Origin of the sequence: Streptomyces sp. 351MFTsu5.1 (genome assembly GCF_000383655.1) — a bacterium.
GTDB classification, from domain to species: Bacteria; Actinomycetota; Actinomycetes; order Streptomycetales; family Streptomycetaceae; genus Streptomyces; species Streptomyces griseorubiginosus.
Genome location: NZ_KB911787.1, coordinates 169,530 through 224,931, shown reverse-complemented (window position 1 = coordinate 224,931; position 55,402 = coordinate 169,530). Strand labels below are relative to the sequence as shown.

The 55,402-nt window shown below is 72.0% G+C and carries 54 protein-coding genes (2 of these 54 only partly in view); 30 read left to right on the top strand and 24 right to left on the bottom strand.

What is annotated here, in order from left to right:
- The 3 genes in view from H295_RS0127785 to H295_RS0127775 are tightly spaced (at most 29 nt apart) and all read right to left on the bottom strand, a layout consistent with a single transcriptional unit that may run on beyond the window.
- On the bottom strand, positions 1-2,295 hold the 5' portion of the coding sequence (locus tag H295_RS0127785) for a glycosyl hydrolase family 95 catalytic domain-containing protein (protein ID WP_020138634.1). The gene continues 48 nt to the left of window position 1, outside the view; 2,295 of the gene's 2,343 nt are visible here — the first part of the coding sequence; it begins with the start codon at positions 2,293-2,295; its stop codon lies off the left edge, out of view.
- A gap of 20 nt (positions 2,296-2,315) precedes the next feature.
- A complete protein-coding gene (locus H295_RS0127780; protein ID WP_020138633.1) occupies positions 2,316-4,103 on the bottom strand; it encodes an alpha-galactosidase D in 1,788 nt (595 codons plus the stop codon).
- 29 nt (positions 4,104-4,132) lie between these two features.
- Complete coding sequence (locus H295_RS0127775) at positions 4,133-5,311, bottom strand: ROK family transcriptional regulator (protein ID WP_020138632.1); 1,179 nt, start codon at positions 5,309-5,311, stop codon at positions 4,133-4,135.
- A 92-nt stretch (positions 5,312-5,403) separates the two neighbouring features.
- On the opposite strand from H295_RS0127775, the gene H295_RS0127770 reads away from it, so the two are divergent.
- The 7 genes from H295_RS0127770 to H295_RS0127740 all read left to right on the top strand — a co-directional run bounded on the left by H295_RS0127770 (position 5,404) and on the right by H295_RS0127740 (position 13,944).
- On the top strand, positions 5,404-6,627 hold the full coding sequence (locus tag H295_RS0127770; RefSeq protein WP_028809812.1) for a serine hydrolase domain-containing protein: 1,224 nt from the start codon (positions 5,404-5,406) through the stop codon (positions 6,625-6,627).
- A gap of 69 nt (positions 6,628-6,696) precedes the next feature.
- Positions 6,697-8,109 carry a CAP domain-containing protein gene (locus H295_RS0127765; protein ID WP_020138630.1) on the top strand — a complete coding sequence of 471 codons (1,413 nt, stop codon included), beginning with the start codon at positions 6,697-6,699 and terminating at the stop codon, positions 8,107-8,109.
- A gap of 84 nt (positions 8,110-8,193) precedes the next feature.
- Entirely contained in the window at positions 8,194-8,871 is a 678-nt protein-coding gene (locus H295_RS0127760) for an AIM24 family protein (protein ID WP_020138629.1), read from the top strand.
- Between the two features lie 199 nt (positions 8,872-9,070).
- Positions 9,071-10,111, top strand: a complete 1,041-nt coding sequence (locus H295_RS0127755; RefSeq protein WP_020138628.1) for a tetratricopeptide repeat protein — start codon at positions 9,071-9,073, stop codon at positions 10,109-10,111.
- Complete coding sequence (locus H295_RS0127750) at positions 10,108-11,082, top strand: polyprenyl synthetase family protein (RefSeq protein ID WP_020138627.1); 975 nt, start codon at positions 10,108-10,110, stop codon at positions 11,080-11,082. Before H295_RS0127755 ends, H295_RS0127750 begins: the two co-directional genes overlap by 4 nt.
- Positions 11,083-11,180: 98 nt before the next feature.
- Positions 11,181-12,140: a threonine/serine dehydratase gene (locus H295_RS0127745; RefSeq protein ID WP_020138626.1), complete on the top strand. Its 960-nt coding sequence runs from the start codon at positions 11,181-11,183 to the stop codon at positions 12,138-12,140.
- Between the two features lie 163 nt (positions 12,141-12,303).
- On the top strand, positions 12,304-13,944 hold the full coding sequence (locus tag H295_RS0127740; protein WP_020138625.1) for a serine/threonine protein kinase: 1,641 nt from the start codon (positions 12,304-12,306) through the stop codon (positions 13,942-13,944).
- A gap of 33 nt (positions 13,945-13,977) precedes the next feature.
- Here H295_RS0127740 and H295_RS0127735 read toward each other — a convergent pair whose 3' ends face one another.
- Positions 13,978-15,396, bottom strand: coding sequence for a serine hydrolase domain-containing protein (locus H295_RS0127735; protein ID WP_020138624.1), 1,419 nt, complete (start codon positions 15,394-15,396; stop codon positions 13,978-13,980).
- Between the two features lie 105 nt (positions 15,397-15,501).
- Between H295_RS0127735 and H295_RS0127730 the strand changes: the two genes are divergently transcribed.
- From H295_RS0127730 to H295_RS0127715, 4 genes are all read left to right on the top strand, one after another.
- Entirely contained in the window at positions 15,502-16,473 is a 972-nt protein-coding gene (locus H295_RS0127730) for an LLM class F420-dependent oxidoreductase (protein WP_020138623.1), read from the top strand.
- A gap of 121 nt (positions 16,474-16,594) precedes the next feature.
- Positions 16,595-17,686, top strand: a complete 1,092-nt coding sequence (locus H295_RS0127725; RefSeq protein ID WP_020138622.1) for a hypothetical protein — start codon at positions 16,595-16,597, stop codon at positions 17,684-17,686.
- A 61-nt stretch (positions 17,687-17,747) separates the two neighbouring features.
- Complete coding sequence (locus H295_RS0127720; protein ID WP_020138621.1) at positions 17,748-18,185, top strand: SsgA family sporulation/cell division regulator; 438 nt, start codon at positions 17,748-17,750, stop codon at positions 18,183-18,185.
- Positions 18,186-18,292: 107 nt separating this feature from the next.
- Positions 18,293-18,979 carry a DUF2238 domain-containing protein gene (locus tag H295_RS0127715; RefSeq protein ID WP_020138620.1) on the top strand — a complete coding sequence of 229 codons (687 nt, stop codon included), beginning with the start codon at positions 18,293-18,295 and terminating at the stop codon, positions 18,977-18,979.
- Here H295_RS0127715 and H295_RS0127710 read toward each other — a convergent pair.
- A complete protein-coding gene (locus H295_RS0127710; RefSeq protein ID WP_020138619.1) occupies positions 18,900-19,385 on the bottom strand; it encodes a DUF6328 family protein in 486 nt (161 codons plus the stop codon). The two genes, H295_RS0127715 and H295_RS0127710, sit on opposite strands and share 80 nt — an antisense overlap.
- An 84-nt stretch (positions 19,386-19,469) precedes the next feature.
- Positions 19,470-20,453, bottom strand: coding sequence for an aldo/keto reductase (locus H295_RS0127705; protein WP_020138618.1), 984 nt, complete (start codon positions 20,451-20,453; stop codon positions 19,470-19,472).
- Positions 20,454-20,655: 202 nt separating this feature from the next.
- Between H295_RS0127705 and H295_RS0127700 the strand changes: the two genes are divergently transcribed.
- Positions 20,656-22,302, top strand: coding sequence for a cholesterol oxidase substrate-binding domain-containing protein (locus H295_RS0127700; protein ID WP_234021697.1), 1,647 nt, complete (start codon positions 20,656-20,658; stop codon positions 22,300-22,302).
- A gap of 51 nt (positions 22,303-22,353) precedes the next feature.
- Here H295_RS0127700 and H295_RS0127695 read toward each other — a convergent pair whose 3' ends face one another.
- The 3 genes from H295_RS0127695 to H295_RS0127685 form a co-directional block, all read right to left on the bottom strand.
- On the bottom strand, positions 22,354-22,938 hold the full coding sequence (locus tag H295_RS0127695; protein WP_020138616.1) for a TetR family transcriptional regulator: 585 nt from the start codon (positions 22,936-22,938) through the stop codon (positions 22,354-22,356).
- Complete coding sequence (locus H295_RS0127690; RefSeq protein WP_028809811.1) at positions 22,935-24,413, bottom strand: MFS transporter; 1,479 nt, start codon at positions 24,411-24,413, stop codon at positions 22,935-22,937. The genes H295_RS0127695 and H295_RS0127690 overlap by 4 nt, the downstream gene beginning before the upstream one ends.
- 95 nt (positions 24,414-24,508) lie before the next feature.
- Positions 24,509-25,741, bottom strand: coding sequence for an FAD-dependent monooxygenase (locus H295_RS0127685; RefSeq protein ID WP_020138614.1), 1,233 nt, complete (start codon positions 25,739-25,741; stop codon positions 24,509-24,511).
- A 334-nt stretch (positions 25,742-26,075) separates the two neighbouring features.
- Between H295_RS0127685 and melC1 the strand changes: the two genes are divergently transcribed.
- The 3 genes from melC1 (at position 26,076) to H295_RS0127670 (ending at position 27,811) form a co-directional block, all read left to right on the top strand.
- Complete coding sequence (gene melC1 / locus H295_RS0127680) at positions 26,076-26,420, top strand: apotyrosinase chaperone MelC1 (protein WP_020138613.1); 345 nt, start codon at positions 26,076-26,078, stop codon at positions 26,418-26,420.
- A 32-nt stretch (positions 26,421-26,452) separates the two neighbouring features.
- Positions 26,453-27,277 carry a tyrosinase MelC2 gene (gene melC2 / locus H295_RS0127675; RefSeq protein ID WP_020138612.1) on the top strand — a complete coding sequence of 275 codons (825 nt, stop codon included), beginning with the start codon at positions 26,453-26,455 and terminating at the stop codon, positions 27,275-27,277.
- 81 nt (positions 27,278-27,358) lie between these two features.
- A complete protein-coding gene (locus H295_RS0127670; RefSeq protein WP_020138611.1) occupies positions 27,359-27,811 on the top strand; it encodes an SRPBCC family protein in 453 nt (150 codons plus the stop codon).
- Between the two features lie 10 nt (positions 27,812-27,821).
- On the opposite strand, the gene H295_RS0127665 is transcribed toward H295_RS0127670, so the two are convergent.
- Both H295_RS0127665 and H295_RS0127660 read right to left on the bottom strand, forming a co-directional pair.
- On the bottom strand, positions 27,822-28,538 hold the full coding sequence (locus H295_RS0127665) for a ribonuclease H family protein (RefSeq protein WP_020138610.1): 717 nt from the start codon (positions 28,536-28,538) through the stop codon (positions 27,822-27,824).
- Positions 28,539-28,603: 65 nt separating this feature from the next.
- The gene (locus tag H295_RS0127660; RefSeq protein WP_078616762.1) at positions 28,604-29,404 is read right to left on the bottom strand and encodes a VOC family protein; all 801 of its coding nucleotides are present in this window, start codon (positions 29,402-29,404) and stop codon (positions 28,604-28,606) included.
- A 442-nt stretch (positions 29,405-29,846) separates the two neighbouring features.
- On the opposite strand from H295_RS0127660, the gene H295_RS0127655 reads away from it, so the two are divergent.
- The 3 genes from H295_RS0127655 (at position 29,847) to H295_RS0127645 (ending at position 33,265) form a co-directional block, all read left to right on the top strand.
- Positions 29,847-30,521 carry a response regulator transcription factor gene (locus H295_RS0127655; protein ID WP_020138608.1) on the top strand — a complete coding sequence of 225 codons (675 nt, stop codon included), beginning with the start codon at positions 29,847-29,849 and terminating at the stop codon, positions 30,519-30,521.
- Between the two features lie 64 nt (positions 30,522-30,585).
- Positions 30,586-32,250, top strand: a complete 1,665-nt coding sequence (locus tag H295_RS0127650) for an ATP-binding protein (protein ID WP_020138607.1) — start codon at positions 30,586-30,588, stop codon at positions 32,248-32,250.
- Positions 32,251-32,332: 82 nt separating this feature from the next.
- On the top strand, positions 32,333-33,265 hold the full coding sequence (locus tag H295_RS0127645) for an SGNH/GDSL hydrolase family protein (protein WP_020138606.1): 933 nt from the start codon (positions 32,333-32,335) through the stop codon (positions 33,263-33,265).
- Between the two features lie 3 nt (positions 33,266-33,268).
- On the opposite strand, the gene H295_RS0127640 is transcribed toward H295_RS0127645, so the two are convergent.
- Entirely contained in the window at positions 33,269-33,751 is a 483-nt protein-coding gene (locus H295_RS0127640; protein WP_020138605.1) for a VOC family protein, read from the bottom strand.
- Between the two features lie 123 nt (positions 33,752-33,874).
- Between H295_RS0127640 and H295_RS0127635 the strand changes: the two genes are divergently transcribed.
- From H295_RS0127635 to H295_RS0127625, 3 genes are all read left to right on the top strand, one after another.
- On the top strand, positions 33,875-35,071 hold the full coding sequence (locus H295_RS0127635) for an epoxide hydrolase family protein (protein WP_020138604.1): 1,197 nt from the start codon (positions 33,875-33,877) through the stop codon (positions 35,069-35,071).
- Between the two features lie 135 nt (positions 35,072-35,206).
- On the top strand, positions 35,207-35,830 hold the full coding sequence (locus tag H295_RS0127630) for a ClpP family protease (protein ID WP_020138603.1): 624 nt from the start codon (positions 35,207-35,209) through the stop codon (positions 35,828-35,830).
- Positions 35,831-35,832: 2 nt separating this feature from the next.
- The gene (locus H295_RS0127625; protein WP_028809810.1) at positions 35,833-36,435 is read left to right on the top strand and encodes a ClpP family protease; all 603 of its coding nucleotides are present in this window, start codon (positions 35,833-35,835) and stop codon (positions 36,433-36,435) included.
- Positions 36,436-36,451: 16 nt separating this feature from the next.
- Here the strand turns inward: H295_RS0127625 and H295_RS48605 are convergent, their stop codons facing one another.
- Positions 36,452-36,895: a helix-turn-helix domain-containing protein gene (locus tag H295_RS48605; RefSeq protein WP_028809809.1), complete on the bottom strand. Its 444-nt coding sequence runs from the start codon at positions 36,893-36,895 to the stop codon at positions 36,452-36,454.
- Between the two features lie 389 nt (positions 36,896-37,284).
- On the opposite strand from H295_RS48605, the gene H295_RS0127615 reads away from it, so the two are divergent.
- Positions 37,285-38,181 carry an RNA polymerase sigma factor SigF gene (locus tag H295_RS0127615; protein WP_028809808.1) on the top strand — a complete coding sequence of 299 codons (897 nt, stop codon included), beginning with the start codon at positions 37,285-37,287 and terminating at the stop codon, positions 38,179-38,181.
- A gap of 95 nt (positions 38,182-38,276) precedes the next feature.
- Here the strand turns inward: H295_RS0127615 and H295_RS0127610 are convergent, their stop codons facing one another.
- The gene (locus H295_RS0127610) at positions 38,277-38,735 is read right to left on the bottom strand and encodes an ATP-binding protein (RefSeq protein WP_020138599.1); all 459 of its coding nucleotides are present in this window, start codon (positions 38,733-38,735) and stop codon (positions 38,277-38,279) included.
- 87 nt (positions 38,736-38,822) lie between these two features.
- On the bottom strand, positions 38,823-40,058 hold the full coding sequence (locus tag H295_RS0127605) for a DUF6777 domain-containing protein (protein WP_020138598.1): 1,236 nt from the start codon (positions 40,056-40,058) through the stop codon (positions 38,823-38,825).
- A gap of 170 nt (positions 40,059-40,228) precedes the next feature.
- Between H295_RS0127605 and H295_RS0127600 the strand changes: the two genes are divergently transcribed.
- A complete protein-coding gene (locus tag H295_RS0127600; RefSeq protein ID WP_020138597.1) occupies positions 40,229-41,506 on the top strand; it encodes a streptophobe family protein in 1,278 nt (425 codons plus the stop codon).
- A 56-nt stretch (positions 41,507-41,562) separates the two neighbouring features.
- Complete coding sequence (locus H295_RS43615) at positions 41,563-41,832, top strand: hypothetical protein (RefSeq protein ID WP_020138596.1); 270 nt, start codon at positions 41,563-41,565, stop codon at positions 41,830-41,832.
- Here the strand turns inward: H295_RS43615 and H295_RS0127590 are convergent, their stop codons facing one another.
- From H295_RS0127590 to H295_RS0127575, 4 genes are all read right to left on the bottom strand, one after another.
- The gene (locus H295_RS0127590; protein ID WP_020138595.1) at positions 41,833-42,810 is read right to left on the bottom strand and encodes a serine/threonine-protein kinase; all 978 of its coding nucleotides are present in this window, start codon (positions 42,808-42,810) and stop codon (positions 41,833-41,835) included.
- The gene (locus H295_RS43610; RefSeq protein WP_051135619.1) at positions 42,800-43,399 is read right to left on the bottom strand and encodes a hypothetical protein; all 600 of its coding nucleotides are present in this window, start codon (positions 43,397-43,399) and stop codon (positions 42,800-42,802) included. Before H295_RS43610 ends, H295_RS0127590 begins: the two co-directional genes overlap by 11 nt.
- Positions 43,400-43,406: 7 nt before the next feature.
- Complete coding sequence (locus H295_RS0127580) at positions 43,407-45,740, bottom strand: FHA domain-containing protein (protein WP_020138593.1); 2,334 nt, start codon at positions 45,738-45,740, stop codon at positions 43,407-43,409.
- A 369-nt stretch (positions 45,741-46,109) separates the two neighbouring features.
- Complete coding sequence (locus H295_RS0127575) at positions 46,110-46,520, bottom strand: hypothetical protein (RefSeq protein ID WP_020138592.1); 411 nt, start codon at positions 46,518-46,520, stop codon at positions 46,110-46,112.
- Positions 46,521-46,851: 331 nt separating this feature from the next.
- On the opposite strand from H295_RS0127575, the gene H295_RS0127570 reads away from it, so the two are divergent.
- Positions 46,852-47,235, top strand: coding sequence for a nuclear transport factor 2 family protein (locus H295_RS0127570; protein ID WP_020138591.1), 384 nt, complete (start codon positions 46,852-46,854; stop codon positions 47,233-47,235).
- A gap of 84 nt (positions 47,236-47,319) precedes the next feature.
- Here H295_RS0127570 and mgrA read toward each other — a convergent pair whose 3' ends face one another.
- Positions 47,320-48,315: an L-glyceraldehyde 3-phosphate reductase gene (gene mgrA, locus H295_RS0127565; RefSeq protein ID WP_020138590.1), complete on the bottom strand. Its 996-nt coding sequence runs from the start codon at positions 48,313-48,315 to the stop codon at positions 47,320-47,322.
- A gap of 130 nt (positions 48,316-48,445) precedes the next feature.
- On the opposite strand from mgrA, the gene H295_RS0127560 reads away from it, so the two are divergent.
- The 3 genes from H295_RS0127560 to H295_RS0127550 all read left to right on the top strand — a co-directional run bounded on the left by H295_RS0127560 (position 48,446) and on the right by H295_RS0127550 (position 51,545).
- Positions 48,446-49,324, top strand: a complete 879-nt coding sequence (locus H295_RS0127560) for a LysR family transcriptional regulator (protein WP_020138589.1) — start codon at positions 48,446-48,448, stop codon at positions 49,322-49,324.
- A gap of 132 nt (positions 49,325-49,456) precedes the next feature.
- On the top strand, positions 49,457-50,956 hold the full coding sequence (locus tag H295_RS0127555; RefSeq protein WP_028809807.1) for a carotenoid oxygenase family protein: 1,500 nt from the start codon (positions 49,457-49,459) through the stop codon (positions 50,954-50,956).
- 73 nt (positions 50,957-51,029) lie between these two features.
- Positions 51,030-51,545 (top strand): mycothiol transferase, encoded by a 516-nt coding sequence (locus H295_RS0127550; RefSeq protein ID WP_028809806.1) that lies wholly within the window; start codon positions 51,030-51,032, stop codon positions 51,543-51,545.
- Here the strand turns inward: H295_RS0127550 and H295_RS0127545 are convergent.
- Both H295_RS0127545 and H295_RS0127540 read right to left on the bottom strand, forming a co-directional pair.
- The gene (locus H295_RS0127545; RefSeq protein WP_020138586.1) at positions 51,527-52,606 is read right to left on the bottom strand and encodes an adenosine deaminase; all 1,080 of its coding nucleotides are present in this window, start codon (positions 52,604-52,606) and stop codon (positions 51,527-51,529) included. The two genes, H295_RS0127550 and H295_RS0127545, sit on opposite strands and share 19 nt — an antisense overlap.
- Before the next feature lie 35 nt (positions 52,607-52,641).
- A complete protein-coding gene (locus tag H295_RS0127540) occupies positions 52,642-53,034 on the bottom strand; it encodes a VOC family protein (RefSeq protein WP_020138585.1) in 393 nt (130 codons plus the stop codon).
- A 204-nt stretch (positions 53,035-53,238) separates the two neighbouring features.
- Between H295_RS0127540 and H295_RS0127535 the strand changes: the two genes are divergently transcribed.
- Positions 53,239-53,946, top strand: a complete 708-nt coding sequence (locus H295_RS0127535; RefSeq protein WP_020138584.1) for a dienelactone hydrolase family protein — start codon at positions 53,239-53,241, stop codon at positions 53,944-53,946.
- Between the two features lie 81 nt (positions 53,947-54,027).
- Here the strand turns inward: H295_RS0127535 and infA are convergent, their stop codons facing one another.
- Together infA and H295_RS0127525 are read right to left on the bottom strand one after the other, a co-directional pair.
- Positions 54,028-54,252 carry a translation initiation factor IF-1 gene (gene infA / locus H295_RS0127530; protein WP_020138583.1) on the bottom strand — a complete coding sequence of 75 codons (225 nt, stop codon included), beginning with the start codon at positions 54,250-54,252 and terminating at the stop codon, positions 54,028-54,030.
- Complete coding sequence (locus tag H295_RS0127525; protein WP_020138582.1) at positions 54,249-55,040, bottom strand: GNAT family N-acetyltransferase; 792 nt, start codon at positions 55,038-55,040, stop codon at positions 54,249-54,251. The genes infA and H295_RS0127525 overlap by 4 nt, the downstream gene beginning before the upstream one ends.
- 294 nt (positions 55,041-55,334) lie before the next feature.
- Here H295_RS0127525 and H295_RS0127520 point away from each other — a divergent pair, with 294 nt between their 5' ends.
- Positions 55,335-55,402, top strand: partial view of a pyridoxamine 5'-phosphate oxidase family protein gene (locus H295_RS0127520; RefSeq protein WP_020138581.1) — the beginning only. The gene runs 388 nt beyond the window's last position; the window shows 68 of its 456 coding nt (coding positions 1-68); its start codon is at positions 55,335-55,337; its stop codon lies off the right edge, out of view.

The window sequence follows — 55,402 nt, the reverse complement described above, 5'->3', positions numbered from 1 at the left end:
CACCGTCCGGGTGCTTCCCGCGTGGGCGACCGTCGTGGTGCGGCCGCCGGTACTGCGGATCCGGGCTTCGGTCGGCTTCCCCGCACGCCAGTGCAGGTCCACGACGAATCCGCCGCGGGCGGGCGCTCCGGTGAGGGAGCCGGCGGCGGCCCAGGCGTCGGGCAGGGCGGGCAGGAGTTCCAGGTGGCCGGGGCGGGAGTACAGCAGCATCTCGATCATCGCTGCGGGGGTACCCAGATTCGCGTCGATCTGAAAGATTCCGCGGCCCTTTTCCACTTCGTAGATGTCGAAGAGGTTGAAGGCGGTGCCGTTGCCGCCGCCGGTGGAGGGGCGGAGGTTGGTCGCCACCAGCCGGTAGGCCTTGTCCGCGTCCTTCAGCCGGGCCCAGCACAGGGCGCGCCAGGCGTTGGCCCAGCCGAAGCTCTCCATGCCGCGGGCGGTGAGCAGGGCGGTGGCGCCCTCGACGAGGTCGGCCGGGGTGGAGCCGTCGGGGCGGATGCGGTCGCCGGGGAACAGCCCGACGAGCGGGGACAGATGGCGGTGGGTGGTCTCGCCGAGGTTGTCGGGGGACATCCACTCCTCCAGCCAGCCGGTGGTGGGGCTGACCTCGGGGAGGTGGAGGCGCTTGCGGAGGCCGGCGACGGTGGCGGCGAACCCCGTGTCCTTCTTCAGCTCGGCGGCGGCAGTGCAGTAGTTGCCGAACAGGGTCCAGACGAGTTCCTGGGCGTAGGTGATGCCCTTGGCGTCGAGGGGGCCGTGCTCGGGCGACCAGTCGCTGTCGGCGACCAGGACCTCCCGCGAGGTGCCGGGCAGGGTCATGGTCAGCAGCCGCGCCTCCCAGAACTCACAGGCGCCCTTCAGGAGGGGGTAGATCTTCTCCAGATGGGCCCGCGAGGCGGTGAACTCGTAGTGCTCGTAGAGGGAGTTGCACAGCCAGGCGTTGCCCGCCGGGTGCCACCACCAGCCGCCGCCACCGAAGGGGTTGGTGGAGATGGCGACCGTCCAGCCCGCGTTCTTCCCGGTCGAGTTGCGGTAGCGGTTGCGGGAGTCGTTGAAGAGCCTGCGGGTGAGGTCGGTCCAGGACGGGAGCTGGGCCACGCAGTAGTCGGTGAACGCGTCGAAGCACGGGGAGAGGCCGGTCCGGTCGGCCGCCCAGTAGTTCATCTGGAGGTTGATGTCGGTGTGGTAGTCGCCCATCCAGTCCGGGTCGTTGCCGTCGAGCCACAGTCCCTGGAGGTTCAGGGGCAGACTGCCGCGCGATCCCGCGATCATCAGGTAGCGGCCGAACTGGAGGTACTGCGCCTCCAGTTCGGGGTCGGGCACCCCGTCCCGGGCGCGCGCCCGGAGCCGCTCCCAGGTGTCGAGGGCCCGCTGGTCGGCGGTGGAGGTGCCGAGGGAGAGGCCCAACCGCCCGTACTGGGCGTGGTGGTCGGCCGTGTGGGTGCGGAGCAGGGTGGCCGCCGGGTGCCGGGCCGCCGCCCGGACCTTGGTGCGGGCGAGCCGCTCGGGGTCGAGGGACGGGTCGCGGAAGCCGGCCGCCGCGTCGGGCGCGTAGTTGGTGCCGCCGCTGAGCACCACGGTCAGGTCCCGGCACCCGGCGAAGGTGATGTCCGGGCCGTTCACCCGGACGCGGCCGCCGCTGCCGTACGCCGTGACCGCCGCGCCGTAGCGCAGGCCGTTCGGGAGGGCCGCCCCGAAGGAGACCGCGGGCTGTTCGCCGTGCGTGCCGTCCAGGGTGATGGTGCCGGTGTAGTGGCCTCCCCCGCTCTGGGTGAAGTGCAGGACGATGACGTCGTCGGGGTGGCTGGCGAAGATCTCCCGTCGGTAGGTGACGCCGGAGCGGACGTACGAGGTGCCGTTGACGCCCCGGTCGAGGTCGAGGGTGCGGCGGTAGCCGGAGACGGTGGACAGGTCGTGGTCGGGGAGGTCCACGGTGAGCCGGGCCAGCAGGGTGAAGGAGCCGAAGTCCTGGCGGCCGTAGGGGAACTGGCCGTCGGCGTCGAGGGTGTCGTTGAGGCCGCCGGTCCACATCGTGGCGTCGGTGACGAGGAGGAGTTCGCGGCCGGGGTCGTTGCTCGCGAGGGCGCCGAGGCGGCCGTTGCCGACGGGCAGGCCCTGTTCGATCATCGAGTGCTCGTCGGCGGGGGCCTGCCACCAGAGCCGGTGGCGGGGGTCGGCTTCGAGGGCGGGTGCGTCGGTGGGCCGCTGGGGTGCCGCGGTCGCGGTGAAGGTGGGCAGGGCGGCGAGCGCTGCGGTCAGCGCGAGGACACCGCGTCTGGAGGGGGTGGGGGTCATGGCGGCTCCTGGTGGCTCGGTCAGGACTTCGGTACGTCGATCCGGTCGATGTCCGGCGCGTAGCCGTCGGTGCCGCTGTCGAAGGTGATCGTGTTGGCGCCCGCCCTGAGCGTCACCGGCACGTACACGCTCGCGACGGTCCCCCAGTCGCCGGTGGCGGGGAGCTTGTGGCGGGTGGCGCCGCCCCCGTTGGCCGAGACGTCCACCGAGCGGGCGTCGCCGCTGATGTAGGAGATCTTGATCTGGTAGGTGCCGGCCTTGGCGACCGTCACGTCGTTGAAGGTCAGCTTGCCACCGAGGTACAAGTTGCCCACCTTCTTTCCGTTCGAGCAGGCGGAGCAGTCGGCGACGGAGGCGTTGCCGGCGAGGGTGTTCGTGGCGGACTCGGCCTCGTAGCCGGTGTACGCGAGGGCGGTGCCGTGCGGGGTGACCGTGAAGAGGCGGGAGCCGTGGGCGGGCAGGGCCTGGGTGACCTTGTTCTTGAAGGTGCCGAGGTTCTCGTGGTTCCAGAGGTCGCGGACGGCCGCCTTCCCTGTGAAGCCGAGGGTGGACCAGTCTGCGGTGACGGCGGCGGGGGCGTCGGCGAGGTTGAACAGGGCGACGGTGTAGGTGCCGTCGGGGTTCTTCGACGCCCAGACCTGCTGCGGGTCGGACGGGGTGACCGGGTGGGCGGGCGGGTTGGGGCCCTGGTTCAGGGCGATGACCTCGCGGTTGGTCAGCAGGGAGAGGCCGTAGGGGTCGAGGCGGGTGAGGTCGTCGCCGGTGTAGAGGGGGGACTTGGCGATGGCCCACAGGGTGGCGTAGCTCTGCCGTTCGGCCTTGGTGAGGCCGTCCATCTCGCCGTTGCCGACGTCGAGGGAGTCGAGGTCGTTCCAGCCTCCGGGACCGGCGTGCCGGGTCCAGGCCGGGGTGTCGTCCCAGCGGTCGTCGACCGAGTTCTCCCAGCTGACGAGGGTGTTGCAGTAGCACTCGACGTCCGTGTCGATGCGCCAGCCCTGGGAGTACGTCTTCCAGTCGGAGGCGTGTCCGATGTCCAGGGACCAGGAGAGTTCCAGGTGGATCGGGCGGCCCGTGCCGGCTATGGCCCGGTGCCAGGCGGCCACGTCGGCAACGTTGTCGTACTGGTCGCCGCTCTTGCCCGACCCGGGGCCGACGCCGTCGAGCTTGAGGAAGTCGTAGCCCCAGTCGGCGATCAACTGGGCCTGGGAGTCGATGTACTTGCTGGTGCAGGGCTTGGTGAAGTCGAGCTTGTAGGCACTGTCCCAGCCGTTGGTGGTGCGCAGGTCGTCGTAGACGATGTCGGCGGTGGTGCAGCCGGCGGCGTTCCAGATCGGGGTCGTCCCGTCCCCGTAGGCCCCCTTCTCCAGACCGGCCGGGAGGTAGATGCCGGCCTTGAGGCCCTTGGCGTGGATGCGGTCGGCGACGGCCTTCATGCCGCTGGGGAAGCGGACCGGGTCGGGCTTCTGGCGGCCGTACCGGTCGAAGCCGGACTTCCAGCTCTTGTCCATCCACCAGCCGGCGTCGATGTTGACGTACTCGTAGCCGTACTTCTTCAGCTTGGCGGCCAGGGCGTCGGTCTGCTTGAGGACGTTGGTCTCGGTGAGGTAGCTGTAGTCGCCGTCCGGGTTGAGGCCGGGGTACTTGGAGGACTGCATGCTCCAGCTGGACCAGCCCATGTAGGGCTTGGCGGCGAGCGCGGGGGCGGGTGTGGGGGCGTCGGCGGCGTGTGCGGTGGGGACCGCGACCGCGGTGAGGGCGAGCACCAGCAGGGCTCTGGCGGGCATGGCGAAGTACGAGGATGACCGCATGGGCCGTACCTCCAATGGGGTGCGGGTTGTTATCGGCTCTTGTCCGGGGTGATGAAGGACTGGATGGCGGTGGCGGCGGCCCCGCGTGCCCACTCCTCGAAGGGCAGCGGACGGGTGACTACGTCACACCGGGCGGCGGAGCCGAACGCGGCCGTGACGAAGGTGTCGCGGATCTGCTCGGCGAACAGGTCGTAGGCGGCGAGCCCCTCGCCGGAGATGATCACGCGTTCGGGGCCTAGGAGGTTGGCGACGGTGGCGATGCCCCGGCCGATCGCCTCGCCGGCGCGGGCGTACACCTCCCCGGCTCCGGCGACGCCCTCGCGCGCCAGGGCCAACGCCTCCGCCGGGTGGGCGAGTTGAACGCCGGTCGCCTCGCGCACCTGCCGGACGATCGCGGCCTCCCCCGCGATCGCCTCGACGCAGCCGCGGTTGCCGCAGTGGCAGAGCGGGCCGGCCGGGTCGACGGTCACATGGCCGATCTCGCCGGCCACTCCATGGGCCCCGGCGACCACCCGGCCGTGCACCACGAGTCCGCAGCCGATGCCGGCGCCGACGGTGACGACGGCGAAGTCGGACAGGCCCGCACCGGCGCCGAACCACTGCTCGGCGACCGTCAGGGCGCGTACGTCGTTGTCGACGGTGACCGGCAGTCCCGTGGTCATTCCGGCGAGTTCGGCGAGCGGGACGTCTCGCCACTCCAGGAAGGGCGAGTAGCGCACGGTGCCCTCGCCCCGGTCGACGTCGCCGGAGACGGCTATGCCGAGGCCCAGGACGGGGGCCGTGGAGCCGTCCGTCGCGGCCAGGAGCTGCTGGACGAGTTCCGCGACGCCCGAGAGGACTGTCCGGGGATCGCGGTCCGGCAGGGGCAGGTGTCGGGCGCCCCGGACACGGCAGCACAGGTCGGTGAGGACGCCGATGATCTCGTCGCCGGTGACCTTGACGCCGATGAACAGGGCCCGTCCGCCGTCCACCCGGACGAGGTTGGCGGGCCGGCCGAGGGCGGGGCGGGCCTCCTCGTCCGCGCCCTCCACCAGGTAGCCCGCCTCGATGAGAGGCCGGACGGCCTTGGTGACGGCGGCCGCTGACAGTCCGACACGCCGGGACACCTCCAGTCGGGCGAGGGGCCCGTGGGAGAGGACGGCGGTGAACACCTGTGAGGCGGCTGGGGTGTTGGCGGGAAAGGTCTCGGCGCTGGAGGTGGGGCGCATGGTCGGGAACCTAGGGGGATTCTTTTCCGACGTCAATAAAAGAAGCAGAATCGCCTGTGCCGTTGCTGTGCTCAGCCAAGGAGAAGAGCCGGATGACATCAGTGAGAGTGCTCGTCGGGACGGTGGCCGGAGCGGTTCTGCTGCCCCTGCTCGCGAGCCCCGCGCAGGCCGAGTCGACCACCGGACCCGCAGTGGATCTCGCCGGTCTGCGCGGCGTGTTGCGTTCCGCGCTGGCCCAGGGCGCGCCGGGTGCGATGGTCCGGGTCGAGGACCGCGGCACGGTGTTCCGGGCCGCCGCCGGGGTCGCGGACCGCGGGACCGCGCGGGCGATGGACGACACCGACCGGTTCCGCATCGGCAGTGTCACCAAGACGTTCACCACCGTGGTGCTGCTCCAACTGGTCGACGAGAAGAAGCTGACGCTCGACGCGCCGGTCAACCGCTATCTGCCGGGGCTGCTGCCCGACGACCGGATCACGGTGCGGCAGGTCCTGGGCCACCGCAGCGGGCTGTACGACTACACCAACGACATGTTCGCCAGGACGGTCCCGGGGTTCGAGGCGGTCCGCAACCGGGTCTTCACCCCCGGGGAGCTGGTCAAGCTCTCGCTGCGCAAGCCGCGCACGAGCGCGCCGGGCGCGGTGTACTCGTACTCGAACACCAACTTCGTGATCGCCGGGATGCTGGTCGAGAAGCTGACCGGGAACCCGGTGCGGACCGAGTACCAGAACCGGATCATCGGGCCGCTGAAGCTGAGCGACACGTTCTACGTGCACCCGGGCACGAAGATCCCGGGCCGGTACGCCCGCGGCTATCTCACTCCGGACCAGGCGGGCGCGCCGCTCGTCGACGCGACCGAGCAGACCGTGTCGTGGGCGCAGGGGGCGGGGGCGCTGATCTCCAGCACCCGGGACCTGGACACCTTCCTGTCCGCGCTGCTCCGGGGGCGGCTCACCTCGGCGGCCCAACTGGCCCAGATGGAGCGGTGGATGCCGTCCTCGGGGACGGGTCAGGCGTACGGCCTCGGGCTGCGCCGCCGCGATCTGTCGTGCGGGGTCTCGGTGTACGGCCACACCGGTGCCGTGCAAGGCTTCTACACCTACGCGTTCGCCTCGAAGGACGGCAAGCGGACTCTGGCCGCGGTCGCCAACACGTCCAACAACGGCACGGTCCTCAACACCATGCTGCGCACCCTGGACTCCGCGTTCTGCGGCAAGGCGACGAAGGCTGTCGGCAGCCCGGCGAGCCGGGCTCCGCGGGGCAGGGCGCCGGTCGAGCGACACGAGGACATGGCACCGGCGGTCCCGCTGGACTGAGTCCGGGCAGGGAACCCCGGGTGCCTGCCGGCCGTTGCTCCCTGCGGACGACGACACCAGGGCGGCACGATGAGCGAGTTGGTACCCGGGGGCAATCTGCACCTCCCCGAAGGGGCCGTCACCGTGCGGGTGGCCGGTCCCTTCGATGTGTCCGCGCTCGTCACGGACGAGGGCGGCAGGGTCCGCGGCGACGCCGACTTCGTCTTCTACAACCAGCCCTCGGCTCCCGGCGCCCGCCTGTCGGGCGACACGCTGACCGTCGATCCGCGCCGCCTGCGTGCGGACGCCGTCCGGGTCACGGTGGTCGTGAGCCCGGCCGACCCCGCCACTCCCCTGGACCGGCTGCCCGTCCCGGTTCTGGAGGTCTCCCGCGTGGGCGGCGGGGCCCTGGCCCGGTTCACGCCACCGCGGCCACGGCAGGAGACGGTGCTGCTGCTCGCGGAGATCTACCGCCGGGGCGACGGCTGGAAGCTGCGGGCGCTGGGGCAGGGGTACGCGGACGGACTCGGGGGTCTGGCGCGGGACTTCGGCGTGGAGGTGGCGGACGAGACACCGGCGACCACGGGGGCCGGCGCGTCGGTGCCGTATCCGGGACCTCCCGCCCCTCCGACCCCTCCCACACCTGCGGCACCTGCGACTCCTCCGGCACGGCCCGCTCCCCCGGCCCGCAGAGTCCCCACGCTCCCCTCCCCCGCGCTCTCCCCCGACCTGGACACCTTCCTGGCCCTGGTCGACTCGGCGCGCAGCAAGGCCGGTTCGCCCCCGGTCGCCGTCGACCCCCGCCTGACCCGAGCTGCCCACGCCCACGCCTCCGCGATGGCCTCCGCGGGACGCCTCGACGTCGAGGGGCCGGACGGCGTCTCCGTGTTCCAGCGGGTCACCACCACCGGGTACACATATGTCACCGTCGGCGAGCACCTCGTCTCCGGTCCGCGCAACGTGCCCGAGTTCGTCGAGTACTGCCTGCGCACCGAGCAGCCCCGGCGGACCCTGCACGACCCCGCCTTCACGGACGCCGGCCTGGCGTACGTCTCCGGGGGGCGCTCCGGCGACACGTACTGGACGGCGTTGTGGGCCAGGCCGCTCACCGCCGCCGATCTCGCCCGGACCGTCGACGAGGTGGTCGTCCTCACCAACCGTGAGCGCACCGGCGCCGGTCTGCCGCCCCTCGCCGCCGATCCGTGTCTCGCGCAGGCCGCGCAGGCGTACAGCACCGACATGGCGGCCCGAGCCTTCTACTCGCACACCTCGCCCGAGGGCACCCAGCCCTGGGACCGGGCCGCCGCCGCGGGCTCGACCCGGCGCTCGATCGGGGAGAACATCGCGTGCGGACAGCGGTCGGCCGCCGAGGTGGTCGAGGGCTGGATGAACAGCCCCGGGCACCGCGCCAACATCCTGAAGCCCGGCTTCACCCACATCGGCGTCGGCTTCGCGGGCGGCGGTCCGGCGGGCACGTACTGGACGCAGCTGTTCGGCGGCTGACTCCCGCACCGGACTTCCGGCACAGAACTTCCCGCACCGGACGGGATCTTGGCGGAGGGAAGCGCTCCGGGCCAGGATGCCCTCATGAAGGGTGACCTCTTTTCCAGTGAGCACATGGTGCAGCCGGCCACCGCGCCGGGCATGACGGTCGAGAACGCGAAGTGCATCCGGTACGCGGTGCACGGCGAGATGCTCGCCCGCCAGGGGGCGATGGTCGCCTACCGCGGCAATCTCCAGTTCGAGCGCAAGGGCCAGGGCGTCGGCGGCATGCTCAAGCGGGCCGTCACCGGTGAGGGACTGCCCCTGATGGCGGTGCGCGGCCAGGGCGAGGCCTGGTTCGCGCACGAGGCGCAGAACTGCTTCATCGTCGACGTGGAACCCGGGGACGAGTTCACGGTCAACGGCCGCAACGTCCTGTGTTTCGACGCCTCGTTGGCGTACCGGATCTCGACCGTGAAGGGCGCGGGCATCGCGGGAGGAGGTCTCTTCAACAGCGTGTTCACCGGCCACGGCAGGCTCGGCCTGGTCTGCGAGGGCAATCCGCTGGTGATCCCGGTATCCCCCGAGTTCCCGGTGTACGTCGACACCGACGCGGTGGTCGGCTGGACCGCGGGCCTGGGCACCTCGCTGCACCGTTCGCAGTCCATCGGCTCGATGCTGCGGGGCGGTTCTGGCGAGGCGGTGCAGCTGATGCTCCAGGGGTCGGGCTATGTCGTCGTACGACCGAGCGAGGCGACCCCGCAGAAGGCGCAGCAGCACTGACGCCCCGGCACACGGTGCTTCGGCTCCGACACCTCACACGGTGATCTGCGCCTCACAGGCAACCGGTCCGGCTCCGTCCACGTCTTGATCGGCAACAGGTGAGCCCCGGCCCCCGGGCCGGGGCTCACTTTCGACGCACTATACGCACCATGTATACGCGGCATGTATAGATGGGGTGTATACCGACGGAAAGGCATGCATGTACGGCAAGGCATTCGCCCCCGAGTACCAGGGCGCCCTCACCTCCCTCTCCGTGAACTCCTCGCTGGACGACGTACTGGCCGCCGGCATCGAGCAGTTGAGAGCGGCCGAGCGGGCCGGGCGGCACGGTGAGGCGGCGCGTTCCGGGCTCGCGGTCGCCGAGGCGCAACGCAGGCTCGGGCGGATCGCCGACGCCGACCTGGCCTGGAAGGCCAGTTACCGGGCCGCCCGCCGGGCCGACGACACCGCGGGGCGGGCGTGGGCGCTGTGGAGCGGCGGCACCCTGGCCCGGCAGCGCGGTGAATTCGCCCTGGCACGAAGGCTGTTGGCGCTCGCGGCCGAACTCGGCGAGCGCGGCGGGGACGTCGTCGTGCGCGGCTACTCGCTCGCGGGGCTGGCCGAGACCGGCCGTATCCAGGGCGACTACGAGGCGGTCGGCAGGCTGCACGAGCAGTTGCTGGCCGAGGCCAGGCGGCGCGGCGAGGCCCGGCACACGGTGTGGGCGCTGTCGGGCATCGCGCAGATGCACCGCAACACGGGGTCCTACGACACCGCGTTCGCCATGTTCGAGGAGGCCGCCCGGATCGCCGCGGACGCCGACGACCGGCGCGGCCACGCCTGGGCACTGCGCGGGCTCGCGGACCTCGCCTCGGTGCGCGACGGCGACACCGAACGGGCCCTCACCCTGCTGTCGGAGGCGGAGTCGACCTGCCGCGCGATGAACCTCTCCAGCGCGCTGGCCTACAACCACAAGATGCGCGGCAACGTCCTCTACCGGGCCGGGCGTTACGCCGAGGCGCGCGAGCTGTACGAGGAGGCGCTGGCGGAGTTCCGCGCCATGAGCGAGCCGCGCGGGGAGGCGCTGGCGCGACTGGGGCTCGTCAAGTCCCTGGCCCGCCTGGGCCGCGACCGGGCCGAGACGGCGGCCGAACTGGACGATCTGGCCCGGCTGTTGGAGCGGACCGGGCTGCGGCATGCCCGGGAGATGGTGGCGCGGGCCCAGGAGGAGTTCGGTGTGCGGGCGGAGGCGGTACGGTGACGACCCTGACCGCACCCGAAGTCCTCACCCGCTGCCAGGAATTGGTGCGGCCCGCGCTCCGGGAAGCCGTCGGACGGCTGCACCCCTGGGTCGGGGAGATGGCCGCCTACTCCTTCGGCTGGTGCGAGGTCGGCGGCACCCCGGCCGACGCGTCCGGCGGCAAGGGCGTACGCCAGGCACTGGCCGTGCTGGGCGCCGAGTCGGCCGGCGCGCCCGCGCAGGTGGCGGTGCCCGCGGCCGTCGCCGTGGAGCTGGTGCACGTCTTCTCCCTGCTCCACGACGACATCATGGACGCCGACCCGACCCGCCGCGGCCGTCCCACGGTGTGGAAGGCGTACGGCACGGGCCCGGCCGTCCTCACCGGCGACGCCCTGTTCGCCCTGGCCGTGGAGACCCTGGCCGACTCCGGCGCCGGGGCGGTGCGTCTGCTGTCCACCGCGCTCCGGGACCTGGTCCGCGGTCAGGCCGACGACCTGCTGTTCGCCACGCGTCCCTGGCGGGGCCCGGAGCGGGTCGGTACGCAGGAGTACCGGGTCATGGCCGAGGGCAAGACCGGGGCACTGCTGGGCTGCGCGGCCGCGCTCGGCGCTCTGCTCGGCGGGGCGCCGGCCGCCGACGTGGCCGCGCTGGACCGGGCCGGACGGCACCTGGGGGTGGCGTTCCAGATCGTGGACGACGTCCTGGGCATCTGGGGCGATCCCCTGGTCACCGGGAAGCCGGTGCACGGCGATCTGCGGGAGCGGAAGAAGACGTTCCCGGTCCTGGCCGCGCTTGCCGCGCCGACCCCTGCCGCGGCGCGCCTGGCCCGGCTCCTCTCGTCGGACGCCGATCCCGAGGAGGTCGCGGCCCTGGTCGAGCAGTGCGGCGGCAGGGCGGCCGCACTGGCCGAGGCGCGCCGTCACATGGCGTCGGCCGAGAGGGTGGAGGCCCTGCGGCCGCTCCTGGACCACCTGCTGCGACGCGATCTCTGACGTCCCGCACGTCGGTCTGACGCCCCGCACGCCGAGTTGACCGGCGGCCGTCCGTCGGGACAGGGTGCGAAAAGGCCTCTCTCGGAAGGAACACCGTCTTGATCGGGATCACGGACATCGAGCGCCAGGCCGGGCGGATCGCCGAGCACGTCGTCCGCACGCCGACCCTGCCCAGCCCCGGCCTGTCCGCGCTGCTCGGTGCTCCCGTCACCGTCAAGCTCGAACTGCTCCAGCGCACCGGCTCGTTCAAGGCGCGCGGGGCGACCGCCAAGCTGCTGTCGCTGAGCGAGGCGGAGCGGGCGGCCGGGGTGGTGGCGGTCAGCGGCGGCAACCACGGGATCGCCCTCGCCCACATGGCCGCCGCTCTCGACGTCAAGGCGACGGTGGTCATGCCGCGGTCGGCGCCCGCCCGGTCCGTGGAGATCGTGGCGGCCGCCGGGGCGTCACTGCGGCTGACGGACGACATGGACGGCGCGTTCTCGCTCGTGAACCTGCTGCGGGACGAGGGGCTGACGCTGGTCCACCCCTTCGACGACCCGCTGGTGATCGCCGGACAGGGCACGGTCGGACTGGAGCTCGCCGACGACGCGGACGACCTCACCGACGTCCTGGTCAGCGTCGGGGGCGGCGGTCTGATCGCCGGAGTCGCGGCGGCACTGAAGGCCCGCCGTCCGGGGGTCAGGGTCTGGGGCGTGGAGACCGAGGGCGCCGAGGCCATGTCCCGGGCGCTCGCCGCGGGCGGGCCGGTCCCGGTCGCGCTGTCCTCGGTGGTGTCCACGCTGAGCGCCCCCGCCGTCTCACAACTGACGTACGAGCACGCGGCGGCGCTGGTCACCGAGGTTCTCGTGGTGCCGGACCGGGAGGCCGTCCAGGGCTGCCTGGACCTCGCCGACCACGCCAAGGTGTGGGGCGAACCGGCGGCCGGCTGTCTCCTGCCCGCCGCCCGGCAGGTTCTGGAGCGGGTCGGCGACGGCTGCCGGCTGGGTCTCGTGGTGTGCGGCGGCAACACGACCACCACCGACGTCATGACGTGGGCCGAGCGGTTCGGACTGCGTTGAGGGAGCTGCCCGACTCCGTTCGTTGCACTGACTTCTGAGTCAGATGTCGACCGGGTGGCGACCGGCCAGAAAGCGGATTCCACCGGTTGGGGAATTGATTGAACGGACCCCGCCGCACCCGCCGTACCTCTGTGAAAGGTGAGAGCCAGGGGTTCAGCGAAGGATGACCATGGTCAAGGCGCACGTCTCCGCACACGAGTTGCTCGCCGGACGGTACCGGCCCCTGGACGTCCTGCATCGCGAGACCAACCGGATCTGCTGGTACGGCGAGGACGTCTCGACCGAACGCCCCTGTCTGCTCACCGAGATCGGGCTCCCCGCCTCCACCGACGAGGAGACCGCGCTGCGCACCGCCGGGGGCGTCGTGCGGATGTCCAAGACCATGCGGGTGGTCGCCCCCGGCCGGATCGCTACGGTCGTCGACGCCGTGGTGCAGGAAGGCGCCTTGTGGACGGTCACCGAACCGGTCGACGGCATCCTGCTGGGTGAACTCCTCGCCCGGGAGGGGACCCTCGACCCGGTACGGGCGGCACGCGTGGGACTGGACCTGCTGGAGGTGCTGGAGGCGGCTCACGGCGAGGGCATCACGCACGGCGAACTCAGCCCGGGCCAGGTGTTCGTGCGCGACCAGGGCTCGGTCGTGGTCACCGGTTTCGGCCTGGCCGGCGCGACCCTCGCCCCGAGGCTGTCGGCACCCTCGTACGCCTCCCCCGAACAGGCCCGTGACGAGCGCATCGGCCCGGCCTCCGATCTGTGGGCGCTCGGCGCGATCCTCTACACGCTGGTGGAGGGGCGCCCGCCCTACCGGGACCGCGACCGTCCCGCGGCCACCCTGAAGGGGGTCGACCGGTTGCCGCTGCGGGCACCGGTGCGGGCGGGCCCGCTCACCCCGACCTTGCAGGCCCTGCTGCGCAAGAACTCCCAGGAACGGCTGAACCGGTGGGCCGTGCGCAACGCCCTGCTCAGGGTCCTCAGCGAGGATCCGGGTGCGGAACCGCCCGAGGAGCCCAGGCAGCGGCTGCGCGGGCTGCCCGGCGTGGCTCCGAGCCGCGGCAGCCGCCTCCTGATCGCGGGCACCGCCCTGGCCGTGGTCGCGGTGGCCGCCGTCGTCCTCACGGTCACCAAAGCGCTGCCCGGCAGCGACTCCGCTACGACCGGCGAGGCGCCCGCCCCGTCCGCCTCGGCCTCCGCGCCCGCCCCGGCCCCGCCCTCTCCGTCGGTCTCCCCGGAGCCGTCCTCGCCCGCCTCGACGCCCGGGAACCGCGTGGACGAGTCCCCCGCCCCGCCGCCGACTCCGACGCCCACGCCGACCAAGTCCGCCACCGCGGGCACCGGGCTGCCGGCCGGGTTCCGCGTGTACCACTCCCCCGAAGGGTTCTCCCTCGCGCTGCCCAAGGGCTTCAAGCCGTTGGCCACCAAGCGCCAGGAGGACCTGGCCTACCGCGTCACCTTCGGCGCCGCCGGCGACCCGCGCACGCTCGCCGTCACCTTCAGCAAGGCCGTGGGCTCGGACGCGGTGGCCGTGTGGCGCGACGACGTGGAGCCGGGCCTCGAGCAGCATCCCGGCTACGAACGTCTGGGCGACATCCGCGCGTTGACCTACCAGGGCCGGGAGGCCGCCGACATGCAGTGGGTCGAGGAGGTCGACGGCACCCGCGTGCGCACCTTCGGCCGCGGTTTCCTCATCGGCGACGGCCAGGGCTACTCACTGCGCTGGACGACCCCGGCGGACGACTGGAACGAGGGCGCGAACCAGGAGGCGCTGAAGACCTTCCTGAGCACGTTCCGGGTGCCGACGGACTGAGCCGTACCGCCCGCCCTCCGGCTGCGCGGCTGCTCACCCCGCCCCGCGCGGTGCCCGCATCCGCCGCAGCGGACCGGTGTGCAGGGGCCGGGTGCGCCAGCGCGCGGTGAACGTCCGGTCGTCCGGCGAGCACGTCACCAGCAGATGGTGCGGGGTCTCCAGGAAGGCCAGGTCGACGGCGAGGGTCCGCGCGTCGGTCCAGCCGCCGCTCACCGCCACGGGCAGCGGCTCGTCGACGACCGTCCAGCCGTCCTTGCCGAGCCCGTCCCCGAGTTCCAGCCGCTCGCCGTCGTCGACCAGGGTCACCCGGCCCCCGGGGCCCACCTCGACCGCGGCGAGGGTCGGTTGGTCCGTGCAGGTGCCGCCGGCGGGGGTGAACACGGTGATGCTCTCCGCGGCGACCGCCCTGCCCCCGGCCGGCGGCAGCGCGAGCCGCGTCAGCCGTTCGGCGAGGGCCGTGTCCGCCGCGTCCCGGCCGGCCGCCGGCCCGGCACCGAAGGCGGGGAGGAGATGCTCCCAGGCCAGGTCCAGGACCAGCTGCATCTCCTCGGTCTCCGAGGTGATCGCCAGCACCGCGTCCTGCTCGGGCAGCACCACACAGAACTGCCCGTACGCCCCGTCCCCGCGATAGCCGTGCCGGGACATCCAGAACTGGAAGCCGTACCCCTGCTGCCAGTCCGGCCAGCCGCCCTCGGGACCCGCCTCGTGCGCGATCTGGGCGCGCGTCGCCTCGGCCACCCACCACTCGGGCAGCAACCGCTCGCCCTCCCACACACCGCCGCGCAGATACAGCAGGCCGAGCCGGGCGATCACGTCGGTGGTGGCGTGCAGACCGCTGAAACCGATCTCGCGGCCGGTCCGGTCACGGATCCAGGCCGTGTCGCCGATACCGAGCGGCTCGAACAAGCGGGGCCGCAGGTACTCGGTGAGCGTCTGTCCGGTGACGCGCTGCACGATCGCGGCGAGCGTGTAGGTGGCGGGCTGGTTGTAGGCGAAGACCGTGCCCGGGTCACGGTCTGGCGGGATCAGCAGGAAGCCCCGGACCAGTTCGTCACGGTCCCGTGCCAGCGCGCGGTCCACCGTCTCGGCCTCGTGCCCGCTGGCCATCGACGCCACGTGCCGTACGAGCATCGCGCGGCTGCGCGGGTCGGTGACGTCGGCCTCGAACTCCGGGAAGTACGAGATCACCGGGTCGTCCAGCCGGATCAGCCCCTCGGCCGCGGCGAACCCGGCGGCCGTGGCCGTGAAGCTCTTGCTGAGCGAGTAGAGGAGCTGCGGCCGTTCCGGGGCGTACGGCGACCACCAGCCCGAGGCCACCACCTTGCCGTGCCGCAGCAGCATCAGGCTGTGCGGCTCGATGCGCGGGTCGGATTCGAGGGCGTCGAGGAAGGCCTGAATGCCGGCGGCGTCGACGCCCTGGGCTGCGGGGGTGCTCGTGGGCAGGGAAGTCATGTCGGCATCCTGCCCCCTTGCACGCTCTTGATCGAGAGGGGCCCTGGAGATCGGGAAGCCGTGGAAGACCCGTTTTCGCCGGCGGCCGGCGGGGACCCGGAACCCATGGTGCAAATCGGATACACGATGATGACCGAGCAGGCCGGGCCGCGTGACCTCGTGAGCCATGTCGTGCGGGCCGAGGAGGTCGGCTACGACTTCTCGGTGACCTCGGACCACTACTTTCCGTGGCTGCGGTCGCAGGGACACTCGCCGTACGCGTGGAGCGTGCTCGGGGCGGCCGCGCAGGCGACCTCGCGCATCCCGCTGATGACCTATGTGACCTGTCCGTCCTTCCGCTACCACCCGGCGGTGGTGGCGCAGAAGGCGGCGACCATGCAGCTGCTCTCCGAGGGCCGGTTCCGGCTGGGTCTCGGCTCGGGCGAGAACCTCAACGAGCATGTGGTGGGCGGCGGCTGGCCGGCGGCCGACGTACGGCACGAGATGCTGGAGGAGGCCGTGGAGATCATCCGGGCGCTCTTCGCGGGCGGTCATGTGAACCACCGCGGGAAGCATTTCGACGTGGAGTCGGCCCGGCTGTGGGACCTGCCGGACGAGCCGCCGCAGATCGGTCTCGCCGTCTCCGGTGACCAGTCGTGCGCCCTGGCCGGGCGGCTCGCCGACCTGGTCATCGCGACCGAGCCCAAGGCGGGCCTGCTCGACGCGTTCGACCGGCACGGCGGCGAGGGCAAGCCGCGTGTGGGCCAACTGCCCGTCTGCTACGACCCGGACCGGGACACCGCGATCAAGCGGGCGCACTCCCAGTTCCGCTGGTTCGGCAGCGGCTGGAAGGTCAACTCCGAGCTTCCGCACCCCGATGCGTTCGAGGCGGCCACGCAGTTCGTCACCCCCGACGACGTGGCGGCGTCGATCCCCTGCGGGGACGACCCGGACGACTTCGTCGAGGCGGTACGGCCGTACGCGGAGGCGGGGTTCACCGAGATCGCGATGGTGCAGATCGGCGGGGACTCGCAGCCGGAGTTCCTGGACTGGTCGGAGAAGACCCTGCTGCCCGCCCTGCGCGACGCGTTCGCCTGAGCGGGAGGATTGCCGGGGCGGCACCCGGGGGTGCAATAGGCTTCCGAGCTGCACAGGGCGTGGCCGAAGGCGGTGCCGCGCACCTGTGCGGTCCGACCGAACCTGCCCAGGAGAAGCACCCGTGACCACAGCGATCGACCCGTCCGAGACGCCCGCGGAGACTCCGGTCGACCCACCGGCCGAGATCTGGGTGGAGCCCTCGGCCGCGCCGTCCGCCGCCCCGCTGTCCGACCTCGTCGCACGGGACGCCCGTGAGTTCGGGGTGTACGCGCGCACCGGCGGCTGGGCCTTCGGCCTGATGGTGGCGCGCAGCGTGCGGCCCGGCGGCCAGGGCGCGGACGAGTCGCCGAAGGTGTCCGCGAAGGAGTTCGCCGAGCTCGCCGGCTGCTCCCCCGAACGGGTCATGCGCTACTACAAGGCCTGGGACCGGGCCGCCGACGACGGGATGGTCCCGCACTTCGAGGCGCTGTCCCCGGGTCAGGAGGTGGAGCTGCCGGACGCGGACGTGTGGCTGAGCTACTACTCCTCCCGCAGCAGCGCCGGCTCCGACCGCGGCACCGCCATCGCGGAGGCCGCCGAGGCCGAGGGCATCCGCCCGACGAAGGCCCTGGAGGTCGCCGAGAACCCGACCGCGCTGCGCGCCGCGATCCTCGCCGACCCCTCCACCGCCCGGGCCGCGCGCAGCGCGCTGCTCGACCGCATCAAGGAGGACCCGGAGCTCCAGGCCTCGCTGGCCAGGGACGTCGTGCGCACGGACGACCTGAAGAAGGCCGTGGCCACCGAGAGCCGGGCCGCCGACCGGATCGGGTACGTGCGGCAGATCGCCGAGTCGGGCCAGGTGAAGACCCCGGCCGGGCAGACCATCGACGCCCCGGCGGACCTGCGCGAGGAGGCCGAGCGCCACCTGTCGCTGCTCGCGGAGCTGGAGGAGGACGAGGACACCGGCGAGTGGGCGGCCGAGGCCTTCGACACCATGAAGTCGCTCGTCGCCGAGGCCGTGGAGGCCGATCCCGAACTCCGGGTCCAGGAGCGGCGGACGAAGTTCTACAGCAGTCTCCAGAAGGCGACCAAGGCCTTCGAGGAGCTGACCTTCGACGACGCCCAGGACTTCTACGAGGACGACATGGTCCAGCAGCTGGAGGAACTCCAGCGCGCCATCGCCTCCTGCATCACGTCCCTGCGCGGCGCCAAGGGGAATCACCCGGACGGCTGAGCATCTTGGCCGAATGAGGGGTACTAGAGGGCTCTACCCCGTTTCCCCCGGAGGCCTCCAGGTGAACTCCTTCGTCCGCAGGACCGCGCACAAGACTCTCGTCGTGCAACTCCGGGCGGGCGGCACGGACCGATGTCCTGTGCTCGCCCACCTGGGGTACGACGCGGCGGACCCGTTCGCTGTCACCGCCGTGTTCAGTCATGACGGCCGGGTGCTGGCGCGCTGGCGGCTGGACCGGGAGATGCTCGCCGAGGGCCTGAGCGGCCCGGTGGGCGTCGGGGACGTGCGGCTGAGCCCCGTGTCGACCGGGGTGTGGGAGGAGCTGCGCATGGAGTTCTACGGCGAGGCCCGCTCCGACGGGGGCCGTCAGCACGCGGTGGTCTACGCCTGGGCGCCGGCGATGGCCGCCTTCCTGCGCGAGACCCGTGAGGTCGTGCCGCCGGGCCAGGAGGAGGTCAGCGTCGACGACTTCCTGGCCTCGGTCATCGCGGGCGGCTGAGCCCGGGTCCCGGACCGGGCCGGTACGCACCCCGCTTGAGTAGCCGTACTCATGCCACCGCCGGCGGGTTCCCCCGACGATGAGGGCTCCTACGAGAAGGAGCCCTCATGACCGCTGTGCGAAGGCCGCTGCCCGTTCTGCTCGCATGGGCCGTGGTCGCCGCGCTGGCCCTGTCCGCCTGGGGCCCGCGTGACCGCACCACCTGGTTCCTGGAGACCGTGTGGGTCCTGGTCGGGCTGCCGCTGATCGTGCTGACCTGGCGCCGCTTCCCGCTCACCGACCTGCTGTGCGCTCTGCTCGCGGTGCACGCGCTCGTGCTGATGGTGGGCGGCCACTACACCTATGCGCAGGTCCCGCTCGGCGACTGGGTGCGCGACACGTTCGGGCTCGACCGCAATCCGTACGACCGCTTCGGCCACCTGATGCAGGGCTTCGTGCCGGCGGTCCTGGTGCGGGAGTTGCTCAGCCGTACCTCACCGCTGCGGGGCAGCCGCTGGCTGGCGCCGCTGACGGTGTGCGCGTGTCTGGCGTTCAGTGCCGTCTTCGAGATGCTGGAGTGGGCGGCCGCGGTGGTCGGCGGCCAGGCGGCGGACGCCTTCCTGGCCACCCAGGGCGATGTCTGGGACACCCAGTGGGACATGTTCTGCGCGCTGATCGGTGCCACGGTGTCAGTGCTCGTCCTGAGCCGTGCGCACGACCGGCAACTCGACAGGCTCAGTCCGTCGTGTAGCGGCGCCGGGTCCACAGCGGGAGAACGAACCAGCACAGCAGGTACCAGGCCACGACTGCGGTGACGAGCCAGGGCACCCAGGAGTCGTGGGTGGCGACCCGCAGGACCAGCAGCAGGGCCGCGGTCATCGTCGTCAGGAGCAGGACCAGTCCCACGAAGGTCAGGCGGGAGGCGATCCGCACGGCCTGGGGCTTGATGCGTCGCCCGGAGACGAGGCGGTGCAGGGACACCGGTCCGATGAGCGCTCCGGTGGCGCAGGAGCCGAGGACCACGGTCACGATGTAGATGACCTGGTCGGTGTGGGCCAGGTTGGCGTACTTCGGTGTGAAGACCACGGTCAGCAGGAAGCCGAAGAGGATCTGCACACCTGTCTGCGCGACGCGTATCTCCTGGATGAGTTCGCCCCACATGCGGTCCGCGCGCTCGTCCTCGGTCTCGTCGCGGCCTGTCCGTGTCACCGTGTCGACCATGCGCTACGGGTATCCGGTGACTGATCGTTCAAACAGCAGTGCGGCTCCGGGAACGGCGGGCCGGGTCCCGGAGCCGCGCGGGTCTCACCAGCGGTTCTCGACCTGGTCCTTGATCCGCCGGTCGTAGAGATCGCGGATCGCCGCGAGGGTCTCCTCGGACAGCGGCGGCAGCTTGGCGGCGGCCGCGTTGGCGCGGGCCTGCTCGGGCGAGCGGGCGCCGGGGATGACGGTGGTGACGCCGGGCTGCTCGACGATCCAGCGCAGCGCGAGCTGGGCCGGGGTGTAGCCCTCGGGGGCGAGCGCGGAGAACTCGGCGGCGGCCTCGACGCCGGTCGCGTAGTCGACGCCGGAGAAGGTCTCGCCGACGTCGAAGGCCTCGCCGTGCCGGTTGTAGGCGCGGTGGTCGTTCTCCGGGAAGACGGTGTCCCGGGTGTACTTGCCGGACAGCAGGCCGGAGGCCAGCGGGACGCGGGCGATGATGCCGACGCCCGCCTCGCGCGCGGCGGGCAGCACCTCCAGCAAGGGCTTCATGCGGAAGGCGTTCAGGATGATCTGCACGCTCGCCACGCCCGGCCGGGCGATCGCGGTCAGCGCCTCCTCGCAGGTCTCGACGCTGACGCCGTAGTGGGCGATGCGCTCCTCCTCGACGAGGGTGTCGAGGGCGTCGAACACCTCGTCGCTGGAGTAGACGGGGGTGGGCGGGCAGTGCAGCTGGACCAGGTCGATGCGGTCGACGCCGAGGTTGCGGCGGGAACGGTCGTTCCAGGCGCGGAAGTTGTCGAGGACGTAGTTCTCGGGGATCTGGTCGACGCGGCGGCCCATCTTCGTCGCGACCAGCACGTGCAGATCGGGCCGACCGCTCAGGAAGGCGGCGATGGTCTGCTCGCTGCGTCCGTCGCCGTACACGTCGGCGGTGTCGAAGAAGGTGACGCCGGACTCGGCCGCCGCCTCCAGTACCGCGAGGGCTTCCTTGTCGTCGACGTCTCCCCAGTCGGCACCCAGTTGCCAGGTGCCGAGGCCGATGACGGATGCGTGCTGCTGCGATCTGCCGAATGTGCGCTCGTCCATGGCGTCAGTCTGTCATCTGTCGCCGACCTGCGCGGAACCGGTGGCTCCGGAGCGGGACCCGTGCATTGTTCACTCGCACGGGTGACAGGTTTCGACGCAAGGCATGCACGTGTCAACATCCGCCTAGCGTGGCCCCGTGACTGATCGTTTCGTGAGCAACCACCCCGAGAACACTCCCCCCTGGTCCCGCCGCGGCTTCCTCATGAGTGCCGCCGCCCTGGCCGCCGTACCGATTCTGCTGCCGGCGGATCCGGCGGCAGCGGCGGAGCAGCTGCCCGGCTTCCCGGCCGGTGTGGGCCTCCACCGCTCGGCGTACCGGAACTGGGTCGGCGAGATCACCGCCGACGGACTGTGGGCCTGTGCGCCGACGGACGCCGACCAGGTGGTCGAGGTCGTCAACTGGGCCTGGCGGCACGGCTGGCGGGTGCGCGCCCGGGGTTCCTCGCACGGCTGGTCGCCCCTCACGGTCACCGAGGGCACGGCCTCGGACGCGCCCGTGCTCCTCGTCGACACCGCATCCCACCTCACCGGCCTGTCCCTGGACTCCCCCTCCGCGGTGCGGGCCGGCACCGGCGTCACCCTGGAGGCGCTGCTGACCTACCTGGAGGGCCACGGCCTCGGGGTCACCGCAGCGCCCGCGCCCGGCGACCTCACGCTGGGCGGGGCGCTCGCCGTCGACGCGCACGGCACGGCCGTCCCGGCGCACGGCGAGCAGCGGCTGCCGGGGCAGACGTACGGCTCGCTCAGCAACCGGGTCCTGTCGCTGACGGCGGTGGTGTGGGACGAGGGCAGCGGGGCCTACGTCCTGCGGGAGTTCGGCCGCGCGGAGGCCGACAGCGCCGCCCTGCTCGCGCATCTGGGACGGGCCTTCGTCACCGAGGTCGTGCTGCGGGTCGGCGCGAACAGCAATCTGCGGTGCGTGAGCCGGGTCGACATTCCGGCCGCGGAGCTGTTCGCGGCTCCCGGGGGTGACGGGCGGACCTTCGCGAGCTTCCTGGAGGAGTCCGGGCGGGTGGAGGCGATCTGGTTCGCCTTCACGGAGTTCCCGTGGCTGAAGGTGTGGAGCGTGGCACCCACCAGGCCGCTGACCTCACGGCGCGTGACCTCGCCGTACAACTACCCCTTCTCCGACAACGTGCCGACGCTTGTCGCCGATCTGGCCGGGCGGATGGTGTCGGACGCGGCCTGGTACCTGGCGCCGGCGCTCGGGAACGCGCAGCTGGACGTGGCGACCGTGGGGCTCACCACGACGCTGTCGGCGGACATCTGGGGACCGTCGAAGAACACGCTGCTGTACATCAAACCGACCACGCTCCGGGTGACCGCGAACGGCTATGCGGTCCTGACCTCGCGGGACCAGGTGCAGCAGGTGGTCTCGGAGTTCACGGACTTCTACCGGGAGCGCCTGGCCGCGTACACGGCCCGGGGACGCTTCCCCGTCAACGGGACCGTCGAGATCCGGGTGACCGGGCTCGACGATCCGGACGAGGTCGGGGTGGCGGGGGCGTCGGCTCCGCTGCTGTCGGCGCTGCGTCCGGACGGGGCGCGTCCCGAGCGGGACACGGCGGTGTGGCTGGACATCCTCACGCTGCCGGGGACGCCGTACGCGGAGGCCTTCCTGCGGGAGATCGAGCAGTTCCTGTTCGAGGGCTACGACGGGACGCGCGTCGAGTGGTCCAAGGGGTGGGCCTATACGGACGACGCGGTGTGGGAGGACGAGGAGGTCCTCGGCACGGCGATTCCGGGGTCGTTCGGGGAGGCGGTGTGGGGGCACGCGGCCGGGGTGCTGGACCGGCTCGATCCGCACCGCGTGTTCGGCAACGCGTTCCTGGACCGGCTGTTCCGCTAGGGCGTCGGACGGGCCGCGTGGCTCAGGGCGCGCCGGACGGGCCGTCACGGCTCAGGGCGTCAAGTGGGCCTGCACGGTCGGGGCGTAGCGGTCCACCACGTCCTCCACCGCGCGCGCCCGCAGTTCGGTGCCCCGTGCGATGCCGTACATCACGCCGAGGCCCAGCAGGGTGCCCACCGCCAGTTCGGCGCGCAGGCCCGCCTCGGGGCCCGTCAGGCGTTCCGCGAGCCGTTCCACCACCTGCGTACGGAAGTTGACCCGGAGGATGTCGCCGTGCTCGCCCTGCACGGGGGCGAAGGCGATCCGCAGCAGGGGGTCGGCGCCGCGTTCGAGCTGGCTGGTGAGGACATGGCGGACCATGTGCCGGCCGAGGTAGTCCAGGGGCGCGTCGAGCAGGGCTGCCGCGTCGGACTCGAAGGACATGACGCGGGCGAACAGGGTGTCCTTGTTGCCGAAGTACTTGACGATCAGCGGAGGGCTGACGCCGGCGCGGTCGGCGACCGCCTTCAGGGTGATGTCGGCGTGCGGGGTGCGGGCCAGGAGGAAACGGGCCGCGCGGAGGATCGCGGCCTTCGTCTCCTCGGCGTCCCGGCGGGCGGGGGCGGCGGTGGGGGGCGGCGTGCTCACGGCATTCATGCTCCCTCCCGCACCCCGCCCCGTGCACCCCGGGTACGGTCCCCGGTCTCCCGGGTGCCCTCGGGGGCGGAGTCACCGGGGATGGTCAGGGCCGCCGCGCAGGCCGCGAGGGCGACCGCGCCGGCCATCGCGAAGGCCAGCAGATAGCCGTGCAGGGTGGGCACCGGAACGCCGCCGACGAGGCTGGTGTGGTGCACCAGGACCGCGGCGACCGCCGCACTGGAGGCGGCCTGGCCGATGGTGCGCATCAGGACGTTGACGCCGTTGGCGGAGGCCGTCTGCTCGGCCGGGACGGCTCGCAGGATCAGGGTGGGAAGGGCCGAGTAGGCGAGGGTGGTGCCGGTGGACACCACCGTCGCACCCAGGATGACCATCCACAGGTCCCGGCTGTCGGCGATGCGCAGCGCGTATCCGCACGCGATGACCGCGGCGCCGAGGGCGAGTGTGACGCGCGGGCCGCGGGCGGTGGAGATACGGGCCGACAGCGGTGAGAACAGCAGCATGGTGACACCGCCCGGCAGCAGGCACAGGCCGGTGGCGACGATCGACAGGCCGAGTCCGTAGCCGGTCGCCTTCGGTGCCTGCACCAGCTGGGCCGTCACCAGGGAGTTGGCGTAGAACGCGAAGCCGGTGAGCAGGGCCGCCACATGGGACAGGCCCACCCGTGGCCGGGTGACGAGCCGCAGGTCCACCAGGGGCTGCTCGGTGCGCAGTTGGCGCCACCACCACAGGGCCAGTACGGCGGCGGAGCCCAGGAAGAGGCCCAGCACCCGGGGGCTCCCCCAGCCCCACTGGCCGCCCTGGGACACCCCGAGCAGCAGGCTCACCAGGCCCACGGCCAGTCCGAGGGCGCCCCACAGGTCGAAGCGGCCGGGCTGTCGTACCGGCGACTCGCGGACCGCCCATGTCACGGCGGTCACGCCCAGGGCACCCAGGGCGCTGGTCATCCAGAACATGGTGTGCCAGTCGGCGTACTGGACGACCATCGCGGCCAGCGGCAGGCCGAGGGCGGCCCCGATGCCGACGGTGGAGCTCATCATGGCGACGGCGGAACCCCGCCGCTCGGGCGGGAGTTCGTCGCGCAGGATGCTGATCGACAGCGGCACCACGGAGGCGGCGGCGCCCTGGAGGGCGCGGGCCGCGATGAGCACGGTGATGTCGGACGACAGGGCGCACATCACCGAGCCGACCGTCATCAGGACCAGGGACGCCGTCAGCACCCTGCGCTTGCCGTACATGTCGCCGGCCCGGCCGAGGACCGGGGTGAGGACCGCTCCGGACAGCAGGGTGGCGGTGACCATCCAGGAGACGGCCGCGGCGGAGGAGTGCGTGAGCCGGGGCAGGTCGGGCAGCAGGGGGACGACCACGGTCTGCATGACGGCCATGAGCGTGCCGCACATCGCGAGCACCGGCACGGTCGGTCTGGCGCGCGGGCCTGTTCCGCGTGGCGGGGATATCGGGCCCTGCTGGTCCATCGGCACTCCGCATTCGACAGGGAAAGCAGCGGGTGAATGACCATTCACTCTATCGGTGAATCGCCATTCACCCAACCTTGTTCCGCGGTCGGCGGCTACTTGCGGGAGGACAGCTCCCGCGCGTGCACGCTGCGCGCGAGCTTCGGCCCGAGCCAGCGCTTGAACCGGCGCAGGGCCTCCAGCCGGCCGGCCGCCTGGTCGATCCGGTAGTACAGCTGCGGCGGGACATAGGGCAGCAGGGGTGAGTGCCGCTGGCCGAGCAGGGCGAACATCCGCTCCGGCGGGAGGTCGATGTAGCGCGTCAGGTTCTCGTACCACTGGGCGCTGTAGCGGGCCGCGCTCTGCACGGAGAGCAGTTCCGAGGTGCGCTGCCGCTGGTAGCGGGCGAGAGCCTCCGGCAGGTCGGTGTGCTCGCGCAGGGCGTCGGCCAGGGCGATGGCGTCCTCCAGGGCGAGGGTGGTGCCGGCGCCGATGGAGTAGTGGGTGGTGTGGGCGGCGTCGCCGAGCAGGACCAGGTTGCCGCGGTGCCAGGTCCTGTTGGTCAGGGTGCGGAAGGTCAGCCACTGGGCACGGCCCGAGCCCGCGGAGCGGCCGATCAGCGGGTGGCCGTCGAGGATGTCGGCGAACAGCTTCTCCAGCTGGGCGAGCCCCTCGGCCTCGTCGGCCCGGTCGAGGCCGAGACCGGTCCAGGTCTCGGGCGCGCACTCGACGACGACGGTGCTGCGCTCGGGGCTGAAGGCGTAGCCGTAGCACCAGACCCAGCCGTGCTCGGTCTCCACGAAGGCGAAGGTGAAGGAGTCGAAGACCTTGCCGGTGCCGAGCCAGATGTAGCGGTTGCGGCCCTCCTTCACCTCGGCGCCGAAGTCGTCGGCGTGTCCGGTGCGCAGGGCGCTGTGCACGCCGTCGCCGGCCACGACGAGGTCGGCCTCGGCGAAGTCACCGGCGGTGAGGTCGGCGGCGGTGATCCCGCGCTCGAACTCCACCCGGACCCCCAGCGCGCGGGCCCGTGCGACGAGGATCTCCAGCAGGCGGTGCCGGCCGATGCCGTGGCCGAGGTCGCTGGGGCGCCGGGTGACGAGGTCACGGACCCGGGCCTCGCCCTCGGTCCAGGTGACCGAGGCCTCCTCGATCGCGCGGGCCGACTCGGGGTCGTGGGCGTGCAGCTTGTCGAGCAGTCCCCGCCAGTAGGTCACGCCCCAGCCGTAGGTCGAGCCCTCCGGGTCGCGCTCGTGGACCATGATGTCGTGGGACGGGTCCTGCTGCTTCAGCAGGATCGAGAGATACAGGCCGGCGGGCCCGCCGCCGACGCAGGCGACCTTCACACGCACCCCTAGTCATTACCCAAAGCGGTCGATTGGCAACGCAGGGTAGCAGTCGGGGACGGTGGGACCCGCGCTTCGGATCACGTCACTTTCTGCACGTGAGGCGGGCCACTGCCTGCGGTTCCGCCCGCAAAGGATCATCGAATCCGGGGTCGGCGGGCGAAGGAATTCCTCCGTCCGGGTTCCCGGAAGCCCTCTCCACAGCAAGATCATCTTTGTTCAACGCTCTACGACATGTAGGGAATTGTCTGGATCAGAGCCAACCCGTCTCGAGCGATTTCTCCCGCTCTCGGCAGGGCCGATAGGCATGCGGAGTCCGTCAACTCAGGAGGTACACCGCATGCCGGAACTCACCCGCCGTACCGCGCTCACCGCCACGGCCGCCCTCGCCGCGGCGACCGTCGCCACCCCGCGCGCGTCCGCCGAGGGCCACGACCACGGCTCCCCCCAGGCCTTCGACGAGGTCTACCGGGGGCGCCGGATACAGGGCCGGTCCACCGGCGGTCACCACGGGGGCTGGCTCGTCACGGTCGACGGCGTGGAGCTGCACCTGATGCAGAACGCCGACGGAACCTGGATCAGCGTCGTCAGCCACTACGACCCGGTGCCCACCCCGCGCGCCGCCGCGCGCGCCGCCGTCGACGAGCTCCAGGGCGCACGGCTGCTGCCGTTCCCCGCCAACTGACCGCCCCGTAAGCCCTTTTGGAGCACCCGCACATGACCGTCCGCAAGAACCAGGCAACCCTGACCGCCGACGAGAAGCGGCGGTTCGTCGCCGCCGTCCTGGAGCTGAAGCGCAGCGGCCGCTACGACACCTTCGTCACCACGCACAACGGCTTCATCATGGCCGATACCGACAACGGCCCGCGCACCGGCCACCGTTCGCCCTCCTTCCTGCCCTGGCACCGCAGATTCCTCCTCGAATTCGAGCAGGCCCTGCAGTCGGTGGACCCCTCGGTGACGCTCCCCTACTGGGACTGGAGCACCGACCGCACACCCCGTGCCTCGCTGTGGGGTCCCGACTTCCTCGGCGGCACCGGGCGCAGCCGGGACGGGCGGGTGACGGACGGCCCGTTCGCCGCGGACAGCGGCAACTGGCCGATCAACGTGCGGGTCGACGGCCGTACGTATCTCCGCCGCGCTCTCGGCGCCGGGGTACGGGAGTTGCCGACCCGCGCCGAGGTGGACTCGGTGCTGTCCATGACGACGTACGACATGGCGCCCTGGAACAGCGCCTCGGACGGGTTCCGCAACCATCTGGAGGGCTGGCGCGGCGTCAATCTGCACAACCGGGTCCATGTGTGGGTCGGCGGGCAGATGGCCACCGGCGTCTCCCCGAACGACCCGGTGTTCTGGCTGCACCACGCGTACGTGGACAAGCTGTGGGCCCAGTGGCAGCGGCGGCATCCGGACTCCCGTTACCTGCCGGCCGCGGGCACACCGGATGTCGTCGACCTCGACGAGACCATGCGGCCGTGGAACGACGTGCGGCCCTCCGACCTTCTGGACCACAGGAGCCACTACAGCTTCGACACCGAATAGGAGTTCCTTGCTCCGGTTTGCCCTCCGGAGCGTGCGGTACCCGCGCCGTACACACCGAGAGGACGAAGGAGGGATTCACCCGTGTCGCAGGTCGAGGAATCCATCGAGGTCGGCGTGCCGGTGCACACCGCCTACAACCAGTGGACGCAGTTCGAGACGTTCCCCGAGTTCATGAGCGGGGTCGAGCGCATCGAGCAGCGGACCGACACGCTCACGCACTGGGTGACCAACGTCAACGGGGTGCACAGGGAGTTCGACGCCGAGATCACCGAGCAGATCCCGGACGAGCGGGTCGCGTGGACCACGATCGCCGGTGAGGCCCAGCAGGCCGGTGCAGTCACCTTCCACCGGCTCGACGACGGCCACACCAAGGTGATGCTCCAGATGGACTTCCACCCGGACAGCATCACCGAGAAGGTCGGCGACAAGCTCGGGTTCGTGAAGCGGCAGACCAAGGGCGACCTGGAGCGCTTCAAGACGTTCATCGAGGAGCGCGGCCGGGAGACCGGTGAGTGGCGCGGGGCGGTGATCTGACCGCCGCGGGCTAACCGGCCCCTTCCGTACGGCACTCCGGGTGCCCCCAGCCCTGGGCGTTCTTGGCGATGGGCTCGCCCGCCGCGTAGGAGCGTCCGCACAGGCACCGGCCGGGGAACTTGGCCTTGATCGTGCGGGAGGACGAACCGGACGAACCTGAGGACGAACCACCGCTCCGCCTGGGCGACTTGGCCCGGGCGGGGCGGTCGGCTTTCGGGGTGTCCGGCGACGGCGGTGGCACCGGGGAGCCGAGGGCGCTGCTCGCGGGCTCCTGGACGACGGCCGCCTGGCTGGCCGCGCGGTCGGCGAAGTCGTTGAGCGGGTCGCCGTCGACCTGGTGGGCGGGGACGTAGCGGAACTCGACCGTGCGGCCGTCGAGCAGTTCGTCGATGCGGACCACGAGGTCCTGGTTGGCGACCGGCTTGCCCGCCGAGGTCTTCCAGCCGTTGCGCTTCCAGCCGGGCAGCCAGGTGGTGACCGCCTTCATGGCGTACTGGGAGTCCATCCGGATCTCCAGCGGCACGTCCGGGTCGGTCGCGGCCAGCAGCCGCTCCAGCGCGGTCAGTTCGGCGACGTTGTTGGTGGCCTTGCCGAGCGGGCCGGCCTCCCAGCGGTCCGGGGTCTCGCTCGCGTCGGCAAGCACCCAGGCCCAGGCCGCGGGTCCCGGATTTCCCTTCGAAGCCCCGTCGCACGCGGCCACCAGTCGTTCACGCATGCGCCCGATCATGCCATGAGCGCACGACAGTCCTCGCCGCGACGACAGCGGCCGAGGTCCGGGCCGGCCCGGGGCGGCTACGGCACGTCGGAGATCTTGGGGATCTCGCCCTGCGTCCTCGTCACGTCGATGACCGAGAAGCTCGCGCCCTGCGGATCGCTGAGCGCCGCGAAACGGCCGAAGGGGGTGTCCATCGGGCCGAACCGCAGGACGCCCCCGTGCCCGGTGGCGCGGGCGACGGCGTTGTCGCAGTCGTCCACGGTGAAGTAGACGTTGATGTACGCGGGGACCTCGGGCGGGAACTCGTCACCCATCTTCATGCGGCCGAGGACGGTGTCGTCGCCGACGTTGAACATCCGGAAGTCCATGGCGTCGTCCTCCATCTGCTTGGCGGTGTAGCCGAACACCGCCGGGAAGAACGCGTCGGACTTCCCGGGCTCGCGGGTGTAGACCTCGGCCCAGCAGAACGCCCCCGGCTGCTCGGGCGGGGCCTCGAACCCCTCGTGGACGCCCGCCTGCCACACACCGAAGACGACCCCGCTCGGGTCGCGGCCCAGGCACATCGTGCCGAAGTCGCCCACCTGCATGGGTTCCATCAGCACCTCGCCGCCGTGTTCACGGATCCTGGCGGCGGTCGCGGCCGCGTCCGGTGACGCGAGGTACAGGCACCACTGCGACTGCCCCTCCTGGCCGGGCATGGGCGGGACGACGGCGGCCACGGCCTTCCCCGCGGCGTAGGCCTGGGTGTAGTTGCCGTACTCCGACGACGACTCGCCGAAGGTCCAGCCGAGGACGTCTCCGTAGAAGCTCTTGGCTCCCTCGACGTCGCCGAACATCGCATCGGCCCAGCAGGGGGTTCCCTCAGGTCGTACGGCCATGATCGCGGCCTTCCCGAATCGGTGGCAGGTCCGGTTCCTCACGCTAGTCACCGGTCCGCCCGAGCGCGCGTCGAAGCGGGGCGCCCGGTGCACGGGCGGCCCGGAGAAGCGCGCAGGCCGGTGCCGGGGACGGCGGGTGTCGAGGGGCACGGGATCCCCGCCTGGCGCGGGGCGACGGTCTTGCCGAGCAGGAGGATCCCGGTCAGCGGGCGGCGTCTCCGGCCGTCGTGTCTGCCGGTCCGGCCGGGTCCGTGCTCCGGCGCGGACACGTGCGCAGGTGCCGACATCCCCGCACCGCACGTGTCCGCGCCGGAACTCCCCCGGGCGGCTCCCCCCTTGAACCGTGGTGTCTCCTGTTCTACCTTCACCACATGGTCTGGGCATCAACGCCCGCTCATCAGCGGCACAACGGGCGGGTTCCGGGCGGGCCGGGTGAGGGGGAATGCGCCCGCACCTCGCCCTGATCGAGGACGATCCCGACTTCGCACTGATGTGCCGTTCCTATCTGGAGCGGGCCGGATTCACCGTCACCTGGGCCATGGACGCCCGCGCCGGTAAGTCCGTGCTGTACGAGAGCGGTGTCGACCTGGCCGTCCTGGACCTCGGTCTTCCCGACGGCAGCGGACTGGAACTGCTGCGGGCGCTGCGCTCCACGAGCCGGCTCCCGGTGATCGTCGTCTCGGGCCGGAGCGCGGAGGCGGACCGGGTCGCGGGGCTCGAGATCGGCGCCGACGACTACCTGGTCAAGCCGTTCTCGCAGCGGGAGCTGGTCGCCCGCATCCACGCCGTGCTGCGCCGCTCGCAGCCCCCGGACGCACCGACGGTGGTCCGGGCCGGCGCCCTGACGATCGACACGGCCGCACGGCAGGCCTCCGTCAACGGCATCCCGCTCACGCTGCGCCCCAAGGAGTTCGCCCTGCTGGAGCTGCTGGCCGGGGCGCCCGGCCGGGTCTTCTCCGCGGACCAGCTCCTGGAGCGGATCTGGGGCGCGTCCTGGCACCAGCCCGCGACCGTCGTCGAGCACGTGTACCGGCTGCGCGGCAAACTCGCAGGCCTCCCCGCCCCCGCACCACGGATCACCACGCTCCGCGGCTACGGCTACCGCCTCGATCCCTGACGTCCGCCTCAATGCCCGACGTCCGCCCCGATCCCCGACGTCCCCCCGGCCAGGAGGTCCGCCCATGTCCGACGCCCCGGACTTCCGGCGCCTGTTCGACTCCCTGCTCTCCCCGCTGCTGGTCCTCACCCCCGACTTCGTCATCGTCGAGGCCAACCGCGCCTACCTGACGGCCACCCGCACCGACCGCTCCATCGTCGGGCGGCCGGTCTTCGACGTGTTCCCGGACAACCCCGGGGACCCCACCGCCGACGGCGTGGCCAATCTGCGGCGCTCCCTGGAGACGGTCGTGGCGAGCGGTCGTACGGACACGATGGCCCTTCAGCGCTACGACATCCCGACGGCCGAGGAGGGTGTCTTCGCCGAGCGGTACTGGAGCCCGGTCAACGCGCCGGTCCTGGACGACGAGGGGCGGGTGACCCATGTCGTGCACCGGGTCGAGGACGTCACGGAGTTCGTGCACCTGCGGCGGGTGGGGCGGGAGCAGCGGCGGGCGGTCGCCGACGCGCAGATGCGCGCGGAGGGCATGGAGATCGACCTGTTCGTCCGCGCGCGGGAGATCCGCGAGGTGAACGAGCAGCTGAGCCGGGCCAACACCGAGCTGGACACGGCGGGGCGCCGGCTGCGGGAGGAGCAGCGGGCCAAGGACCGGTTCATCGCCACGCTCTCCCACGAGCTGCGCAACCCCCTCGCGGCCGCGACCGCCGCCACCGAACTGCTCGCCCTGGACATGCCCGAGGGGCATCCGGCGCTCGGCGTCCTGGAACGGCAGCTCGGCACGCTCGCCCGGATGAGCAACGACCTGCTGGACGGCACACGGGCGGTGACCGGGCGCCTGGAGCTGGTGCGGGAGCCGGTGGACGTGCGTTCGGTCGTCGAGGGGGCCTGCGCGGACATCCGTGGCCTGTTCGCGCACGACGGCCGCACGCTCGACGTACGACTGCCCGCGGCGCCCCTGGTCGTGGACGGCGACCGGCTGCGGCTCGCGCAGGTGCTGACGAACCTGCTGTCGAACGCGCTCAAGTACACCCGGCCGGGCGGGCGCACCGACGTGGAGCTGGTGGCCGGGGGCGACGAGGCGCGGCTGACCGTGCGCGACGACGGCATCGGGTTCGAGCCCGGCCAGGCCGAAGAGCTGTTCGGGGTGTTCATGCGGGCGGCCCCCGCCGGACCCGACACCCCGGAGGGCCTGGGTCTCGGGCTCGCCGTCGCCCGGACGATCGTGGAGCTGCACCACGGCCGCATCGGCGCGCACAGCGACGGGCCCGGCAAGGGGGCGACGTTCACGGTGGCGCTGCCGGTCCTCGCCTCCCCGGCCCCGAGAGTGCCCCGGTTCACGAATCGTCCGGCGCCCCCGCGGTTGTCCGTCCTGATCGTGGAGGACAACGAGGACCTGGCCGCGACCTATCACACCCTGCTGGAGCGGCAGGGCCACGACGTGACGACCGTGCACACCGGTACGGACGCGCTCGCCGCGGCGGAGAGCCGGTTCTTCGACGTCGTGCTGTGCGATCTGGGGCTGCCGGACATGGACGGGCACACCGTGGCCCGACGGCTGCGGGCCCGGCCGGAGGGCGGGCGGCCGCGTCTGATCGCGGTCTCCGGCTTCAGCCGGGGCACGGACCGGGCGCTGTCCGCGGCGGCCGGATTCGACGCCCATCTGACCAAGCCGCTGCCGCTGGCCGACCTGCTGGAGTTCCTGGACAAGCCTGGCGAAGGCGCCGGCTGAACCGGTCCGGGCGTCTTCCCCCTTGCCCCCGGCTGTGCTTGCCTGGGGAACCGTTTCTCGGCGACCGGGGCGGGAGTCGCACATGCGGAGACCGTGGCTCGTGGCGGTGCTGACCGGAGTGCTGCTGCTCGGCGCGTGCAGCGACCCCTCGGACGGGCCGGAGAAGGCCCCGCCGACCCCGGACGTCCCGCGTGCGGCCACGACGCACCAGCGCTCCCAGGCCTCCCCGGGCACCGGCTCACAGGCCTCCCCGGGCGCCGCCCCCGAGGTCGTCGCCCCGCGCGTGCTCTATCTCGGCGACTCCCTCGCCATGGAGGCGCAGCGGGTGCTCGGGCAGGAGCTGCGCCGCGACCTGCGGGCGACGTACACGAGCGCGCCGTACTCGGGCACGACCCTGTGCGACTACCTGGAGGGCACCGGCAAGAAGTCGCTGGTGCCCGACCGGGACAAGGCGGCCGCGCTGGTCCGGGCCCTGCACCCGGACTACGTGGTGATGCAGTTCTGGGGCAACGCGTGGGGCTACACCTGGTGCATGGACGGGATCAGCCATGCCGGCGCGCCGCAGAGGTACTTCAGCAGGTACCGGGCGGACCTGCGGAGACTGACCGGTCAGATCGCCGCGGCGGGCGGGGAGCACCGGCCGCGCATCGTGTGGGTGGCGCAGGGCCCGGACCCGATCACCCCCGACCGGGTCCGGCGCGTGAACCAGCTGTACGAGGAGCAGGCGGCCGCCTCGGGGGACGTGGTGGCCGACGCGGGGGCCACGGTGGCGCCCGCCGGGGCCCGCTGGTCCTGGGTGCAGTACCTGCCCTGCACCGCGTACGAGAAGGAGCACCCGGTCTACTGCACCCAGCCGGACCGCGACCGGACCGCCCTCCACCTGGACAAGGACTACCTGCACTTCTGCCTGGCACCGACGACGTCCACACCCCGGCCGTGCCCGGTCCGCTCCCCCGGCATCCTGCGGATCGCCCGGGAGATCACCCGGGTGATCGGCCGGACGCCCGCCGACTGACGCTCACTCGCCCGCGTACGCCTTCTCCAGGGCGGCGACGTCGAACTTGCCCATCGCCATGAACGCCTTGGTGACCCGGGCCGCCTTCTCCGGGTCCGGGTCGGCCACCATGTCGGCGAGCCCCTCGGGCACGACCTGCCAGGACAGTCCGTAGCGGTCCTTGAGCCAGCCGCAGGGGCCGGGCTCGCCGCCGTTCTCGGTGAGCTTGGCCCAGTAGTAGTCGATCTCCTCCTGGTCCGCGCAGAAGATCTGGAAGGAGACGGCTTCGGTGAACTTGAACTGCGGTCCGCCGTTGAGGGCGACGAAGTGCTGCCCGTTGGCCGTGAAGTCGACCGTCAGGACGGTCCCGGCGGGCTGCATCGCGCCCTCGGGGTAGTGGGTGACCCGCCCTACGGTGGAGTCCTTGAAGACCGAGACGTAGAAGTGCGCGGCTTCCTCGGCCTGGCCGTCGAACCAGAGACACGTGGTGAAAGGCCTGCTCGCCATGGGTTCCTCCTGAGGAGACGTGGTGCGGTCATCTCTGTGGACCGGCCCTTGACGCGGAACTCATCGGTCGGGGGGCCGGCTGATCCAGGTGGCTCATACACCGGTGCGACCTAGCATCCCCGTATGACGTCAACCGACCGCATCACGCCGTTCCGTGTCGACATCCCGCAGCGTGACCTCGACGACCTCCACGACCGGCTCGACCGCACCCGCTGGCCGGACGATCTCTCGGCCACCGGCTGGGCGTACGGCGTCCCGGCCGCCTATCTGCGCGAACTCGTGCACCATTGGCGGCACTCCTACGACTGGCGCGCGGCCGAGGCCGAGCTCAACGCGTGGCCGCAGTTCACGACCGTCATCGACGGGACGACCGTCCACTTCGCCCATGTCCGCTCCCCCGAGCCGGACGCCACCCCGCTGATCCTCACGCACGGCTGGCCGGGCTCGATCGTCGAGTTCCTGGACGTGGTGGGCCCGTTGACCGATCCGGCGGCGCACGGCGGGGACCCGGCCGACGCCTTCCATGTCGTCGTGCCGAGCATTCCGGGCTTCGGACTGTCCGGACCGCCCGCGGACACCGGCTGGGAGGGGGGCCGGATCGCGGACGCCTGGGCCGAGCTGATGACCCGCCTCGGCTACGAGCGGTTCGGCGCGCACGGCGGGGACTGGGGCGCCGCGATCTCCCGGGAGCTGGGCCGGGCCCACCCCGGGCGGGTCGTCGGCGTCCACCTCACCCTGCTGCCGGGCGCGCAGGCGACCCGGGAGCCGACCCAGGAGGAGCTCGCCGCGCTGGAGCCCGCGGAGCGGGAGCGGACCCTCGAGTCGTGGCGCCGGTGGCGCGACTGGTCGAGCGAGGGCACCGGGTACGCCGTGCTGAACTCCACCCGGCCGCAGACCGTCGGGTACGCGCTCACCGACTCCCCGGTCGGCCAACTCGCCTGGATCGTCGAGAAGTTCCAGGCGTGGACGGACTCGGCGGAGCTGCCCGAGGAGGCCGTGGACCGGGACCGCCTGCTGACCGACGTGATGCTGTACTGGCTGACCGGGACAGCCGCCTCGGCCGCCCGGATCTACTACGAACGGGCCCACGCCGACGGCGACCGCGCGGCCCGGCCCACCGCGCCCTCGACCGCGCCCACCGCCCTCGCCCTCTTCCCCGCGGAGCTCCAGATCCCGCTGCGGCACAGGGCGGAGCGCACGGAGAACATCGTGCGCTGGACCGAGCTCGGCCGGGGCGGCCACTTCGCGGCGATGGAGGAGCCCGACCTGCTGGTGGAGGACGTCCGGGCGTTCTTCCGGCAACTGCGCGACAAGGACTGAGCGCTCCCCCGGGCCACGCACCGGGGCCCGCGCTCTGCCCGTGGCGAATCTGCTCCGGGCAGAGAAAACGCATCGGGGCGACGTCCCAGGTCAACAGTGGATCCGACGGCATCCCTACGACCCCGAGGACCGCCCATGACCACCATCCGGGCCGAGGAGGGGGACACCCCTCCCAGCCGCTTCGACGACCACCTGGCGACCCAGCTGCTCGCCCAGCGCATCGTGCTGCTGGGCACCCAGGTCGACGAGGTCTCCGCGAACCGGGTCTGCTCCCAGCTGCTGATCCTGTCCGCCGAGGACCCGCGCACCGACATCAGCCTGTACATCAACAGCCCCGGCGGCTCGGTGTACGCCGGGCTCGCCATCTACGACACGATGCGGCTCATCCCCAACGACGTGTCGACGCTCGCCATGGGTTTCGCCGCGAGCATGGGCCAGTTCCTGCTCTGCGCCGGCGCACCCGGCAAGCGGTACGCCCTGCCGCACGCGCGGATCATGATGCACCAGGGCTCGGCGGGCATCGGTGGCACCACCGCCGACATCGAGATCCAGGCGGAGAACCTGGAGCACAGCAAGCGGACCATGGAGCGGCTGCTCGCCGAGAACACGGGCCAGAGCCCGGAGAGCATCGCGCGGGACGGCGACCGCGACCGCTGGTTCACGGCCGAGGAGGCCAGGCAGTACGGCATGGTGGACCGGGTCCTGGACTCCCTCGGGGACGTCCGCCCGACCGCCTCCAGGCGACGGATGGGACTGTGACCATGGCGAACTACACGATTCCGTACGTCGTCGAGCGGACCGCGCACGGCGAGCGCTCCTCCGACGTGTTCAGCCGTCTGCTGTCCGAGCGGATCATATTCCTCGGCACCGAGATCGACGACGGCGTGGCCAACGTGGTGATCGCGCAGCTGCTGCACCTGGAGGCGTCGGCTCCGGAGAACGAGATCGCGATCTACATCAACTCGCCCGGCGGATCGTTCACTTCGCTGATGGCGATCTACGACACCATGACCTTCGTGCAGGCGCCGATCTCCACGCTCTGTGTGGGTCAGGCGGCCTCCACCGCGGCCGTCCTGCTGGCCGGCGGAGATCCCGGGCGTCGGCTGGTCCTTGAGCACGCGCGTGTGCTGCTCGGCCAGCCCGCCTCCGGCGGCAACCGCGGCTCGATCTCCGACCTCGCCCTCCAGGCCAAGGAGATGGTCCGCATCCGCTCCCAGGTGGAGGAGGTACTGACCCGGCACACCCACCACGACATCGCCACCCTGCGCGCCGACATGGACCGCGACAAGGTGTTCACGGCCGAGGAAGCGGTGGCGTACGGGCTGGCCGACGAGGTGGTGAGCCGGCGCCTCGTGGGGGTCTGAGGCGCCGGCTGCGGCGTCAGGCCGCCAGGCACATCCCGTCGTACGACGATCCCGGCAGCGCGCGGCGGCCGCGGGCGGAGTGCCGGGTGAGCTCGCCCTGGGCCAGGGAGAGCAGATCGCCGAGGCCGAGGCCCAGGGCGTGGGCGGCGGCCGCGAGGACCTCGGAGGAGGCCTCCTTGCGGCCGCGCTCCACCTCGGAGAGGTAGGGCATCGAGATCCGGGCCGCGTCGGCGACGTCCTTGAGCGTGCGCTCCTGCGCGAGGCGCTCACGGCGCAGGACGTCCCCGACGAGGTCGCGCCACAGGGGTTCCCTGGCCCGGCTCGGGGCGGGGTCCGCGGGGGCGATCGGACGCGGCGGTGCCGGGGCGGGGCGTTCGGACACCGGGCGGGCGGTCCCCGGGCGCGCGGGGTGCGGGCGCAGGGGGATGACGCGGGCTTGGTTCGGCGCTTCGTTGCTCACCTGATCAGCCTAGGTGGCACGGCGGCGAGGGGAAGGGGACGGCGTTCCGCCCTGAGTGGACATGTCGGATCCCGCCGCCCGAGTGGCGAGATCCGGCCACATGGTGCGGACGCGGCTGCTCGAAAGCGCGCCGTCCCACGCCTCTCTTGACGGTCACACCGGTCGCGACCAGCGATTTTTCGCCGTCGGCGAACCCAGCGGGCGTGCGTCGTCACTCCACGGGTATGCGCAGGGTGAGGGAGCTGCGGGCTGGTTTCGTGAAGCCGGTGGCCCGGTGACGCATAAGTCCGTGCGTTCCGGGTACCCGGTGGCCGCTGATCGCTTTCAGCACCCGAGACAACCGAGGCCGAAGAGGCAGACGTCGAGCCGTGACTTTCGTGGGAGAGGCAATGCATACCGCCGTCACCGCCGTGAACCGCCCGGAGACAGAGGTCGCCGGGCACGCCAGCGGGACCAGGACGGGTGGGACACCGCTGCCGGGAGTCCAGGAACCGCGGGCCGTGGCCCCGCGGGACGCGCGGGAGCTGTCCCGCCAGTTCTTCCAGCGCCTCACGGAACTCGAGGAGGGCACGCACGAGTACCAGTACGCGCGCAACACCCTCATCGAGATGAACATGTCCCTCGTGCGGTTCGCGGCCGGCAGGTTCCGGGGCCGCGGCGACGACATGGAGGACATCGTCCAGACCGGCATGATCGGCCTGATCAAGGCGATCGACCGCTTCGAGGTGTCGCGCGAGGTCGAGTTCACGTCGTTCGCGCTGCCCTACATCGTCGGCGAGATCAAGCGGTTCTTCCGTGACACCACCTGGGCCGTGCACGTCCCCCGACGCCTCCAGGAGCTGCGCGTCGAGCTGGCCAAGGCGCGCGAGGAACTCGCGAGCCGCCTGGACCGGGACCCGTCCGTGGCCGAACTCGCCACCCTGATGAACATCTCCGAGAAGGAGGTCGTCGAGGCGCAGATCGCCTCGAACGGCTACAACTCCTCCTCCCTGGACGCCGCCCTGACCGGCGACGGACCCGAGGGCGGCGAGTCGGTGCTGGCCGACTTCATCGGCGTGGAGGAGGACGGGCTGCGGCTCGTCGAGGACTTCCAGTCGCTGGCCCCCCTGATGGCCGAGCTCAGCGACCGCGACCGGGAGATCATCCACATGCGGTTCGTGGAGGAGGCCACCCAGTCGGAGATCGGTGAGCGGCTCGGCTGCTCCCAGATGCATGTGTCCCGGCTGATCAAGCGGATCATCACGCGGCTGCGCGAGGGCATGCTGGGCGAGCTGGGCTGCGCCTGACGAGAGCGCGCGGCTCGGGCGTCCGAGCGCACAGCGAAGCGGGTGTCGTCCCTGGACGGCACCCGCTCTGTCAGTTGTCTTCCCAGTCCGTGTCGTCAGTTCTTCTCGCCGAGGCCGAGCACGGCGCGGACCCGCTTGCCCACAGGTACGCGTTCCGCCGCCACCTCCCGCGCGAGGACGTGCACGATCTCCAGACCGTGCCGACCGATCCGCTCGGGATCACGGGGGAACCGGCGCGGCAGTGCGGCGCTGCTGTCGTAGACCGTGACGACGACCGCGCTGTCGGTGCCCTCCAGTTCGAGGATGTACGGCCCGTTGCTGTGCCGGTCGGCGTTGGTGACCAGTTCGCTCACCACGAGGAGCACCTCCTCCTGCGCACGCTCGTCGATGGTCGCGCACCACTCGGTCTTGAGCCGGCCGAGGAAGTGCGCGGCGAAAGCGCGGGCCTCGGCGATACATCCCGGCTCGCCCGTGTAGTGCGCCGCCTGCCGTAGCGGCTCGACGGGCACGTCGAAACCAGTCGGTATCACTGCCCCGTCCAGGTGCTCGATCATGCGTTTCTCTCTCGGATGCCGGACTGGCCGGACGCTGCTGCACCAGTGCTCGTACCCCGAGCCACGCGGCGCAGTCTTGGAGACGCGTCACACCACCGGGGACTCCGGGGCCGAGGAGTCGGGTGCGAGCGGCTGCTCACCCGAGGACGCACTGCTGGGCGGCTGCAAGGACGGCGGGCTCGGGGGTGACGAGGACGGGGGCGACGAGGACGGGGCGCTGGAGCTCGGCGGGCACGGGCTCGCGGAACCTGAGGGGGGTGCGGACGGGGTGCCGCCGACGCCGGGCGGCAGGGAGACACAGGGCAGCGGGGAGGACGGCGAGGTCGAGGTGCCGGGACTCGTCGGCGGTGTGGGTGTCGTCACGGTCACCGAGGGCGAGGGGCGTACCGGCGGCTCCACCTTGTGGTCCTTGTGGCCGGTGTCGCCGCGGTGCCTGCCGATCCAGTCGTGGTGGTCGGCGTCGTAGATCACGAAGACGTTGATGACCGTCGTCGAGGGCGCGACCACGACCACGTTCGAGGGGCGGTACGACGACCAGGTGTCGCCGGTGGGCTTCGGCGCGGTCTGCTGGGCGATCGGCGGGGTCAGCGGGTTGCCGCAGGCGCAGCGGGTGCGGGGCACTCCGCGGTCGTCGACGAGGACGGCGGTGCCGGCCTGGAGGACGGCCTGGTAGCTGGTGGCGGCGCCGTCGCGGTAGCCGTGGTTGGTGACGCGGGTGTCCATGCGCAGCTGGACGGGGGTGAGCCCGCGCAGGAAAGCCGGGACCTCGGACGGCCGTACACCGGCCACCGCGGCGAAGGCGCCGTTCTTGGCGGGGTCCGCCTGGAGGGCCCTGACCTGCTTCTCGACGTCGCAGCTGGAGACGTTGCGGGTGCCGCCGTAGAGACCCGGAGCGGAGCCGTCCACGCCGCGGACGGCGTTCGCCTGCTCGGACGGGCCGGCCGGGGAGGCGCTGACGGGCGGGATCGAGCTGTCCTTCGCGGTCGACTCGGTGAACGGCTCGGGGCCTGTCTTTCCGGCGGCCTGGAGGAAGATCTCGCCGTTGCCCCCGGCCGTGCCGGAACCCCCGCCGGAACGGGTGAAGACCACCGCGAGGACCACGGCGGCGACGACCGCGGCCGCGATCAGCGCGACCCTGGGTGCCGATCCCCACCAGGGGCGGCGGGGCTCGGGGGCGGAGGTGCCTCCGGAGCCGCCCGGGGGCTGGGACGGCGGGCCCGAGGGCGGCTGTGAGGGCGGGCCCGAAGGCGGCTGCGAGGGACCCGACAGCGGGCCCGAGGGCGGCCCGGTGGGCCGGCCCGACGACGGCGGTTCGACGCTCACGAGCTCTTCTTCCCGGCGCGGGACTCCTGCGGCGCGCGATCCAATGCCCCGATTCGGCCGCATTTCTCCGCGACATACCTATTGTCTGCACCGGTCCGCCGCCGCCCGCAAGCGGACGCGGACGGACCTCCCGGCAGGCGAGCGGTCGCGGGGCTGCTTAGCGTGGCGGGGTGAGCCCCCTCTTCCCCACCGACCAGGCAGTCGTCGCTCGGCACGGCTGGGTGCAGGCCGTGGCCGCGGTGCTGGGCGCCCTGGCCGCGATGGTGCTGGTGGCCGCGCTCGGGCTGTGGGGGGCGGGTGCGGCGGATCTCCCGGACGGGGCGTTCCCGCGGGTCGTCATGGCGACCGTGGTCACGGCCGTCGGCGGCACCGTGAAGCTGTCCGGCAGCGCGGGCGGGCTTGCGGACAGCAAGGCCGGACTGACCGTGATCCCGCTCTCCGTCACCCTCACCGGAGCGCTGGTGCTCGGCGCGGGGTTCCTGCGGCCGCTGCGGCACCGCGCGGTCGCCGGCGGCCGGGAACTGGCCGGGTGGGCCGCCAGGATCGCCGTGCTGTGGCTGGTGGCACTCGTCGTACTGGCGTTCACGGCCCGGCAGACGTTCAAGCTCTCCCTCGGCGACGACACGCTCGGTGACCTGGGCGATCTGTTCGGGGTCTCACCCGAGGTCGGCTTCACGACCGACGTGCTGCCGACCCTGTTCTTCGGCCTGCTGTGGCTGGCCGGGGTGCTGGTCCTGGCGCTGCTGGTGTCGCGCCGGGCTCCCCTGCCCGGCCGACTGCTGCCGTTCCAGGAGTCGGTGCGGCCGGCGGCGCACGCCATGGTGATCCTGCTCCTCGCGTACGTCGTCCTCGGCACCCTCGTCGCCCTGGTCGTGGCCGTGACCCGGGGCCATGTGCCGGAGACCTTCGCGGTGATCCTGCTCGGTATGCCGAACCTGGTGTGGCTCGCCCTGACGATCGGTCTCGGCGCCACCTGGAACGGCAGGGTGCAGGGGCCCTTCGGACTGCCCATGCCGCACGTCCTGGACGAGGTGCTGCGGTCGAAGGACACCCAGGCGCTCAATCTGCGCACACTCGCCGAACACGACGGCCGGGCCTGGTGGCTCCTGGTCCTCGACGCGGTCCTGCTGCTCGCGGTCGCCTTCCTGATGGCGGCCCGCTCCCCCGCCCGCGTCCCCGCCTGGCGCCACGGGCTCCACCTGGCCCTCGCCCTCGCCCTCACCGTCCTGATGATCTGCCTGCCGTGCCGGATCTCCGCGCAGTTCGGCCTGTCGGTCCTCGGCATCGGCGACCTCGGCGGCGGACTGGGCGGACAGCTGTTCCTGAAGCCGGAACTCGGCACCGCGGTCGCCCTCGGCGCTTTGTGGGGCCTGGTCACCGGCTTCCTGGGCGCACTGCTGGCCCGACCGGTCCGACGCAAAGGGGAGATCAAAGCGGGCGCCGGGTGAGGCCGGGCGTGGGAGGGTCGGCTCAGGCTCAGGCTCAGTCGAGGAAGGGGCAGCACATGGCGCTGACGCTCGAGGACCGCCTGGACGTCACCGAGTTGATCGTGCGGAACCCGGTGGCGCACCACGTGACGAACGTGGTGGTCGAGGAGCTGTCGGCCGGCCGGGTGCGTGCGCGTTCCAAGGGGCTGGCGGTCATGGCGAACGGCTCGTGCGGGTCGGTCGGCTACGAGGACGTCGTCGTCCGCGTCGGCACCGGGGACTGGCGCATCAGCCACCGCACGATACGGGCCCGGCGGGTGCCGCTGGACGGCCTGGGGCAGGGCTGACTAGCGCTCCCGGATCACCGGGCGGGCCCAGAGGGGTGGCGGCTTCGGTCGTACCTCGTCCGCTTCTGCGGCCCGTACAGCCGGTGCCGGTGGCACCCGGTCGCCTGTTGCCGCCGAGCGGAGGGCTGCGACGAAGGAGAGGCAGGAGTCGTGGCGGTCGTCCGGGGTCTTGGCCAGGGCTCTGGCGAAGACGTCGTCGAGGCCGGCGGGGAGGCCGGGGCGGGACCGGGAGATCGCCGGGGGTTCGTCGTACTGGTGGGCCCACAGCAGGGCCATGTCGTCGTCGCGGCGGAAGGGCGGGTGGCCGGTGAGGGTCTCGTGGACCACGCAGGCGAACCCGTAGACGTCGCAGCGGCCGTCGACCGGGCGGCCGGAGATCTGCTCGGGGGCCACGTAGTCGAGCGTGCCGACGAACTGGCCGACCGTCGTGAACCCGGTCAGCGACAGGGACTTCTTCGTGAGGCCGAAGTCGGTGAGGTAGGTGTGCTCGGGATGGTCGCTGTCGGTGCCGCGTGCGACCAGGATGTTGCCGGGCTTCACGTCGCGGTGGACGAGCCCGTGCTCATGGGCCGCGTCGAGCGCGGAGGCGACCTGCGCGGCGATCCGCAGCGCGGTGGGCAGCGCCAACGGGCCCTGCCGGTCCAGGAGATGACGCAGGTCGCTGCCGGCGACGTACCGCATGGCGATGTACAGCACGCCGTCCGTCTCGCCTGCCTCGAAGACGGGCACGATGTGCGGGTGGTCGATCGCGGCCGCCACCCGGGACTCGTGGCTGAAGCGGTTGCGGAAGGTGTCGTTGCGGGCGAGCTCGGGGGCCAGCAGTTTCAGCGCCACCGTGCGGTCCAGGCGCAGGTCCCGGGCCCGGTAGACGACGGCCATGCCGCCCCGGCCGATCTCCTGCTCGATCCGGTAGCTCGCGACCTGCCGGCCCACCAGCTCGGAGGGACGGCCGGCGAAGAGGCTGGTCTCACGGGCCATCGCGCGTCACGACCTGCGTCGGAGGGTGCCCGCCCGCCTGCGCCACCTCGGTCGGGACGTGCCCGCCCGCCTGCGCCACCTCGGTGGGGGCGTGACCGCCCGCCTGTGGCCCCTCGTCGGTGGCGTAGGTGCTGAGCCGGGTCCCCTCCGCGTACACCCAGCGCCCGTGCGCGGCGTCGTACAGCCACACGTGCTCTCCGTCGACGATCACCCCGGCCCGCAGCCCCCGGGTGCGCCCGCGGAAGGCCTCCCCGTCCAGCCCGCCGTCGGCCAGCTCCTCGACGGCGGCCCGGTAGCGCGCCAGCGCGTCGGCGGCGCGGGCCAGCAGGGGGCGCGGGTCGGCGGCACGGGTGAGCGGGCTCTCGGGGGCGGGCGGGTCCTGCGGTACGGCGATCAGCTGACGGCCGTCGACCCAGGCCGCCCAGCCGTTGGCGCACAGGACGTACGCCCAGTCGCCGCGCCGCTCCAGCAGCTGCACGGGCAGCAGCGGGTCCAGGGGGACGGTGGGGCGGGCCGGGTCGGGTACCTCCCAGGCGGGCATGCCGGGGCCGGGGACTACATGGGTGGGCAGGAATCCGGGGCTCGTCATGGGCGGCCTACTTCCGCATGACCGCGGGTTCGTGGCGGCGCAGCAGCCGCGAGACGAGGTGGCCGAAGAGCACGGAGAGCACCACCAGCATGCCGATGTTCAGCAGCCACACGCCCGCCGAGTGCTTGAACAGCGGATCCCCGGTGAGGTCGCCGGGCACGATCCGGGCGAGGCCGATGGTGCCGGCCATCGCGCCGAGCGCCCAGCGCGAGGGCACGAGCCAGGACAGCTGCTCCAGGCCCGGCACGCCGTGGAGCTTCAGCAGGGCGCCGCAGAAGACCACTTGGACGATGGCGAGCAGGACGAGCAGCGGCATCGTCACCTCCTCCTTGCGCACCAGCGCGGAGACGAGCAGGCCGAGCATCATCGCGGTGAACGCCAACAGGGCGACGGCGATGGTGATCTCGACAAGGGGCGGCATCAACACACCTTCGCCGCCGGGCGCGTTGAGGTCGACGCCGAGCAGGGCGACCAGGGTCAGCACGACCGCCTGGACGACGGTGATCGTGCCCAGCACCACGACCTTCGACATCAGATACGCCGATCTGGACAGGCCGACGGCTCGTTCGCGCTGGTAGATGCCCCGCTCCTTCACCAGCTCGCGCACCGCGTTGGCGGCGCCGGTGAGGACGCCTCCGACGCAGAGGATGAGCAGCGCGTTCATCGCGGTGTCCTGGGTGAGCCGGCTGCCCGCGAGGGCCCGGGCCATGGCACCCATGACGAACGGCAGGGCGATCATGATGGCGAGGAAGGTGCGGTCGGCGCTCAGGGCCGCGGCGTAGCGGCGGATCAGGGTGCCGAGCTGGGCGCCCCGGCTGCGGGGCCTGGGCGGCGGCGCGATGATGACCGGTTCCGAGCGGGGGGTGCGGGGCTGGGCGGTGGCCTCGGTGACGTACTGGTGCTGGAAGGCCGACAGCCGGAAGTCGCCCGCCCAGTCGCGGTCCTGGTCGCCTTCGAAGGCCTCGAAGGCCTCGGGCCACTGGGTGAAGCCGAAGTAGGGCAGGGCGTCCTCGGGCGGGCCGTAGTAGGCGATCCGGCCGCCGGGGGCGAGGACCAGGAGGCGGTCGCAGACGTCGAGGCTCAGGACGCTGTGGGTGACCACGATGACCGTGCGGCCGTCGTCGGCCAGGCCGCGCAGCATGTGCATCACCGAGCGGTCCATGCCGGGGTCGAGACCGGAGGTCGGTTCGTCCAGGAAGAGCAGGGAGGGTTTCGTGAGCAGCTCCAGGGCCACGCTGACCCGCTTGCGCTGGCCGCCGGAGAGGCTGTGCACGGGCTGTCCGGCGCGCTGCTCCAGGCCGAGTTCCCGGATCACCTCGTCGACCCGTGCGCGGCGTTCGGCCTTGACGGTGTCCTGCGGGAAGCGCAGTTCGGCGGCGTAGGACAGGGCGCTGCGGACGGTCAGCTGGGCGTGCAGGATGTCGTCCTGCGGGACCAGGCCGATGCGCTGGCGCAGTTCGGCGTAGTCGCGGTACAGGTCGCGGCCGTCGTAGAGGACGGTGCCGTGGTCGGCGGGGCGCTGGCCGGTGAGGGCGTTCAGGAGGGTGGACTTTCCGGCGCCACTCGGGCCGACCACGGCGAGCAGGCATTTCTCGCCGACCGGGAAGGACACGTGGTCGAGAAGGGTCTTGCGGCCGTGGTCGACGGCGACGGTGAGGTCCTGGACGTCGAGGGAGACCTCACCGGTGTCGACGTACTCCTGGAGCGTGTCGCCGACGAGGCAGAACGCCGAGTGGCCGATGCCGACGATGTCTCCGGGGCCGAGGCGGGCGCTCGTGAGGGGGCGGCCGTTGAGGTAGGTGCCGTTGTGGCTGCCGAGGTCGACGATCTCGTAGCCGCCGTCGGGCAGGGCGCGCAGTTCGGCGTGGTGGCGGGAGACGACGAGGTCGTCGACGACGAGGTCGTTGTCGTCCGCGCGGCCGATGCGGACGGTGCGGGTGGGCAGCGGGCGGACGGCGGTGGGCTGCCGGAAGGTGCCGGTCAGGCCGGGCATCGACACGGCGGAGGGGCGTTCGGGGGTGGGCAGGCCCAGCAGGACCGCGCAGGGGCCGTCGGAGGGGCTGCCGAAGCGGATGACACTGCCGGGGCCGACGTCCCATTCATGGACGCGGCGGCCGTCGGCGTAGGTGCCGTTGGTGCTGTTCTCGTCCTCGATGGTCCAATGGCCGGCCTCGGGTCGCAGCACCGCGTGGTGCCACGAGACCCGGGCATCGTCGATGACGATGTCACTCAACGGGTCGCGTCCGACGTGGTAATCGTGGCCCGGGCTCATCACCGTGGAGCCGGTGTCGGTCTCCAGGACGAGTTCGGGCGCCGCCGACGCGACCGGCCGCTCCGCCATGCCAGAATTCTACCGATTCACCCCATTGACCGCCTGGCGGGATGGGGTGGGGGGCGGCTTGGCTGGTGCCGAGAGGCGTCGGGCGTCCAGGGGGGGTGCCACCTTCGGTTGTCGGGCGGCTGCGGGCCGGAGGGGGCTGGTCGCGCAGTTCCCCGCGCCCCTGGGTGGGTGAGGAGGGCGGCGTCGAGTCGGTGGGTGGTCGGCCTTCGCGGGGGCAAGTGACGTGCGGCGAAAGCGCGGCAGATCGCGGTCGGCGGCGCACGGGACCACGTGGCGAGCAGCAGGAACGTACCGGTACGGAGCGCCCGCGGGCCACGTGAACCGGCGAGCCGCGGCGACCGTACGGACCGTCCGCCCACCGGAGTTCGCTCAGGCCACCGGCGTGAAGAGCGTGGACGCCGTGCGGTGCATTCTCACCGCGTCCACGGACTCCGCGAGGAGCTCGTACTCCGTGGTGTCGTCGCACGCGGCGATCCGGATGAGCCGTCCGGCCGCCAACTCGTCGGCGACCAGATCCTGTTGGACAGGATCGGCACACCAGGTCCGCATGACGGCGGGAACGTCGAGCACGGTGTCGGCGACCGGGGCGAGGGCGCCCGCGGGGAAGTACCCGGCCTCGGGCTGCGGGTCTAATCGGTCCGCGATCCAGGAGGCCCGGTCCCGCAGCCACCACAGCGCGAGCGCGAGAGTGGGCGCGCGATACGTCCCGAGGGGTACACCGATACGCCGCCCGTCACACATGCCGTACCCCGTGACATGGCACAGGAATTCGTCGTGCACGATCCACTCCCCCGCTTGCTCCGTTCGGCTGTCGGCAGGGCCTCGCTTCCGTGCGGCTCCTATGCTTTACGCGACTCTTGCTGCTGTAAGTGACGGGCACTTCGCTCGATGTGAAGGTCCTGTCAGTCGAGTATGTTCACTACTGAAACACTGTCACCACATCTTTTTGGCCAGTCTCTTGGCATATTCACCGGCATCTGTGGCCGAAATCTGACGGGTACTCGTTCAAACGTCATGACCCGAGAGGTAATCGACGGCTCGGGGCGACGCGGGCAGGGTGGTGACACCGGGTCCCACCAGCACAGACGACCTCGATGGAGGCTGATTCCCCATGCCCGCGAACCTGGACCGTTACGAGAACGCCGTCGCCCGCTACTTCGAAGCCTGGAACGCACGCGAGCCGGAGGCCCGCACGAAGGCCGTCGCGGCCGCCTGGGCGGCGGACGGCACGTACACCGACCCGCTCGCCGACGTGGTCGGCCACGACGGCATCGCCGCGGTGATCGCGGCCGCCCACGAGCAGTTCCCCGGCTTCGCCTTCCGCCCCACCGGCGCGGTGGAGGGACATCACGACACCGCGCGGTTCTCCTGGGAGCTGGTGAACGAGACCGACGGATCGGCACCAGTCGCCGGCTCCGACGTGATCACGCTGGCCGACGACGGCCGGATCGGCACCGTGCTCGGCTTCCTGGACCGGCTGCCCGCAGCCGCCTGAGGGCCGGACCGCAGGACGGCGCGACGAACGGGCACCGGCCGCAAGCCGGTGCCCGTTCGCTCACGCACTCGCCTCCGAGGGCGGTCAGCCCTTGACGATCGCGTCGATCCTGGCCAGTTCCTCCGCCTCGAAGTCCAGGTTGGCGATCGTGCCCACGCTGTCCTCGATCTGCTTCGGGCTGCTCGCGCCGACCAGGGCCGAGGTGACCCGGCCGCCGCGCAGCACCCAGGCCAGGGCGAGCTGCGCGAGGGTCTGGCCGCGGTCCTTGGCGAGGTCGTTCAGAGCGCGCAGCTTGGCCACCAGGTCCTCGGTGACCGCGTCCGAGTTCAGGAAGGGGCTGTCGCTCGCCGCGCGGGAGTCCTCGGGGATGCCGTCCAGGTAGCGGCCGGTGAGCAGGCCCTGCTCCAGCGGGGAGAAGACGATGGAGCCGGCCTGCACCTCGTCCAGCGCGTCCAGGACGCCCTCGTCCTCGGGGCGCCGGTCCAGCATCGAGTAGCGGGGCTGGTGGATGAGGAGCGGGGTGCCCAGCTCGCCGAGGATGCGGGCGGCCTCCCGGGTCTGCTCGGCGCTGTAGTTGGAGACGCCGACGTACAGCGCCTTGCCCTGCTGGACCGCGGAGTGCAGCGCGCCCATCGTCTCCTCCAGGGGAGTCTCCGGGTCGGGGCGGTGCGAGTAGAAGATGTCGACGTAGTCGAGGCCCATCCGGGTGAGGCTCTGGTCCAGCGAGGACAGCAGGTACTTGCGGGAGCCCCACTCGCCGTACGGTCCGGGCCACATCAGGTAGCCGGCCTTGGTGGAGATGATCAGCTCGTCGCGGTAGGACGCGAAGTCGTCCTTCAGGGCCTCGCCGAACGCGGACTCGGCGGCGCCGGGCGGCGGGCCGTAGTTGTTGGCGAGGTCGAAGTGCGTGACCCCGAGGTCGAAGGCCCGGCGCAGGATGGCCCGCTGGGTCTCGACGGTACGGTCCGCCGGACCGAAGTTGTGCCACAGGCCGAGCGAGATCGCGGGGAGCTTCAGGCCGCTGCGGCCGGTGCGCCGGTAGGGCATGTCCGCGTAGCGGTCGGGGTGTGCGGTGTACAACGCGACTCCAGAGGGGTTGACACGGAGGTCCTCGGATCCGTCCTGAGATCCTGAGCCCACTCTTTCGCGACCTCGGGCCATTGGTCCAACAGAAGAATGTGATGGAATTCAGCGGATAAGCTTCTCAATCATGGAACTGCGCCATCTCCAGCATTTCGTCGCGGTCGCCGAGGACCAGCATTTCACCCGGGCCGCCGAGCGGCTGCTCGTGTCCCAGTCGGGGCTGTCCGCGTCCATCCGCGCGCTGGAGCGGGAGCTCCAGACCCCGCTGTTCGTGCGGACCACCCGGCGGGTGACGCTCACCCCGGCCGGGCGGGCGCTGCTGGGCGAGGCCGAGCGGATCCTCGCCCAGGTGCGGTCGGCCCACGAGGCGGTGGCCGCGGTGCAGGGAGTCCTGCGCGGGACGCTCGCCATCGGCTCCGAGCAGTGTGTCGCCGGGCTGCATGTGGCGGGACTGCTCGCCGCGTTCCGGCGGCAGCACCCGGACGTGGAGATCTGTCTGCGCCAGGCTGGCTCGGCCGCGCTCGCCGAGGAGGTCGCGGCCGGTCGGCTCGATCTGGCGTTCGCCGTCCGGGCGGCCCAGGAGGACACCGACCAGTTGCGGGTCGTACCGCTGTCGAGCGAGCCCATGACGGTGCTGTGCCATCGCAGTCACCGGCTGGCGGCCGCCGGGGCGGCCGTGACGCCGGAGGACCTGGCCGGCGAGGTGTTCGTGGACTTCCATCCCGACTGGGGCCCGCGCCGCACCACCGACGCGGCCTTCGCCGAGGCGGGCCTGCGCCGGAACGTCACGCTGGAGGTCAACGACGTGCACAGCCTCCTCGACCTGGTCGACGAGAACCTCGGCGTGGCCGTGGTTCCGCAGCACTTCCGGCACAAGCGGCCGGCGCTGACGGCGCTGCCCGTCAAGGGCACGGGCGAGGCCGTGTACGAGACGGTCGCCCTGCTGCCGCCCCCGCAGGCGACCAGTCCGGCGGCCCGGGCGCTGATGTCCCTGCTGGAAACCTGATGCCCCCGCCGGAAACAGGGGGTCTGGGTACACCCCAGGACGGGCCCCACCCCTCCTGACCCGATCCGTCCCGCGCACCAGACTCGTGACCGTTCCCGAGCACAACTACGGTCAGGAGCAGGGAAGATGACGATGACGGATCCCACCCGACGCAATGTCCTGCGCGGCGCGGCAGCGATCACGGCGGCCGGGGCGCTCGTCGGCACCGGAGCGGCTGCTTCGCCCGCCGCGGCGGCACCCCGGGCAGCGCGCCGCTTCCCCTTTCTGGAGGGGGCGTTCAAGCCCGTCACCGAGGAGCTGACGGCCTTCGACCTACCGGTCACCGGCCGCATCCCGCGCGACCTGAACGGCCGCTACCTGCGCAACGGCCCGAACGCCCTGGGCCTGGAGGACCCACGCGCCCATCACTGGATGCTGGGTGAGGGCATGGTGCACGGTGTGCGGCTGCGCGAGGGGCGGGCCGAGTGGTACCGCAACCGCTGGGTGCGTTCCTCCCAGGTGGCGAACAAGCTCGGCGAGCCCTACCCGGGCCCGGTGCCGCCGGACGACTTCCCGTGCAACACCCATGTGATCCCGTACCGAGGGCGGATCCTCGCGCTCCAGGAGAGCGGACCGCTGCCGTACGAGCTCGACGACGAGCTGAACACCGTGGGCACCTACGACTTCCGCGGCACCCTGGAGGGCGCGTTCACCGCCCACACCAAGTTCGACGCGCACGCCGGTGAGCTGCACGCCATCGCCTACTACCCGACCTGGGACCACGTCCGGCACCTGGTCGTCGGCCCGGACGGCCGGGTCGCGCGCAGCACGAGGATCCCGGTGGCGGACGCGCCGATGGTCCACGACTTCGCGCTCACCGAGAACTACGTGGTGATCCTCGACATGCCGGTCACCTTCGACCCGGCGGGCGCCGAGCGCGGCGACATCGTGCCGTACGTCTGGAACGACCGGCATCCGGCACGGATCGGTGTGCTGCCGCGCAAGGGCGGTGCGGTGCGCTGGTTCGAGGTGGACCCGGTGTACTACTCGCACACCCTCAACGCCTACGAGGAGGGCCCGAACCTGGTCATCGACACGACGAACTTCGACGGGCCCTTCCTCGTGGCGGGCAACGGCTCGGGCGGGCCGTACGGGCAGGGGACTCCGCGGCTGGACCGCTGGACGGTCGACCTGCGGCAGGGCCGGGTGCGGGTGCGGACCCTCGACGACCGGCCGCAGGAGTTCCCGCGGGTCAACGAGGCGCTGGTGTCCCGGCGGCACCGCTACGGCTACGCGGCCGCCTCCGCGGAGATGGCGGCTGCCTATCAGGCGGTCGACGGCACCCCGCCGCCCGACCGGGCGTTCAGCAACGCGCTCATCAAGCACGACCTGCTGCGCGGCACCACACAGGTGCACCGGCTGCCCCGGGGCGCGGCGGCGAGCGAGGCGGTGTTCGTGCCGTCCGACGCCTGCGACACCCGGGCCGCCGAGGACGACGGCTATGCCGTCGCGTACGTCCACAACCCGGATCGCGGGGCCTCGGACCTGCTGATCCTCTCGGCCCAGGACTTCACGGCCGAGCCGGTGGCCCGCATCCACCTCCCGGGCCGGGTGCCGCTGGGCTTCCACGGCAGCTGGATCCCGGACGCGTGATCGGTTCTGCGCAGCGGACGCAGGTTCGGTTCTTGCGAGGCGGAACCCGGTGCGATGCGCGAGGGTGGACGTCATGCATGCAAAGGACATCCTCATCGACGGGTTCACCCGCATCCAGGAAGAAGTCCACGCCGTCGTCGAGGGCCTGCCCCTGGACGACCTCCACCACCGCCCTGCCCCGGACGCCAACCCGGTCGCCTGGCTCGTCTGGCATCTCACCCGGGTCCAGGACGACCACGTGGCCGGCGCCTTCGGACTCGACCAGGTCTGGCTGACACAGGACTGGGCGAAGCGCTTCGGCCTCGACCTCGAGCCGCGCGACCTCGGGTACGGCCACAGCTCCGCGCAGGTCGCGAAGGTGCGAGTCGACTCCGCGGACCTGCTGACCGGGTACTACGACGCCGTCCACGCCCAGAGTCTCGAAGCCCTGCGCGGGCTGACCGCCGGGGACCTGGAGCGGGTCGTGGACGAGCGGTGGGACCCTCCGGTCACGCTGGGCGTCCGGCTGGTGAGCGTCCTGTCCGACGATCTCCAGCACGTCGGACAGGCCGCCTATCTGCGGGGGCTGCTTCAGAGCGCGGCTTCGTAGCCCGGCAGGACGACGTCCTCGATGAGGGCCTTGCGCTCGTCGAACGGGATGAACGCGCTCTTCAGGGCGTTGACCGTGACCGTGCGCAGGTCCTCGACGGACCAGCCCGCCTCCTCGACCAGCAGGGACATCTCGCGGGTCATCGTCGTCCCCGACACCAGCCGGTTGTCGGTGTTGAGGGTGACCCGGAAGCCCAGGTCCTTCAGAGCCGTGATCGGGTGCTCCGCGATCGAGACGGCCGCACCGGTCTGGAGGTTGGAGGTCGGGCACATCTCCAGGGCGATCCGGTGGTCGCGGACCCAGCCCGCGAGCCGGCCGAGCTTGCCGCCCGCGAGGTCGGGGATGTCCTCGGTGATCCGCACACCGTGGCCGATGCGCTGGGCCCCGCAGACCTGCACGGCCTGGTGGATGCTGGGCAGGCCGTGGGCCTCGCCCGCGTGGATGGTGAAGGGCACGCTCTCGCGGCGCAGGTGCTCGAAGGCGGCGAGGTGGTCGGCGGGCGGGAAGCCGTCCTCGGCGCCCGCGATGTCGAAGCCGACGACACCGGCGTCCCGGAAGGCCACCGCCAAGTCGGCGGCCTCGCGGACCCGGTCGAACATCCGCATCCCGCACAGCAGGGTGCCGACCCGGACGGGGGTGCCCGCCGCCGCGGCCTTCGCCATGCCGGCCGCGAGGCCCTCCTGGACGGTCTCGACGACCTCGGCCATGGCGAGTCCGCCGGTGGTGTTCAGCTCGGGGGCGTAGCGCACCTCGCCGTAGACGACACCGTCGGCGGCCAGGTCGAGGACGTACTCCTCGGCCGCACGCAGCAGGCCCGCACGGGTCTGGAGGACGGCGAGGGTGTGCTCGAAAGTGGCTATGTAGCGCACCAGGTCGCCGGAGTTCGCGGCCTCGACGTACCAGGCGGCGAGTTCTTCGGGGTCGGTGGTGGGCAGGGTGTGACCGACCTCGGCCGCCAGCTCCACGAGGGTGGCGGGACGCAGGCCGCCGTCGAGGTGGTCGTGCAGGACGGCCTTGGGAAGGCGGCGGATCGAAGCGGCGTCTACGCGCGTAGCGGTCATGGCGGGGTCTTTCCTCGAACAGGGTGGCAGGAGGGTCAGGCGGCGGGCTGGAGCAGGTCCCAGCGGTTTCCGTACAGGTCCTGGAAGACGGCGACCGAGCCGTAGGGCTCGTGGCGCGGCTCCTCCAGGAAGGTCACACCCGCGGCGAGCATCCGGGCGTGGTCGCGGGCGAAGTCGTCGGTGTGCAGGAAGAACCCGACACGACCGCCGGCCTGGTCCCCGACCCGGGCACGCTGATCCTCGTCCTTGGCGCGGGCCAGGAGCAGGTCGGTGCCGCCCTCACGGGCGTCCGGGCGCACGACGACCCAGCGGGAGCCGTCGGGGCGGGGGGTGTCCTCGACGAGCCGGAAGCCGAGGGCCTCGGTGTAGAAGCGGATCGCCTCGTCGTAGTCGTCGACGACGAGGGTGACCAGGGCGACGCGTCTCATCGGGACCTTCCGGGAGGGGTGGTTGACGGGAGAGGTTATACGTAAAACGTCAGGGACGCCAGTCTCCGCCTCCGGGGTCGCCGCAGGCGGGCCGGAGGGCGCGTGACAGGCCGGCTGGAGGGCGTATGCAAGGCTGGCGATCACCGCTGGGGCGTCGGCCCCGGCGCCCCCCGCCACAGGTCTGCCGCACAGGAGTCGAGCACCGTGACCGAACTGCCGAAGTCGACCGGAGAACCCGCCCGCCAGAACGTCACCTTCCCGAGCGCCGGCACCACCGCGCACGGCTATCTCGCGCTGCCGCCGGCCGGGAGCGGCCCGGGCGTCATCGTCATCCAGGAGTGGTGGGGTCTGACCGACCACATCGCCGACGTCGCCGACCGGCTCGCGGCGGAGGGCTTCGTCGCCCTCGCCCCCGACCTGTACGGCGGCAACGTCGCCCACGAGGACGCGGAGGCCCTGCGCATGATGCAGGCGCTCCCGGTCGGGCGGGGCGTGGAGCTGCTCTCCGGGGCGGTCGACCACCTGCTGTCCCTGCCCGAGGTCACCTCCGAGACGGTCGGCGCGGTCGGCTTCTGCATGGGCGGCGGATTCGTGCTGTACCTGGCCGCGGCCGATCCACGGGTGAGCGCGGCCGTGCCCTTCTACGGGGTGATCCAGGGCGAGCTGCCCGACTTCTCGGGGCTGCGCGCGGAGATCCTGGGCCACTACGGCGAACTCGACGAGAGCATCCCGGCGGAGCACCTGGACGCCCTGCGCGACACGGTCAGGGAGCAGTCCGGGATCACCCCGGACCTGCGCATGTACCCGGCCGGCCACGCCTTCTTCAACGACGGCCGCCCGGTCCACGACCCCGAGTCCGCCGCCCTGGCCTGGCAGCGCACGGTGCCCTTCCTGCGCGAGCGGCTGGGCTGAGCCCGACGGGGCTCCGGTCAGGCGGGCGGACGCCCTGACCGGAACCCCGGGTTCAGCTGCTGCCGGGGATACCGGCCGGCGTCAGTTCCGGTACCGGAAGACGATCCGGCCGCGGGTGAGGTCGTACGGCGGGAGCTCCACCAGGACCCGGTCCTCCAGCATGATCTTGATGTAGTGCTTGCGGATCTTCCCGCTGATGTGCGCGAGCACCTGGTGGCCGTTCTCCAGCTCCACGGTGAACATGGCGCTGCGCAGGCACTCGACGACCCTGCCCTCGACCTCGATGACGTTCTTGTCCTTCGTCATCGCACCAGCTCCAGGTTGCTGCTCGTCGGGCGGGCGCCGACGCTCTCGAACAGTGCCGAGGCCGCCCGGTTGGTCTCCTGGACCTCGGCCCAGGCCTCGGCGAACCCCGCGCGGTGCAGTGTTCCCAGGGCGTGGGCCAGCAGGGCCCGGGCGATACCGCGCCGCTGCGCGCCGGACCGGACCGCGAGCAGCCCGATGCGCGGCCGGATCACCGTGACCACCCGGATCAGGCCCAGGTAGCCGTCCGGTGCCGCGGCCACCGCGTACTTCGACGGGTCGACGACGGTGTCGCCCTCGGGGAAGGGGATCACCTCCGCGGGCATCGACTGCCAGCCGGGTCCCGCCTCGACCTCCTCGCGGATCGCCCGGTCCACCGCTCGCAGCAGACGTTCGTCCGCCTCACCGGCCGGCACGATCGTCACGCCGGGTGGCGGAAGGACTTCTCCGAGCCCGGTGAGACGCGGGTCCGTCGGCACGGCGTACTCCCCTTCACGGCGCCGGACGGTGAACCCGGCTCGTAGCCAACGGGCCGTCAGTTCCGTGTCGGCTTCGTCGACGACCGTGTACAGGGGTGCCGGAAGGGCCGCCTGCATCGCCTCGGCGAGCCGGTCGAAGGGGGCCTCGTGCCAGGCGTCGATGCTGACGAACAGGCGTCCGTCCGGCCGGTGCAGGGCATCCCCGCGGCCGACCACCAAGTCGTCGTCCAGGGCGTGCCATTGTCTGTTCGCGACACGGGTGACCGTCACCGCGTGCCCGCTTGGACGGGTGGGGAAAGGCTGTGTGTTCATCGGAGTCTCCCTCCAGGAGTGCCTCGATCTCAGGCGCTCCCGGCGACACCGAACGTCAGCCGCCGGACCGTGACGGAGTGAGGGAGCACCCACGGGTAACTGTGTTCACGGGGCTCACCTCCCTACGACGATTCACGATCCACAGCGAACCTAGCAGCGTCGCGCCGCCGCGCTCAAAGTCTTTTTGCGGTCGGCCTTTTCCGATGGGCGCAGGCCTCCTCCCGTGGGCTCGGCCGGGGGTCGTAGGGCCACGGACCGAGGCGTCGGTGGCCGGGCCCCGGTAGCGTCCCGCCCATGACGATCACCGAGAGCCGGACCCCCGAGCAGCGCAAGCGCGACGTACTGGACCGCCTGGAGCGGGA

Excerpts from the sequence above, each read along its gene's own strand:
- H295_RS0127780 (WP_020138633.1), bottom strand. The coding sequence starts at position 4,103 with ATGCGGTCATCCTCGTACTTCGCCATGCCCGCCAGAGCCCTGCTGGTG.
- H295_RS0127775 (WP_020138632.1), bottom strand. The coding sequence starts at position 5,311 with ATGCGCCCCACCTCCAGCGCCGAGACCTTTCCCGCCAACACCCCAGCC.
- H295_RS0127770 (WP_028809812.1), top strand. The coding sequence starts at position 5,404 with ATGACATCAGTGAGAGTGCTCGTCGGGACGGTGGCCGGAGCGGTTCTG.
- H295_RS0127765 (WP_020138630.1), top strand. The coding sequence starts at position 6,697 with ATGAGCGAGTTGGTACCCGGGGGCAATCTGCACCTCCCCGAAGGGGCC.
- H295_RS0127760 (WP_020138629.1), top strand. The coding sequence starts at position 8,194 with ATGAAGGGTGACCTCTTTTCCAGTGAGCACATGGTGCAGCCGGCCACC.
- H295_RS0127755 (WP_020138628.1), top strand. The coding sequence starts at position 9,071 with ATGTACGGCAAGGCATTCGCCCCCGAGTACCAGGGCGCCCTCACCTCC.
- H295_RS0127740 (WP_020138625.1), top strand. The coding sequence starts at position 12,304 with ATGACCATGGTCAAGGCGCACGTCTCCGCACACGAGTTGCTCGCCGGA.
- H295_RS0127735 (WP_020138624.1), bottom strand. The coding sequence starts at position 15,396 with ATGACTTCCCTGCCCACGAGCACCCCCGCAGCCCAGGGCGTCGACGCC.
- H295_RS0127730 (WP_020138623.1), top strand. The coding sequence starts at position 15,502 with ATGGTGCAAATCGGATACACGATGATGACCGAGCAGGCCGGGCCGCGT.
- H295_RS0127715 (WP_020138620.1), top strand. The coding sequence starts at position 18,293 with ATGACCGCTGTGCGAAGGCCGCTGCCCGTTCTGCTCGCATGGGCCGTG.
- H295_RS0127710 (WP_020138619.1), bottom strand. The coding sequence starts at position 19,385 with ATGGTCGACACGGTGACACGGACAGGCCGCGACGAGACCGAGGACGAG.
- H295_RS0127705 (WP_020138618.1), bottom strand. The coding sequence starts at position 20,453 with ATGGACGAGCGCACATTCGGCAGATCGCAGCAGCACGCATCCGTCATC.
- H295_RS0127700 (WP_234021697.1), top strand. The coding sequence starts at position 20,656 with ATGAGTGCCGCCGCCCTGGCCGCCGTACCGATTCTGCTGCCGGCGGAT.
- H295_RS0127695 (WP_020138616.1), bottom strand. The coding sequence starts at position 22,938 with ATGAATGCCGTGAGCACGCCGCCCCCCACCGCCGCCCCCGCCCGCCGG.
- H295_RS0127690 (WP_028809811.1), bottom strand. The coding sequence starts at position 24,413 with ATGGACCAGCAGGGCCCGATATCCCCGCCACGCGGAACAGGCCCGCGC.
- melC1 (WP_020138613.1), top strand. The coding sequence starts at position 26,076 with ATGCCGGAACTCACCCGCCGTACCGCGCTCACCGCCACGGCCGCCCTC.
- melC2 (WP_020138612.1), top strand. The coding sequence starts at position 26,453 with ATGACCGTCCGCAAGAACCAGGCAACCCTGACCGCCGACGAGAAGCGG.
- H295_RS0127665 (WP_020138610.1), bottom strand. The coding sequence starts at position 28,538 with ATGATCGGGCGCATGCGTGAACGACTGGTGGCCGCGTGCGACGGGGCT.
- H295_RS0127660 (WP_078616762.1), bottom strand. The coding sequence starts at position 29,404 with ATGGCCGTACGACCTGAGGGAACCCCCTGCTGGGCCGATGCGATGTTC.
- H295_RS0127655 (WP_020138608.1), top strand. The coding sequence starts at position 29,847 with ATGCGCCCGCACCTCGCCCTGATCGAGGACGATCCCGACTTCGCACTG.
- H295_RS0127650 (WP_020138607.1), top strand. The coding sequence starts at position 30,586 with ATGTCCGACGCCCCGGACTTCCGGCGCCTGTTCGACTCCCTGCTCTCC.
- H295_RS0127645 (WP_020138606.1), top strand. The coding sequence starts at position 32,333 with ATGCGGAGACCGTGGCTCGTGGCGGTGCTGACCGGAGTGCTGCTGCTC.
- H295_RS0127640 (WP_020138605.1), bottom strand. The coding sequence starts at position 33,751 with ATGGCGAGCAGGCCTTTCACCACGTGTCTCTGGTTCGACGGCCAGGCC.
- H295_RS0127635 (WP_020138604.1), top strand. The coding sequence starts at position 33,875 with ATGACGTCAACCGACCGCATCACGCCGTTCCGTGTCGACATCCCGCAG.
- H295_RS0127630 (WP_020138603.1), top strand. The coding sequence starts at position 35,207 with ATGACCACCATCCGGGCCGAGGAGGGGGACACCCCTCCCAGCCGCTTC.
- H295_RS0127625 (WP_028809810.1), top strand. The coding sequence starts at position 35,833 with ATGGCGAACTACACGATTCCGTACGTCGTCGAGCGGACCGCGCACGGC.
- H295_RS0127615 (WP_028809808.1), top strand. The coding sequence starts at position 37,285 with ATGCATACCGCCGTCACCGCCGTGAACCGCCCGGAGACAGAGGTCGCC.
- H295_RS0127610 (WP_020138599.1), bottom strand. The coding sequence starts at position 38,735 with ATGATCGAGCACCTGGACGGGGCAGTGATACCGACTGGTTTCGACGTG.
- H295_RS43615 (WP_020138596.1), top strand. The coding sequence starts at position 41,563 with ATGGCGCTGACGCTCGAGGACCGCCTGGACGTCACCGAGTTGATCGTG.
- H295_RS0127590 (WP_020138595.1), bottom strand. The coding sequence starts at position 42,810 with ATGGCCCGTGAGACCAGCCTCTTCGCCGGCCGTCCCTCCGAGCTGGTG.
- H295_RS43610 (WP_051135619.1), bottom strand. The coding sequence starts at position 43,399 with ATGACGAGCCCCGGATTCCTGCCCACCCATGTAGTCCCCGGCCCCGGC.
- H295_RS0127580 (WP_020138593.1), bottom strand. The coding sequence starts at position 45,740 with ATGGCGGAGCGGCCGGTCGCGTCGGCGGCGCCCGAACTCGTCCTGGAG.
- H295_RS0127570 (WP_020138591.1), top strand. The coding sequence starts at position 46,852 with ATGCCCGCGAACCTGGACCGTTACGAGAACGCCGTCGCCCGCTACTTC.
- H295_RS0127560 (WP_020138589.1), top strand. The coding sequence starts at position 48,446 with ATGGAACTGCGCCATCTCCAGCATTTCGTCGCGGTCGCCGAGGACCAG.
- H295_RS0127555 (WP_028809807.1), top strand. The coding sequence starts at position 49,457 with ATGACGGATCCCACCCGACGCAATGTCCTGCGCGGCGCGGCAGCGATC.
- H295_RS0127550 (WP_028809806.1), top strand. The coding sequence starts at position 51,030 with ATGCATGCAAAGGACATCCTCATCGACGGGTTCACCCGCATCCAGGAA.
- H295_RS0127545 (WP_020138586.1), bottom strand. The coding sequence starts at position 52,606 with ATGACCGCTACGCGCGTAGACGCCGCTTCGATCCGCCGCCTTCCCAAG.
- H295_RS0127540 (WP_020138585.1), bottom strand. The coding sequence starts at position 53,034 with ATGAGACGCGTCGCCCTGGTCACCCTCGTCGTCGACGACTACGACGAG.
- infA (WP_020138583.1), bottom strand. The coding sequence starts at position 54,252 with ATGACGAAGGACAAGAACGTCATCGAGGTCGAGGGCAGGGTCGTCGAG.
- H295_RS0127525 (WP_020138582.1), bottom strand. The coding sequence starts at position 55,040 with ATGAACACACAGCCTTTCCCCACCCGTCCAAGCGGGCACGCGGTGACG.